Source organism: Streptomyces sp. NPDC001450, assembly GCF_053597295.1.
In genome coordinates, this window is record NZ_JBSFHY010000019.1 from 114057 (window position 1) to 170831 (window position 56775).

General features: G+C 71.5%; 51 protein-coding genes and 1 pseudogene (1 of these 52 cut by a window edge). 18 read left to right on the plus strand and 34 right to left on the minus strand.

The genetic code is table 11. From position 1 onward, the window contains the following. The 4 genes in view from ACWC5O_RS22280 to ACWC5O_RS22295 are tightly spaced (at most 24 nt apart) and all read right to left on the minus strand, a layout consistent with a single transcriptional unit that may run on beyond the window. On the minus strand, positions 1 to 770 hold the 5' end (the start) of the coding sequence (locus tag ACWC5O_RS22280; protein ID WP_450591119.1) for an SAV_2336 N-terminal domain-related protein. It extends 4030 nt beyond the left edge of the window; the window shows 770 of its 4800 coding nt (coding positions 1-770); it begins with the start codon at positions 768 to 770; its stop codon lies off the left edge, out of view. Continuing rightward, positions 760 to 1797, minus strand: a complete 1038-nt coding sequence (locus ACWC5O_RS22285) for an AAA family ATPase (RefSeq protein ID WP_450591121.1) — start codon at positions 1795 to 1797, stop codon at positions 760 to 762. The genes ACWC5O_RS22280 and ACWC5O_RS22285 overlap by 11 nt, the downstream gene beginning before the upstream one ends. Before the next feature lie 24 nt (positions 1798 to 1821). After that, positions 1822 to 3504, minus strand: coding sequence for a VMAP-C domain-containing protein (locus ACWC5O_RS22290; RefSeq protein ID WP_450591122.1), 1683 nt, complete (start codon positions 3502 to 3504; stop codon positions 1822 to 1824). After that, positions 3501 to 3944: a CU044_2847 family protein gene (locus ACWC5O_RS22295; RefSeq protein WP_450591124.1), complete on the minus strand. Its 444-nt coding sequence runs from the start codon at positions 3942 to 3944 to the stop codon at positions 3501 to 3503. Before ACWC5O_RS22295 ends, ACWC5O_RS22290 begins: the two co-directional genes overlap by 4 nt. 210 nt (positions 3945 to 4154) lie before the next feature. Between ACWC5O_RS22295 and ACWC5O_RS22300 the strand changes: the two genes are divergently transcribed. Further along, positions 4155 to 7781 (plus strand): S8 family serine peptidase, encoded by a 3627-nt coding sequence (locus tag ACWC5O_RS22300; RefSeq protein ID WP_450591126.1) that lies wholly within the window; start codon positions 4155 to 4157, stop codon positions 7779 to 7781. Position 7782: 1 nt separating this feature from the next. Here ACWC5O_RS22300 and ACWC5O_RS22305 read toward each other — a convergent pair whose 3' ends face one another. From ACWC5O_RS22305 to ACWC5O_RS22320, 4 genes are read right to left on the minus strand one after another with little or no spacing between them, the layout of a single operon-like run. Next, a complete protein-coding gene (locus ACWC5O_RS22305; RefSeq protein ID WP_450591127.1) occupies positions 7783 to 9144 on the minus strand; it encodes a carboxyl transferase domain-containing protein in 1362 nt (453 codons plus the stop codon). Then, positions 9137 to 10585 carry an acyl-CoA synthetase gene (locus ACWC5O_RS22310; RefSeq protein WP_450591129.1) on the minus strand — a complete coding sequence of 483 codons (1449 nt, stop codon included), beginning with the start codon at positions 10583 to 10585 and terminating at the stop codon, positions 9137 to 9139. The genes ACWC5O_RS22305 and ACWC5O_RS22310 overlap by 8 nt, the downstream gene beginning before the upstream one ends. A gap of 43 nt (positions 10586 to 10628) precedes the next feature. Continuing rightward, positions 10629 to 11234, minus strand: a complete 606-nt coding sequence (locus ACWC5O_RS22315) for an O-methyltransferase (protein ID WP_450591131.1) — start codon at positions 11232 to 11234, stop codon at positions 10629 to 10631. A 10-nt stretch (positions 11235 to 11244) separates the two neighbouring features. Beyond that, entirely contained in the window at positions 11245 to 12318 is a 1074-nt protein-coding gene (locus ACWC5O_RS22320; RefSeq protein ID WP_450591133.1) for a MerR family transcriptional regulator, read from the minus strand. A gap of 138 nt (positions 12319 to 12456) precedes the next feature. Here ACWC5O_RS22320 and ACWC5O_RS22325 point away from each other — a divergent pair, with 138 nt between their 5' ends. Next, positions 12457 to 13332: an ATP-grasp domain-containing protein gene (locus tag ACWC5O_RS22325; protein ID WP_450591135.1), complete on the plus strand. Its 876-nt coding sequence runs from the start codon at positions 12457 to 12459 to the stop codon at positions 13330 to 13332. Between the two features lie 15 nt (positions 13333 to 13347). Here the strand turns inward: ACWC5O_RS22325 and ACWC5O_RS22330 are convergent, their stop codons facing one another. Further along, positions 13348 to 14259, minus strand: a complete 912-nt coding sequence (locus ACWC5O_RS22330; protein WP_450591137.1) for a LysR family transcriptional regulator — start codon at positions 14257 to 14259, stop codon at positions 13348 to 13350. A gap of 95 nt (positions 14260 to 14354) precedes the next feature. Here ACWC5O_RS22330 and ACWC5O_RS22335 point away from each other — a divergent pair, with 95 nt between their 5' ends. After that, a complete protein-coding gene (locus ACWC5O_RS22335; RefSeq protein WP_450591139.1) occupies positions 14355 to 15185 on the plus strand; it encodes an oxidoreductase in 831 nt (276 codons plus the stop codon). A gap of 47 nt (positions 15186 to 15232) precedes the next feature. Here the strand turns inward: ACWC5O_RS22335 and ACWC5O_RS22340 are convergent, their stop codons facing one another. Further along, a complete protein-coding gene (locus ACWC5O_RS22340) occupies positions 15233 to 15820 on the minus strand; it encodes a hypothetical protein (RefSeq protein WP_450591140.1) in 588 nt (195 codons plus the stop codon). 98 nt (positions 15821 to 15918) lie between these two features. On the opposite strand from ACWC5O_RS22340, the gene ACWC5O_RS22345 reads away from it, so the two are divergent. After that, a complete protein-coding gene (locus ACWC5O_RS22345; RefSeq protein ID WP_450591141.1) occupies positions 15919 to 16692 on the plus strand; it encodes an IclR family transcriptional regulator in 774 nt (257 codons plus the stop codon). Beyond that, positions 16689 to 17534, plus strand: a complete 846-nt coding sequence (locus ACWC5O_RS22350; protein WP_450591143.1) for an SMP-30/gluconolactonase/LRE family protein — start codon at positions 16689 to 16691, stop codon at positions 17532 to 17534. The genes ACWC5O_RS22345 and ACWC5O_RS22350 overlap by 4 nt, the downstream gene beginning before the upstream one ends. 76 nt (positions 17535 to 17610) lie before the next feature. On the opposite strand, the gene ACWC5O_RS22355 is transcribed toward ACWC5O_RS22350, so the two are convergent. Then, positions 17611 to 18831: an MAB_1171c family putative transporter gene (locus tag ACWC5O_RS22355; protein ID WP_450591194.1), complete on the minus strand. Its 1221-nt coding sequence runs from the start codon at positions 18829 to 18831 to the stop codon at positions 17611 to 17613. A 2-nt stretch (positions 18832 to 18833) separates the two neighbouring features. Then, complete coding sequence (locus tag ACWC5O_RS22360) at positions 18834 to 19448, minus strand: toxin-antitoxin system, toxin component family protein (protein ID WP_450591144.1); 615 nt, start codon at positions 19446 to 19448, stop codon at positions 18834 to 18836. 281 nt (positions 19449 to 19729) lie between these two features. On the opposite strand from ACWC5O_RS22360, the gene ACWC5O_RS22365 reads away from it, so the two are divergent. Beyond that, on the plus strand, positions 19730 to 20521 hold the full coding sequence (locus ACWC5O_RS22365; RefSeq protein ID WP_450591145.1) for a family 43 glycosylhydrolase: 792 nt from the start codon (positions 19730 to 19732) through the stop codon (positions 20519 to 20521). A gap of 14 nt (positions 20522 to 20535) precedes the next feature. After that, complete coding sequence (arfA, locus tag ACWC5O_RS22370; RefSeq protein ID WP_450591146.1) at positions 20536 to 22056, plus strand: arabinosylfuranosidase ArfA; 1521 nt, start codon at positions 20536 to 20538, stop codon at positions 22054 to 22056. A gap of 6 nt (positions 22057 to 22062) precedes the next feature. Here arfA and ACWC5O_RS22375 read toward each other — a convergent pair whose 3' ends face one another. Beyond that, the gene (locus ACWC5O_RS22375; protein ID WP_450591148.1) at positions 22063 to 25032 is read right to left on the minus strand and encodes a glycoside hydrolase family 35 protein; all 2970 of its coding nucleotides are present in this window, start codon (positions 25030 to 25032) and stop codon (positions 22063 to 22065) included. A 105-nt stretch (positions 25033 to 25137) separates the two neighbouring features. Between ACWC5O_RS22375 and ACWC5O_RS22380 the strand changes: the two are divergent. Next, positions 25138 to 25314: pseudogene (locus tag ACWC5O_RS22380) on the plus strand (Rrf2 family transcriptional regulator); the annotation flags it as partial. A gap of 233 nt (positions 25315 to 25547) precedes the next feature. After that, entirely contained in the window at positions 25548 to 26195 is a 648-nt protein-coding gene (locus ACWC5O_RS22385) for a DUF4360 domain-containing protein (protein ID WP_450591149.1), read from the plus strand. 37 nt (positions 26196 to 26232) lie between these two features. On the opposite strand, the gene ACWC5O_RS22390 is transcribed toward ACWC5O_RS22385, so the two are convergent. Continuing rightward, positions 26233 to 26838: a CGNR zinc finger domain-containing protein gene (locus tag ACWC5O_RS22390; protein ID WP_450591151.1), complete on the minus strand. Its 606-nt coding sequence runs from the start codon at positions 26836 to 26838 to the stop codon at positions 26233 to 26235. Between the two features lie 109 nt (positions 26839 to 26947). Between ACWC5O_RS22390 and ACWC5O_RS22395 the strand changes: the two genes are divergently transcribed. Then, a complete protein-coding gene (locus ACWC5O_RS22395; protein WP_450591152.1) occupies positions 26948 to 27685 on the plus strand; it encodes a metallophosphoesterase in 738 nt (245 codons plus the stop codon). 12 nt (positions 27686 to 27697) lie between these two features. On the opposite strand, the gene ACWC5O_RS22400 is transcribed toward ACWC5O_RS22395, so the two are convergent. Genes ACWC5O_RS22400 through ACWC5O_RS22410 form a run of 3 tightly spaced genes read right to left on the minus strand, consistent with a single transcriptional unit; the run spans position 27698 to position 29471 of the window. Beyond that, positions 27698 to 28459, minus strand: a complete 762-nt coding sequence (locus ACWC5O_RS22400) for a hypothetical protein (RefSeq protein WP_450591154.1) — start codon at positions 28457 to 28459, stop codon at positions 27698 to 27700. After that, positions 28456 to 28647: a DUF397 domain-containing protein gene (locus ACWC5O_RS22405; RefSeq protein ID WP_450591156.1), complete on the minus strand. Its 192-nt coding sequence runs from the start codon at positions 28645 to 28647 to the stop codon at positions 28456 to 28458. The genes ACWC5O_RS22400 and ACWC5O_RS22405 overlap by 4 nt, the downstream gene beginning before the upstream one ends. Beyond that, positions 28644 to 29471, minus strand: coding sequence for a helix-turn-helix domain-containing protein (locus ACWC5O_RS22410; RefSeq protein WP_450591196.1), 828 nt, complete (start codon positions 29469 to 29471; stop codon positions 28644 to 28646). Before ACWC5O_RS22410 ends, ACWC5O_RS22405 begins: the two co-directional genes overlap by 4 nt. Positions 29472 to 29600: 129 nt before the next feature. On the opposite strand from ACWC5O_RS22410, the gene ACWC5O_RS22415 reads away from it, so the two are divergent. Further along, entirely contained in the window at positions 29601 to 30035 is a 435-nt protein-coding gene (locus tag ACWC5O_RS22415; protein WP_450591157.1) for an ATP-binding protein, read from the plus strand. Between the two features lie 98 nt (positions 30036 to 30133). Here ACWC5O_RS22415 and ACWC5O_RS22420 read toward each other — a convergent pair whose 3' ends face one another. The 3 genes from ACWC5O_RS22420 to ACWC5O_RS22430 all read right to left on the minus strand — a co-directional run bounded on the left by ACWC5O_RS22420 (position 30134) and on the right by ACWC5O_RS22430 (position 32531). Beyond that, positions 30134 to 31339: an alpha/beta hydrolase family protein gene (locus ACWC5O_RS22420; RefSeq protein WP_450591158.1), complete on the minus strand. Its 1206-nt coding sequence runs from the start codon at positions 31337 to 31339 to the stop codon at positions 30134 to 30136. Between the two features lie 101 nt (positions 31340 to 31440). Further along, a complete protein-coding gene (locus ACWC5O_RS22425; RefSeq protein WP_450591160.1) occupies positions 31441 to 31779 on the minus strand; it encodes a winged helix-turn-helix domain-containing protein in 339 nt (112 codons plus the stop codon). Next, positions 31776 to 32531: a hypothetical protein gene (locus tag ACWC5O_RS22430; protein ID WP_450591162.1), complete on the minus strand. Its 756-nt coding sequence runs from the start codon at positions 32529 to 32531 to the stop codon at positions 31776 to 31778. The genes ACWC5O_RS22425 and ACWC5O_RS22430 overlap by 4 nt, the downstream gene beginning before the upstream one ends. A gap of 75 nt (positions 32532 to 32606) precedes the next feature. On the opposite strand from ACWC5O_RS22430, the gene ACWC5O_RS22435 reads away from it, so the two are divergent. Both ACWC5O_RS22435 and ACWC5O_RS22440 read left to right on the plus strand, forming a co-directional pair. Beyond that, positions 32607 to 33266, plus strand: coding sequence for an arabinan endo-1,5-alpha-L-arabinosidase (locus ACWC5O_RS22435; RefSeq protein ID WP_450591163.1), 660 nt, complete (start codon positions 32607 to 32609; stop codon positions 33264 to 33266). 140 nt (positions 33267 to 33406) lie between these two features. After that, a complete protein-coding gene (locus tag ACWC5O_RS22440; RefSeq protein ID WP_450591165.1) occupies positions 33407 to 34135 on the plus strand; it encodes a hypothetical protein in 729 nt (242 codons plus the stop codon). Positions 34136 to 34149: 14 nt separating this feature from the next. Here the strand turns inward: ACWC5O_RS22440 and ACWC5O_RS22445 are convergent, their stop codons facing one another. The 8 genes from ACWC5O_RS22445 to ACWC5O_RS22480 form a co-directional block, all read right to left on the minus strand. Then, entirely contained in the window at positions 34150 to 35877 is a 1728-nt protein-coding gene (locus tag ACWC5O_RS22445; RefSeq protein ID WP_450591167.1) for a pyridoxal phosphate-dependent aminotransferase, read from the minus strand. Positions 35878 to 35979: 102 nt separating this feature from the next. After that, positions 35980 to 37158 carry an aldose epimerase family protein gene (locus ACWC5O_RS22450; protein ID WP_450591168.1) on the minus strand — a complete coding sequence of 393 codons (1179 nt, stop codon included), beginning with the start codon at positions 37156 to 37158 and terminating at the stop codon, positions 35980 to 35982. Positions 37159 to 37211: 53 nt separating this feature from the next. Next, positions 37212 to 38456: a multiple monosaccharide ABC transporter permease gene (gene mmsB / locus ACWC5O_RS22455; protein ID WP_393465538.1), complete on the minus strand. Its 1245-nt coding sequence runs from the start codon at positions 38454 to 38456 to the stop codon at positions 37212 to 37214. Continuing rightward, on the minus strand, positions 38453 to 40003 hold the full coding sequence (mmsA, locus tag ACWC5O_RS22460; protein WP_450591170.1) for a multiple monosaccharide ABC transporter ATP-binding protein: 1551 nt from the start codon (positions 40001 to 40003) through the stop codon (positions 38453 to 38455). Before mmsA ends, mmsB begins: the two co-directional genes overlap by 4 nt. A gap of 44 nt (positions 40004 to 40047) precedes the next feature. After that, a complete protein-coding gene (chvE, locus tag ACWC5O_RS22465) occupies positions 40048 to 41157 on the minus strand; it encodes a multiple monosaccharide ABC transporter substrate-binding protein (protein ID WP_450591172.1) in 1110 nt (369 codons plus the stop codon). Positions 41158 to 41194: 37 nt separating this feature from the next. Then, on the minus strand, positions 41195 to 42163 hold the full coding sequence (locus tag ACWC5O_RS22470) for a hypothetical protein (protein ID WP_450591173.1): 969 nt from the start codon (positions 42161 to 42163) through the stop codon (positions 41195 to 41197). A gap of 112 nt (positions 42164 to 42275) precedes the next feature. Continuing rightward, a complete protein-coding gene (locus tag ACWC5O_RS22475) occupies positions 42276 to 43280 on the minus strand; it encodes a zinc-dependent alcohol dehydrogenase (protein WP_450591175.1) in 1005 nt (334 codons plus the stop codon). Beyond that, entirely contained in the window at positions 43277 to 44434 is a 1158-nt protein-coding gene (locus ACWC5O_RS22480) for a mandelate racemase/muconate lactonizing enzyme family protein (protein WP_450591177.1), read from the minus strand. The genes ACWC5O_RS22475 and ACWC5O_RS22480 overlap by 4 nt, the downstream gene beginning before the upstream one ends. Before the next feature lie 201 nt (positions 44435 to 44635). Here ACWC5O_RS22480 and ACWC5O_RS22485 point away from each other — a divergent pair, with 201 nt between their 5' ends. Further along, the gene (locus ACWC5O_RS22485; RefSeq protein ID WP_450591179.1) at positions 44636 to 45628 is read left to right on the plus strand and encodes an SCO2400 family protein; all 993 of its coding nucleotides are present in this window, start codon (positions 44636 to 44638) and stop codon (positions 45626 to 45628) included. A 255-nt stretch (positions 45629 to 45883) separates the two neighbouring features. Next, a complete protein-coding gene (locus tag ACWC5O_RS22490) occupies positions 45884 to 47041 on the plus strand; it encodes a serine hydrolase domain-containing protein (RefSeq protein WP_450591180.1) in 1158 nt (385 codons plus the stop codon). Positions 47042 to 47220: 179 nt separating this feature from the next. Here the strand turns inward: ACWC5O_RS22490 and ACWC5O_RS22495 are convergent, their stop codons facing one another. Beyond that, on the minus strand, positions 47221 to 47649 hold the full coding sequence (locus ACWC5O_RS22495; protein WP_450591181.1) for an organic hydroperoxide resistance protein: 429 nt from the start codon (positions 47647 to 47649) through the stop codon (positions 47221 to 47223). A 107-nt stretch (positions 47650 to 47756) separates the two neighbouring features. Continuing rightward, entirely contained in the window at positions 47757 to 48755 is a 999-nt protein-coding gene (locus tag ACWC5O_RS22500; protein WP_450591182.1) for an NADP-dependent oxidoreductase, read from the minus strand. A 90-nt stretch (positions 48756 to 48845) separates the two neighbouring features. On the opposite strand from ACWC5O_RS22500, the gene ACWC5O_RS22505 reads away from it, so the two are divergent. Together ACWC5O_RS22505 and ACWC5O_RS22510 are read left to right on the plus strand one after the other, a co-directional pair. Next, a complete protein-coding gene (locus ACWC5O_RS22505) occupies positions 48846 to 49283 on the plus strand; it encodes a MarR family winged helix-turn-helix transcriptional regulator (protein ID WP_450591184.1) in 438 nt (145 codons plus the stop codon). Positions 49284 to 49348: 65 nt separating this feature from the next. Next, on the plus strand, positions 49349 to 50140 hold the full coding sequence (locus ACWC5O_RS22510) for an EI24 domain-containing protein (protein WP_450591186.1): 792 nt from the start codon (positions 49349 to 49351) through the stop codon (positions 50138 to 50140). On the opposite strand, the gene ACWC5O_RS22515 is transcribed toward ACWC5O_RS22510, so the two are convergent. Together ACWC5O_RS22515 and ACWC5O_RS22520 are read right to left on the minus strand one after the other, a co-directional pair. Next, positions 50130 to 51437: a pyroglutamyl peptidase gene (locus ACWC5O_RS22515; protein ID WP_450591187.1), complete on the minus strand. Its 1308-nt coding sequence runs from the start codon at positions 51435 to 51437 to the stop codon at positions 50130 to 50132. The genes ACWC5O_RS22510 and ACWC5O_RS22515 overlap by 11 nt on opposite strands. Before the next feature lie 189 nt (positions 51438 to 51626). After that, positions 51627 to 52208: a TetR/AcrR family transcriptional regulator gene (locus ACWC5O_RS22520; RefSeq protein WP_450591197.1), complete on the minus strand. Its 582-nt coding sequence runs from the start codon at positions 52206 to 52208 to the stop codon at positions 51627 to 51629. 64 nt (positions 52209 to 52272) lie between these two features. Between ACWC5O_RS22520 and ACWC5O_RS22525 the strand changes: the two genes are divergently transcribed. After that, positions 52273 to 54750 (plus strand): beta-glucosidase H, encoded by a 2478-nt coding sequence (locus tag ACWC5O_RS22525; RefSeq protein ID WP_450591189.1) that lies wholly within the window; start codon positions 52273 to 52275, stop codon positions 54748 to 54750. A gap of 83 nt (positions 54751 to 54833) precedes the next feature. Here ACWC5O_RS22525 and ACWC5O_RS22530 read toward each other — a convergent pair whose 3' ends face one another. Together ACWC5O_RS22530 and ACWC5O_RS22535 are read right to left on the minus strand one after the other, a co-directional pair. After that, a complete protein-coding gene (locus ACWC5O_RS22530; RefSeq protein WP_450591191.1) occupies positions 54834 to 55841 on the minus strand; it encodes an aldose epimerase family protein in 1008 nt (335 codons plus the stop codon). 15 nt (positions 55842 to 55856) lie between these two features. Continuing rightward, entirely contained in the window at positions 55857 to 56753 is an 897-nt protein-coding gene (locus tag ACWC5O_RS22535; protein ID WP_450591192.1) for an SGNH/GDSL hydrolase family protein, read from the minus strand. Between the last annotated feature and the right edge of the window lie 22 nt (positions 56754 to 56775).

A 56775-nucleotide genomic window follows, 5' to 3' on the forward strand; every position in this document is an offset into this window, starting at 1 on the left:
TTCCAGCGCTGTCCCGCCTTGCCCGGCCGCCACTGCGGGCCCATGCAGTCGCTGATCACGAGGGTGACCGTGCGGCCGTCGGCGGGAGTGTGCGTGCCGTGGCCGTGGACCGTGCCGTCGGGTGCGGCACGAAGGAGGGTCACGGTGCGGAAGATGCCCGACTGGGCCAGGGCCGTGTGCAGTTCGCGGACCAGAGGGCGCCAGACGGGCATCGTCGGGCCGGTGTCGTACACCAGGTTCAGCCGCAGCCAGCGCTCGCGGGCGGGGCGCAGCACCGGCAGCCACCACTCGGGGGCCGCGCCGAGGCGGGCGATGCGGTCGGCCGTGGCCCGCTCGTCCAGGCGGTGACCGGAGGGGGCGTCGGTACGGCGTTTGAGGGGGCGGAGTGCGCGTTGCAGCCCCAGCGGGTGGCGGAGCATCGGGGGCGCCGGTGCCAGGAGGGAGGCGTGCGCGCCGCGTGCGGAGGGGGCGGGGGACGGCAGGTGGAGCGGGGCGCGGGCGGATACCCGGGGTGCGGCCGGGGTGGGTTCCGGTGCCGGCGGGGTGGTCGCAGGTTCGTCCGTCGGGGGCGGGAGCCGCTGCTGGGGTACGTCCGGTGCGGGATCCGGGGGAGCGGGACGAGGTGTCTCGCCCCTCGGTTCCAACTGCCCGGCCAGCCACAGCAGTTCCGCCAGCTCCAGCGAGGTCGGGCGCACGCCGCCCCGCGCCTCGGCCAGTACGTCGGCCAGGCGGGCGAGCGGGTCCGGGGAGCCGGGACGGTCAGAAGGCATCGGGGCGCTGGACCTCGCCGAGGTACGGCATGAGCTGTTCCGCCAGGCCGTTCAGGGAGTCCGCCGGCAGGTCGGAGGAGCGGGCCAGGTAGATCGCGTTGAGCAGCTGGTCGGTGGCCAGGTCGCCGCCGTCCACGCGGGACAGGAACCGGTCGATCAACTCCCGTGCATAGCCGTCGGGTTCGCCGTCGAAGTGGGCCCGGACGATGTCGGCGAGGTGGGAGTCGTCGGGCTGGCGCAGCCGCAGGGTGACGCAGCGGCGCAGGAAGGCGGGCGGGAACTCGCGCTCGCCGTTGCTGGTGAGGACGACGAAGGGGAAGGCCCGGCAGCGGACCCGGCCGCGTTCGACGGGGACGCGTTCGTGGGTGCCGTCGACCATGACCATGGCCTTCGGATCCTGGGCGCCGGACCCGGACGACCGGACCAGCTCGGGGATCTCGTACTGGCCCTCCTCCAGGGTGTTCAGCAGGTCGTTGGGCAGGTCCAGGTCGCTCTTGTCGATCTCGTCGATGAGCAGGGCGCGGGGGCGGGCGTAGGGCAGGAGCGCGGTGCCCAGGGGGCCCAGGCGCAGGTGGTCCTCGATGCCCGACTCGGGGGCGGCGGGGGCGTCCGGTTCGAGGGTCGCCGCCTGGCGGGCCGCGTACAGGCGGGAGAGGGGGTCGTACTGGTACAGGCCGTCGTGCAGGGTGCTGCGGCTGGTGATGTTCCAGCGCAGGACCGGGCCGAGCTTCAGCTCGCGGGCCACCGCGTAGGCCAGGGAGGACTTGCCGGTGCCGGGCGGCCCGGTGACGAGGAGGGGACGGCGCAGGTAGAGGGCCGCGTTGACCAGCTGGACGGTCTGCTGGGTGGCCCGGTAGGCCGCGGCACGGTGGGTGCGGTCGGGGGAGGTGGCCGCGGTGTCGGCTTCGGCGGCGGGTGTGTCCAGCGCGGGGCCGCCGTCGAAGGCCCGCCAGGGCGGGGGAGCGGGCAGCTCGGTGATGCCGTCGTGCGGCTCCTTCGTGCCGGTGTACACGGGCCAAAGGGGCATGGGTTCCTTCTCCGTTGGGGCTGCTCAGTCGACGGGGGAGTGCAGGCTGGTGGCGGGCTCGGGAAAGCAGCGCGGATCGTCCCAGAGCAGCTGGATGTCCCGAGCCCAGTGCCGCTCGGGCTCGGCGTCGGCCTCCGCGTCCTCGCGCAACGCCTGGATGTGCCGGGGGAGTTCGGCCGGCGGGACACCCTCGACATACGGGGCGAGCGCGTCGAGGAACGCGGTGCCGGCGCAGGGCGCGGGGTGCTCGGTGGTGCCGGAACAGCCCGCGCGCGGCCACAGCAGGACCGGCACGGGCATGTTCAGGCCGACCTCGAAGTGCTTCGGTACGGCGGTGGGCGGGGCGCCATAGCCCGCCAGGCCCGCGCTCTTCTCGCGCAGGCGTTTGCGCAGTCCGAGGGGGTGTTCCTGGGTGCCGCAGCCGATCCGGTGCAGGGCGGTGCCGGAGCTCGTCGCCAGCTTCTGCCACTTCTTGCCGAGCTGGTGGCGCATCCGGCCGCTGTGATGCCGGTAGTGGTCGGTGACGACCACCGGGTGGGCGCAGCCGAGGGGGGTGGAGTCGTCCACGCTGCACGCCCAGTGCGCCACCGGCAGGTTCAGCCAGTCCCGGGGCAGCACGAAGGTCAGCAACTCGTCTGCATCCGGCGCGAGTTGCTTGAACGCGCGGTCGATGCCGCGCTGGACGTGCTCCTGCACCTCGGCGCGCGGCAGCCGGACGGTGCCGACCGGCCGGCGCCGTCCGCCGCGGTACGCCGACACCGCGACCGTGACCTGGTCGGTGCCCGCGCCGCTGCGGTCGATCTCGACGAGGATCGGGGCCCAGTCGGCGGCGGGCGCCTCCCGTACGGCGGGTTCGGTGGGCTCGTCGAGCAGCTCCGTCAGCCGGTCGGCGAACCGCGCCAGGGCCTCGGCCGACTGCTCGACCTCCCACTGCACATAGCCGACCGCCGCCCGCAGCGACTCGAATCCGCCCGGGGGCAGATCGGGCCCGAAGTCGCCCACGGCGTCCACGAACAGCTGGTCCGGGGAGCAGGCGAGACCGGTGGCCTCGGCCCGCCGCACCAGCTCGTACACCGTGCCGGTCGGGTCCGGGCCGTCGTCGCGGGCCGGGACCAGCTCGCCGAGTCCGGGCCAGTGGCGGGCCAGCACCTCGGTGGGCAGCATCCGGGCGACCCGTACCCCGTGCTCGCCGGCCACCTGCGCGACCATGCCGGCCACCCTGCCGTCGGGAAGGGTGGCCGCGGCCCCGCTGAAGCCGTGCGTCAGCGGCTGCCCGTGCGCCGTGACGGCCTCCAGCTGCACCCATTCGTCCGCGATCCGTGTGGTGGACACCGCCCGGTACTCGGCGAGCTGACCCTCGTCGTACCCCTCCGGGAAGCCGTAGGCGACCAACACCTGTGAGGCCAGGTGTGGTTCGCCACCGGGTGGAGCGAACCGGGCAACGCCGACCGGTACTTCACCGGCCAGCTCGAGTACGGCCAGATCACCGGGGTCGGTGTCGCCCCCCGCCCAGCCTCCGCGCACCGCCACGACCGCAGGCAGCACGCCCAGGTCCGGCCGGTTCGGGAACGAGACCGTCAGCGGCCCCGGCTCGCTGCCTTGCACGACATGCGCGCAGGTCAGAACCGTACGGGGAGCTACCAGGAAGCCCGCTCCGGCCACCGCGCCCCCGCACTCCACCCGAGCGTGCCAGGCCGCGCCGCTCATGACCGGGCGGCGGGCTCCGGACCCGCGCCGGACGCGGCAGGACCGGTGCCGTCCACGGCAGGACCCCCGCTGCCCGCGACAGCACCCGCACCGTCCGCGGCAGCCGGCGTCGCCGTACCCTTCGACGACCAGCTCAACTTGACCACCAGCTGCCCCTCCGCCGCCCCCTTGGCGATGACTGCCCCGGCCTCGGCGCTCAGCTTCACGCCGAACTCCAGCTCCACGGAGTCGGGTCGCAGCGTGCCGTCGCGGAAGACGCGGAGCGCGGACTGGGCCGCCGAGCGGACGCCGTCCAGGGTGCCCTCGAAGGTGCGGGCGGCCTGGGCCGCCGGGCCGCCGTTCTCGCCGCGGGAGACGAGCCGGGTGCCGCTCGCGCCGTCCGTGGCCTCCACCACGACGACGGCGCCGTCCTCGGTGGTGAACTCCATCAGCTTGTTCATGGCGCCTTACCCCCGTGTTCCTGATCGACGGCCAACTCCATTGTTGCGGACGGGGAGTGGGACTGTCCCCGGTTCGACCCGTACCGCGCGCCGCCGGTGGCGGGAAACCGCCAGGACGCCTTTCCGCCACCGACGGTCAACACCCCTGCAACAAACGGCACATGACACTCGACCCAGCACTCGGCGCACTCGACACGAGAAGAGGCGTGGATGACCAGAGGAACAGTCAGCCGCGGAGCGGCGCTGCTGTCGGCGGGGCTGGTGATCGCCCTGTTGCCGACGGGTTCGGCGGGCGCGCGAGAGGCCGTCACCGCGGCCGAGCGCACCCCCGGCTCAGCCACCACCACCACCGTCACCCTCGTCACCGGCGACAAGGTGACCGTCACCGACTTGGGAGGCGGCCGCAGGACGGTCACCGTGCAGCGGCCCCGGGGGGCCACCGGTGCCGTACGGACCCGGACGAACGACGGCGACATCACCGTCGTACCGGACGAGGCGCTGCCCTATCTGCGGGCCGGCACCCTGGACCGGCGGCTGTTCGACGTGAGCGGGCTGATCCGGCAGGGGTTCACGGACGCCGAGGCGGACGCGTTGCCACTGATCGTCACCTACGGCAGGTCCCGCTCCGCCGCCACCCCGGCCGGCGCCGAGCGGACCCGGACCTTGCCGAGTCTGCGCGGGGCCGCCGTCGAGGCCCACCGGGGGCGCACCTTCTGGCGGTCCTTCACACGCGGCGACAGTGTCGGCAGGGTCTGGCTCGACGGGCGCGTCAAGGCCGACATGGCCGAGAGCAACGCCCAGATCGGGACGCAGTCGGCCTGGGACGCCGGGCTCACCGGCAAGGGCGTCACCGTCGCCGTCCTCGACACCGGCGCCGACCTGAGCCACCCCGACCTCAAGGACCGGGTGACCACCACCAAGAGCTTCATCGACGGGCAGGAGGTCGCCGACCGCAACGGCCACGGCACCCACACCACCTCCACCGTCGGCGGCAGCGGCGCCGCCTCCGACGGCAAGGAGAAGGGGGTCGCGCCCGGCGCCACCCTCGCGGTGGGCAAGGTGCTCAGCGACCAGGGCTCGGGCAGCGAGTCCCAGATCATCGCGGGCATGGAGTGGGCGGCGCGGGACGTGCACGCCCGGGTGATCTCCATGAGCCTGGGCTCGACCGAGGCCAGCGACGGCACCGACCCCATGGCCCAGGCGGTGAACACCCTCTCCGAGGAGACCGGCGCCCTCTTCGTCATCGCCGCCGGCAACACCGGCACCCCGTCCTCCATCGGCTCGCCCGGCGCCGCCGACGCGGCCCTCACCGTCGGCGCGGTGGACTCCGCCGACCAGGCCGCCTACTTCACCAGCGCCGGACCCCGCTACGGCGACAACGCCCTCAAGCCGGACATCTCCGCGCCCGGCGTCGGCATCCTCGCCGCCCGCTCCCAGCTCGTCTCCGGCAGCGGCTACTACACCTCCATGAGCGGTACGTCCATGGCGACCCCGCACGTCGCGGGAGCGGCCGCCCTGCTCGCCGAGGAGCATCCCGAGTGGACCGGCGCGCAGCTGAAGGACGCGCTGATGTCCAGCTCCGAGCGACTCGACGCGTCCGCGTACGAGCTGGGAGCGGGCCGGCTCAGCGTCGCCGGCGCCGTGCAGGCGGACGTCACCGCCACCGGCAGCGCCGACCTCGGCTTCTACAGCTGGCCGTACGACCGGAACAAGCCCGTCACCCGGACCCTCACCTACCGCAACTCGTCCGGCCGGGACGTACAGCTGAAGCTCTCCGCGCAGGGTGCCCCGGACCGCGTCGCCACCCTGGCCGACTCCACCCTCACCGTCCCCGCGCACGGCACCGCCTCCACCACCGTGACCGGTGACGGCTCCAAGGCACCGGTCGGCGAGACCAGCGGCCAGATCGTGGCCGCCGACATGGACGGCACTCCGCTCGCGCACACCGTGTTCGGGATGGTCAAGGAGGAGGAGCGGTACACGCTCACCGTCCACGTGAAGGACCGCGACGGCGCGCCCACCGCCGCCTACCTCGCCGTGCAGACGCTCGCCGCGGGCGTGGACGCGTACACCGCGCAGGTCGGCGACTCCGGCACCCTGAAGCTGCGCCTGAAGCCGGGCACCTACAGCCTCACCTCCTTCCTCGACGTACGCGGCACTCACGGCGCCGACTCGCTCGGCCTCGGCTTCCTCGCCGCCCCCGGGATCACCCTCGACCGGGACCGCGAAGTCACCCTGGACGGGCGGATGTTGCGCGAGATCAAGGCGGACGTCGACCGGCGCACGGAGACCCAGCAGCTGATCATGGAGTACGACCGCGAGGCGAACGGCTCCGACCTGTTCGACGCGGTCCAGGTGCCCCTGACCTACGACAGTGTCTTCGCCGCACCCACCCGGAAGGTCACCCAGGGCACCTTCGAGTACCGGACCGTGTGGCGGCTCGGCAAGCCGATGCTGGAGGTCAAGGGCGTGGGTGACGCGACCGTGCAGCCGGGCGGCACGCTCATCGAGGGGCGGACCCGGCTGCCGCTGGTGGACGTCGGGGACGGACCGTTCACCGGGGTGTCGGGCAAGGCGGTGCTCGCGCGGCTCGCCGACGGCGCCGACCCGGCCGCATTCGCCCAGGCCGCCCAGGACGCGGGCGCCAAGGCCCTGTTCGTGACGGACGACGTACCCGGCCGGCTGATGCGCTGGTGGGGCACCGCCGACGGCGCCGACCGGCCCCTGCAGATCGCCACCGTCGACGCGGCGGACGCGGCGCGGCTGCGTGCGGCGGGCACGGCCGACATGACCGGCACCCGCAACTCGCCGTACACGTACGACCTGTCCCAGGGCCACCGGGGTGCGATCCCGGACCGTGACCTCACCTTCGCCCCCACCGGCAGCCAACTGGCCGCCGTACGCGTCAGGTTCCACGCGGCCCAGCCGGTGAGCGGCGGCGAGTTCCGGTACTCGATCACCGACACCTTCAAGCTCGGACTCGGCTTCCAGCAGCGCGTCGACTTCCCCGCCGAGCGCACCGACTACGTCTCCACCGGCCCCGGCCAGCGCTGGCACGAGTCCGTCACCGCGCGCGACGGCGCCCTCGAAGAGCGCAGCGGGCTGGTGCGCTACGAGGGCGGAACCCGGACGGAGCGGAACTGGTTCCGGCCCGTGTGGCACCCGTGGCTGGGCACCGGGCTCGGCTGGGGCCAGCAACGCGCGGGCAACGAGATCCAGTTGAACACCCCCGGCTGGGGCGACTCCGGGCCCGACCACACCGGCTTCGGTGACGCGTGGAGCCCGGACAGCGGGATGACCCAGAAGACCGCCGTCTACCTGGACGGCACCCTGGTCGACCGGGTGCGCACCGGCTCGGCCGCCTACGTCTGGAGCGCGCCCGCCGACGAGCACACCTACAGGGTGGTCACCGACACCGCGCTGGACGCCGGCGCGTGGCAGCCCGCCTCGAAGGGCCACAGCGAGTGGACCTTCCGTTCGGCCGCCACCCCGGCCGACCACTGGACCTACCTGCCGCTGATCAACCTCGCCTTCGACATCGACACCGACCTCGCCGGCAAGGTGCCCGGCGGGCGCCGCGTCCCGGTCGGACTCGGCGCCGAGTACGTGGCGAAGGCGGCCGGCACCGGAACCCTCGGCGGCGGCAGGCTCGAGGTGTCGTACGACGACGGCACGACCTGGCGGACGGTCCCCCTGACCACCGGCCCGGGCGCCTCCTGGCGCGGCACGCTGACCGTGCCGCGCGGCGCCGCCCATGTCTCCCTGCGGGCCTCGGCCCACGACGACAGGGGCGGCTCGGTGACCCAGGAGATCATCCGGGCGGTGGCGGTGAGGTAGCTCAGGGACGAGGGTGGTCCGCGGCGGCGGTGACGTCGACGATGCCCCGGACCACCCCCAGCTCCACCAGGTCCTGCGGCCGGATGCGCAGCTGCCCCGCGGTCGCCTCCACCTCCTCGGGCGGGCGCTTGAGGATCGCCGCCGCGAGTTCGGGGGCGATCACCGAGAAGTAACTGTCCGGCGTGGTCCAGGTGTTGCCGGGAGCGGCCAGTGCGAGCGCCCCGCCGGAGCCGCCCTCGCCGACGACCAGCGTGGTGATCGGCACCCGGGCGGCGGCCACCGCCCCGAACACCTCGGCGATCGCCGCCCCGGCACCCTGCCGCTCCGCCTCGGCGTCGTTGGCCGCGCCCGGTGTGTCCACCAGCGTCAGCACCGGGATGCCGAGCCGGTCCGCGAGCCGGATCAGCCGGGCCGCGGTGCGATACCCGGCGGGCCGGGTGGCCGCCCCGGTCTGCGCCGCGTACGCCACGGTACGGCCGTTTCGCTCACCGAACCCGCACAGCATGCCGTCGGGATCCGTACCGCCGCAGCGGTCGCCGCTGAGAGAGATCCGGTGGGTGAAGTAGGCGTCCAAGTAGGCCTGCGCACGAGGGCGTTCGGGGGAGCGGGCGCGGCGGACGGCTTCCCAGCCGGTGGCCGGGAGGCCCGGGGTGCCGAGGGCCCGGGGTGCCGGGGCCTCCGCCGCCGGGGTGGTGAGCAGCCGCAGCCAGCGCCCCAGCGTCTCCCGCAGCTCCTCGGGCCGTACCACCGCGTCCGCCGACCCGACCGCCACCTGCGCCTCGGCCGTGTAGGCGGCCGGGTCCGCGTCCGGGGGCCGGACCCGGGAACCCGCGAAGCCCACCTGGGCGCCCGGCAGCGCCAGGATCACATCGGCTCCGGCACCGAGGGTGGCCCAGCCGCCGCCGGTCGTGGGGTCCCGCAACACCGCGATCTGCGGCAGGCCCGCTTCCCGGGTGAGCGCCGACTCGCGGGCCACGCGCTGCAGCTGGGTCAGCGCCAGCATGCCCTCCTGCATCCGGCTGCCGCCGGTGGCGACCAACGGCACGACCGGGAGCCGGTGGGCACGGGCGTGGTGGTACGCCGCCTCCAGACGGTCGCCGGTGCGCTCGCCCAGGGAACCGCCCAGGTAGCCGAACTCGAACGCGATCAGTACGGCCCGGGTGCCCCCGACGGTCGCGGTGCCGCAGACGACGGACTCCTCCTCGCCGGTGCGCTCGGCGGCACGGGCGCGCGAGGCGTCGTAACCCTCCCAGTCGAGCGGGCCGTCCGCATTCGGTTCCCTTATCAGGCCGGGGAGTTCGCCGAAGGTCGCCTCGTCCGCGACCAGGGTCAGGATCTCCCGCGCCGACAGTCGCTCAGGCATCGGCCACCAGCGCCCGCTTCATGATCTTCCCCATGTCGTTGCGGGGGAGCGCGTCCAGGTAGCGGACCACGCGCGGCCGTTTGTGCGGCGCCAGCCGCCGGGCCACATGATCGGCCAACTCCTCGGCGGCGGGCGGCGACTGTGGGTCGGCCGGGACGATCCACGCCACGATCCGCTCGCCCAGGTCCGCGTCCGGCTCCCCGGTGACCGCCGCCTCCCGCACCCCCGGATGCTCCAGCAGCGCGTTCTCGATCTCGCCCGCCCCGATCTTGTAGCCGCCGCTCTTGATCAGGTCGGTGGCCTTGCGCCCGACGATCCGGACGTATCCGTCGCTCTCCCGCACCGCCATGTCGCCGGTGCGGAACCAGCCGTCGGCGGTGAAGGCCGCGGCGGTCGCGTCGGGCCGGTTCAGGTACTCGGTGAACAGGTTCGGGCCGCGCACCTGGATCTCGCCGACGGTCTCCCCGTCGTACGCCGCCACCTCTGTGCCGTCCTCCTCGACCAGCCGCAGCTCCACGCCCGGCAGCGGCACGCCGACGGTCCCAGCGCGCACTTCTCCGTCGGCCCGCACGCTGGTGTTCATCAGCGTCTCCGTCATGCCGTACCGTTCGATCACCCGCCGGCCGGTCGCCGCCGCGATCCGCTCGTGGTCGTGCACGGGCAGCGCGGCCGAGCCGGAGACCAGCAGCCGGGCGCCGGCCAGGGCCTTGGCCAGCTCCGGGTCGTCCGGGAGGGCCTCGGCGATGCGGTGGTACATCGTCGGCACCCCGAACAGCATGGTCGCGCCGCCGTTCAGCTCCCGGGCCACGCCCTCGGTACCGAACCGCCCCAGGTGCCGCACCGAGCCGCCGCGCCGCAGCGGGCCGAGGACGCCCAGCACGAGCCCGTGCACATGGAACAGGGGCAGGCCGTGCACCAGGACGTCGTCCCCGGTCCACTGCCAGGCGTCGGCGAGCGCGTCCAGGGTCGCGGCGAGCGCCCGGCGCGGAATGACCGCACCCTTGGGTGGACCGGTGGTGCCGGAGGTGTAGACGACCAACGCCGGGCTACTGTCGGAGGCCTGCTCCTCCGGGACGGTGCCCGTCTCGGACGCGTTCACGTCGAGGCGGACCAACTCGCGCAGGACGGCGGGAAGTTCCGCACCGGGTGCCGCCAGGATCAGGTCCGGCGCGCTGTCGTGGACGATGTGCGCCAGCTCCTTCTCGCCCGACTTGGGGTTGAGCGGCACCGCCGCCACCCCGGCGAGCAGTGCGCCCGTCACCGCCACGGCGGTCTCCAGCTCCGGGGTCGCCCACACGGCCACCCGGCCGGCCCCGCGGATCCGCGCGGCGAGCGCACCCGCCGCGCCCGCGAGTCCGCCGTACGTCAACGACCGTTCGCCGAACTGCAGGGCGACCCGGTCACCGGGACCGTCCGCCAGGGCGGGAAAGAGGGAGGACACGCGGCGCACTCCTTGGCTGTCGGAAAAGCTCTCGGCACCCTTCCTACACCAGGAGTCTCGTCCCCACGACCGTGCTCAGGTCGGGTGCGAGCCGCAGTTCCGTCGCGCGGAGGGCGGGATGCCCCAGCCAGTGCAGCCGGGCGAGGTCCGGCACGCCCTCGTGCAGCGGCGGCCAGCCGGTCGCCGGGGTGAAGTCGTCGACGACGACCGTCCCGCCGGGCGCGAGCAGCCGCTCGACGTCGGCGGGCGTGTCCCCGGGCACCTTGCCCTGCCCGCCGCCGTCGAGCACGAGGAGGTCGAAGGGGGCGTACTCCTCGATGCGCCGCCAGTCGCCGCCCAGCACCCGGACGCCGGGGCGGTCGGCGAAGACCTCGGCCGCCGACCGCGCCCGCTCCGGATCCCGCTCCACGCTGTACAGCCGCACACCCGGCCCCGCCCCCGAGGCCAGCCAGGCCAGGCCGACGCCGAGCCCGGTGCCGGTCTCCCCGATCCGGGCCCGGGCGCCGCCCGCCAAGGCGTGCAGCAGGCGGCCCTGTTCGGGGCGGCAGGAGCAGGGGAAGCCGGAGGCGCGGGCGGCGGTGAGGGCGCGTTGCACCAGGGGCGGGATGCCGTCCATGCCGGTGTACGCATCAGTACCGAGAATCGCCATACAGCCACTTCTACCCGACAGATACGGGCGGGTGGGTGGGCAGAACGACGTCAGCGACAACACAGCTCACGTTGTCAGGGCCCCCCGCCGCATTGGCCTCATCGATCAGCAACTGCCCCGCACCCTCGCAGGCGAGCAACTCCTTGATCCGCTCGTCCGGGACGACCCCGGTCAGCCCGTCGGAGCACAGCAGGTACCGGTCACCGGCCCGAGCCTCGTGCAGCCGAAGATCCGGAACCGGGGCCATACCGCCACCGAGGGCCTTCATCAGCAGAGCCCGCTGCGGATGACTCGAGGCCTCCTCCAGCGTCAGCCGCCCCTCGTCGATCAGGGACTGAACCACGCTGTGGTCGTGGGTGATCCGGAACAGCTCACCGTCCCGCAGCAGATACGCCCGCGAGTCCCCGATGTGCACGAGCGCCAGCTTCGACCCCGTCCACAGCAGCGCGGTCAGCGTGGTGCCGTTCTGCTCGCCGCCCTCCGCGAGGTCATGGACGGCCTCGCTCGCCCCCCGTACCGCGTCCTCCAGCACGTTCAGCACGCTGCCGGCCGCGATCTCCTCTCCATCGTCCAGAAACCTCAGCGCCTCCACGGCCGCGCTGCTCGCCGGTGCCCCCGCCGGCCCGAACCCGTCGGCCACGGCGAGCAGCCTGCGGCCCGCGTACACCGTGTCCTGGTTGGCCGGGCGGACCTGCCCACGGTCGGAGTGGGCGGAATAACGCAGTTCCAGCATGGTGGTGTGGTCCCTTCTCGTCTCGCCGGTCAGCTGGTCGACGAGGAACGCGGCGAGATCCCGCCGTACGGCCGTCTCCGCCTCGACCCGCGCCCAGTACGCCCGGATCTCCGCCGCGGCATCCGGCGGGTCCAGGGCGCACACGGCGCGGATCTCGGCCAGCGGCATGCCCAGCCGCCGCAGCCAGGCCACGAGCCGGGCCTGCCGCAGCTGCCCGACGGCGTAGTACCGGTATCCGGTGCCGGGGTCGACCCGGGCGGGCCGCAGCAACTCCAGCTGGTCGTACAGCCGCAGCGCCTTGGGCGACAGCCGGCTCGCCCGGGCGAAGGCACCGATCGTCAGCAGTTCCATGAGGCTCCTCGCGCTCCTCGTCGTCCGCCACCGATGCTGGGGCTTCACCAAAGGTGAAGGTCAAATGCGCTGTCGTGGTTCCTGTGAGGCTTGTTAGCCTCCCAGCCGATCGAACCGTCGTACGACAGGGAGCCCGCCGTGCCCCGAATAGCCCTCGCCACCTACGACCCCGGAGCCGAGCCGAACAAGGACAGCGACCTGCCGGTGCTGGTGCGGGCGCTGACCGACGCCGGGGCCGAGGTGGAGGCCCGGCACTGGGACGACCCGGACGCCGACTGGGGCGCCTACGAACTCGTCGTCATCCGGTCGACCTGGGACTACAGCTGGCGCGCCGAGGAGTTCGGGGCCTGGGTGGAGCGGGTCGGCGCCGTGACCCGCCTGGCCAATCCGCCCGCCGTGGTGCGCTGGAACTGCGACAAGCGCTACCTCGGCGAGCTGGCGGCGGCCGGCGTGCCCACCGTCCCCACGCGCTACATCGCTCCCGGCGAGCCCGACGACCTGCCCGCCGACCACGAGTACGTGATCAAGCCGACCTCCGGCGCGGGCGCCCGGTTCGCCGCCCGCTACACCCCCGCCGAGCACGAGACGGCCGTAGGACAGCTGGCGCGGATGCACGCGGAGGGCTTCACCGCGATGGTGCAGCCGTACGTGCGGGACATCGACGTCAGCGGGGAGCGGGCGCTGCAGTTCTACGGCGGCGGCCTGCTGCACGCCAGCCGCAAGGGCGCCGTCCTCGCGCCCGGCACCCCCTACGACGCCGACAAGGTCGCCCACCCCGACCTGGCGCCCTGGCAGCCCACGGACGCCGAACTCGCCGTGGCCGAGAAGGCGTTGGCGGCCGTGCCCGACGCACGGGGGCTCCTGTACGCGCGCGTGGACCTCGTCGACGGGGAGGACGGACAGCCGCGCGTGATGGAGCTGGAGCTGGTGGAGCCCAACCTGTTCCTGTTCCTGCACCCGGCCTCACTGCCACGCGTCACGGCGGCGATCCTGGCGGCGGCCGCAGGGGAGTAGCGCCTGTCCCGCGCATCAGCCCTGGGCCGGCCCGACCGTGGCCCGGCAGGCCTCGGCGTACGCCCGGACCAGTGGCCGCCCGTCGTCCTCGCGGCGCCACGCGAGGGCGTAGCGGCTGGGGCCGATGCCCCGGACCGGGCGGGTGGCGACGCCGCCCAGGGTGATCAGCGGGGCGTTGCCCTCGGCGAGCAGGCAGACGCCGAGGCCGGCGACCAGTGCCTCGTACGTCTCCTCCGCCCCGGCGATCTCCGCGCCGACGCGCGGCGGGCGGCCCGCCCGGGCGTCCAGGGCGAGCCAGTAGTCGCGCAGCGGGCCCGCGGTCTTCGGCAGGGCGAGGAACGGCTCGTCGAGCAGGTCCGCGAAGTCGATCTCCGCGCGGACCGCGAGCGGGTGCGTGTCGGGAAGGGCGACCAGGCGGGGCTCCTCGGCCAGCACGGTCCAGGCGTAGCGCTCCTCGTCGGGCAGCGGCAGCCACACGAAGGCGACGTCCGCGCTGCCGTCCGCGAGGCCCGCCGTCGGGTCCTCCCAGCTCACCTGGCGCAGCCGGGCGGTGGCCTCGGGGTGCGCGGCGGTGAAGCGGGAGCGGATGGCCGGCAGCAGCCCGCCCCGGCCGGGACTGGTGCTCATGCCCACCACGAGCGTGCTGCGCTGCGCCGCCTTGGCCGCCTCCACCGCGGCCGCGCCCTCCTCCCACGCGGCCAGCACCTGCCGGGCGTGCGGCAGCAGCGCCTCGCCCGCGGCCGTCAGTGCCACCCCGTGCCGATCGCGGCGCAGCAGCTCGGTCCCCAACTGGCGCTCCAGCGCCCGGATCTGCTTGCTGAGCGCGGGCTGCGACACGTACAGCTGCTCGGCCGCGCGCGTGAAGTGCAGCTCCTCGGCGACCGCGACGAAGTAGCGCAGATCCCGGGCATGGACGTCCATGGTCATAACCATTGGCTATCACCGTGGGTCTTGGACGGGCAACGGCATCCGGCAGCAGGCTGGTGCGTGTCAGGAGACAGCAGGAACCACGGGGAGTTGTCGTGAACAAGGTATGGCTGGTGACCGGTGCGAGCAGCGGCTTCGGGCGGGCGATCACGGAGGCGGCGGTCGCCGCGGGCGATGTGGTGGTCGGCGCGGCCCGGCGTCCCGAGGCGTTGGACGACCTGGTGGCCGCGCACCCCGACCAGGTGGAGGCGCTGCGCCTGGACGTCACCGACGCGGCCGCGGTCGAGGAGGCCGTACGGGACGTGGTGGCCCGGCACGGGCGGATCGACGTGCTGGTGAACAACGCGGGTCGCACCCACGTCGGCGCCGTCGAGGAGACCACGGACCAGGAGCTGCGGGACCTGTTCGACCTGCACGTCTTCGGCCCCGCGGCCCTGGTGCGGGCGGTGCTGCCGCACATGCGGGAGCGGCGCTCGGGCGCGATCGTGCAGATGAGCAGCATGGGCGGACAGATGTCCTTCGCGGGCTTCGGCGCGTACAGCGGCACGAAGTTCGCACTGGAGGGCATGTCCGAGGCGCTCGCGGACGAGGTGCGGGAGTTCGGCGTCAAGGTGCTGATCGTGGAGCCGGGCGCGTTCCGGACCTCGCTGTTCGGCACCGGCCGGGCGGGCGTCAGCGCGGACAGCGGGGTGTACGCCAAGGTGGGCGAGACCCGCGGGTTCGTCGAGGGCGGCGACGGTACGCAGCCCGGTGACCCGGCCAGGGCAGCGGCCCTCATCCTGGCCGCGCTGGAGGCGGAGCACACCCCGCTGAGGCTGCCGCTCGGCGAGGACGGGGTGAGCGCCGTCCTGGCCCACCTCGACCAGGTCCGCCAGGACGTCACGGCCTGGGAGAAGCAGGCCAGGGCCACTGCCTTCGACGCGTAGGACCCTTTGGTGCCGCCCTCTGGACCCTTTTGTATGCGGATCGCGGTTCATGTGCGGATCGCGGTCCGCTGCAGCAGCCCCCAGGTGAACTCGGCGACGACCTCGTGCCGTACGCCGTCCCGGTCCGGGGCGGTGAGGGCCAGCCCCCAGCGGGTGGGGGCCGTGCCCTCCAGCGGGCGGGCCGGGGCGAAGGCGCGGGCGGCCTCGTCCACCGTGCAGGACCAGGGGGTCAGGTCGTCCAGGGTCTCAAGCTTCGGCGCCGGGGCGCCGGGCGCGCGTACCAGCCACTCGTTCCAGACCGTGCCGTCGGGGGAGACGAGCACCTCGAAGCGCAGACCGGGCCAGAGGGGCAGCGCCCACTGCCGGGCCTCGCAGTCGACGTCTCCGAGGCGGCGCCGGACGACGGCCTCGGGCTCACCGAGGACCGAGCGGTAGCGGGCGGCGGACCGCGACCTCGGCGACCGGACCATCGCCTGCCACCGCTTGTTGGCCTCCCGCATGTCCGCGATCGACGCGCCGAGCGTGCGCCGGGCGTCCTCGACCAGGTCCGGGTTGTGGTCCGCCATGCGGCGCAGCAGCACCAGCTGGAAGTCGAGTTGCATGACCCCCATGGTGCCCGGCTTGTTCCCGCCCATTGCCCGCGCACCCCGTGATGACTAGCCTGTGTTCGTCATGCCGATCGTCTGTTGAAATCTCGAACACAGACGCTTAGACCCAAGGGAGGGGGCCGGACGTGGGACGCCTCGTGCCTGCCGTGACCCGGGCTCTCGACATTCTTGAGCTGTTCCTGGACGGGGACGGGACGCTCTCCGCCCCCGACATCGTGCGCAAGCTGCAGCTGCCGCGCACCACCGTGCACGAGCTGGTCACCACGCTCGCCGCACGCTCGTACATCGTGCAGGTGCCGGGACAGCCAGGACGCTACCGGCTCGGCGTACGCCCGTACCAGCTCGGCAGCCGCTACGCCGAGCAGCTCGACCTCGCGGCCGAGGGCCAGCAGGTGGCCCGCTCGGTCGCGGAGACCTGCGACGAGACGGTCCACGTGGCCATCCTCGAGGGCACCGACGTCATCTACATCGCCAAGGTCGACTCCACGCACGCCGTGCGCATGGTCTCGGCCGCCGGCCGTCGGCTGCCCGCCCACTGCACCTCCGTCGGCAAGATGCTGCTGGCCTCGCTGCCGGAGCAGGAGCTGGCGGCGCGGATCCCGGACGGTGCCGAGCTGACCGCGATGACGCCCAACAGCATCACCGATCCGGCCGCGCTGCGCGAGGCCCTGGCGGAGATCCGGCAGCGGGGCATCGCGGTGGAGAGCCGCGAGTCCAACCCGGACGTGTCGTGCGTGGCGGCCCCCGTGCGCGACCGCGCGGGCCACGTGGTCGCCGCCCTCTCCATCTCGGTCCCCATGATCCGCTGGAGCGAGGAGCGGCGGGCCGAGCTGGAGCAGCTGGTCGTGAAGGGCGCGGCGGAGCTGTCGGAGCGGCTCGGCCACCGGAGCGTGGCATGACGGCGTACGAGGTCGCCGTGCCGGCTCAGGCGGCGCTCGGGGAGGGCCCGACCTGGGACCCCGCGACGGGCCGCCTCATCTGGCTCGACGTCCTGGGCATGCGCGTCCACACCTACGACCCCGCCTCCGGCCGCCGCACGATCCGTACGACGGAACAGCACGTCGGCGCGGCGAAGCCCCGCGCGAGCGGCGGCCTGGTGCTGAACCTGCGCGACGGCGTCGGGCTCCTCGACCCCGACGACACCTTCCGCTGGCTCCACCACGAGCCGGTCCCCGGCCGCCGCGCGAACGACGCGGCCGTCGCTCCTGACGGGTCCCTCTGGGCGGGCACGATGCGCTATGACGAGGCGACGGGGGGTGGCACGCTGACCCGCCTCACCGGCGACGGAGACGTCCGGGTCGTCCTCCCCGACGTCACCGTCAGCAACGGCACGGGCTGGAGCCCCGACGGCCGGCTCATGTACTACGCCGACACCCCGACCCGGCGCGTGGACGTCTTCGACCACGACGCCGAGGGCATTCGCAACCGGCGCACGTTGGTGGAGATCGAGCAGGGCGCCGGCTTCCCCGACGGCCTGACGGTCGACGCGGAGGGCTGTGTGTGGGTGGCGCTGTGGGACGGGGGAGCGATCCGCCGCTACACGCCGTCCGGCGACTTGGACCGCGTGCTCACGTTGCCGACTCCGCGTACGACGGCCTGCGCGTTCGGTGGCCCGGACCTGGCCGACCTGTACATCACGACGGCTCGCACGGGACTGTCGGCGCCGCATCCGATGTCGGGCTCGGTGCTGGTGGTGCCGGGGGTGGGGAAGGGTCTGCCGCAACCGGTGTTCGAGGGCTGAGCGGAACCGCGGAAGGCATCAAGAACTCCCGCATGTGACGCTCCTCCGGTCTGGTCTGTTCCAGGGACGGGAACAGTCAGTCATGTGCGGCAACGCTCTGCTGGGCGGCCGCATGCGCGCGGACTGCCTCGATGTCGTCGGGGTGGCGCAGGATCCGGGAGACGGCCCCGATCTCCCGGAGCAGGCTCGTGGTGTCGGGCCCGGCGGCCGCATCGGCCGGCTCGGGGTCACGGCCCTTCGACTCGATCGCGTCGAGGATGCTCACCGTGGCCGCCAACACCCGGGCCCGCTCCGGAGGGTGCCCGAGGCCGAGGGCGGCGTCGTACGACCGCCTGTCCAGGCCGGTGTCGATGTGCCGGGCCAGTGACAGCAGAACGTCCCGGATGAACGTCTCGCGCCGGGTCAGCCGCAGCTCGGGCGTGGCTCGCAGCACGAACGGCACGCCCTCCCCGCCCACGGATCGCATCAGCTGGTACAGCGGCCGTAGTTCGCGGTGGGCGAGCCGGACCCGCCAGCGGTCGTGGAGGTACTGGCCGGCGTGCGGCAGGATGAAGCCGACCGCGACGAGGATGGCGGACAGCGAGGCGACCGGTGGGGCGAGATTCGTGCTCAGCCAGTCCAGGTCCTGCCCCCACCAGCGCGCGAAGACAGCGGTCAGCTTGGACACGTTGAAGATGATGTCGAGGACGTAGCCGGCGCCCAGGAGCTTCAGGCCCCAGCGCAGCCAGCCGTCCAGTCCCTCGGTGCGCACCCAGTTCCAGATCTGCTGGGAGGTGATCAGGACGGCCACGGCGTGCGCCACGAGGTACAGCAGGATCTCCTCGCGCATGAACGGGGTGGTGGCGTAGTAGGTGTCCAGGTCCCGCAGCCGCTCCTCGGGCACGTCGGCGAGCAGGAACAGCACCCACAGGGCTGCGATCACCCCGGAGTACACCAAGATCACCCAGCGCACCGCCCGCCGGGTGGCGTCCGAGCGGTCGGACAGGCCGTTGCGCCAGGTGATGATCAGCAGTAGGCAGGAGCCGCACATCGCGGTGATGAGCGAATAGCACCAAGGCGCCGAGATGTTGGGCACGCCGATCAGCCGGTTGACCCGGGCGATGGTGGACGGCGCGCAGAACACGAAGACCGCACAGGCGAGCAGCAGCACTCCGCCGACCGCGCGCAGCAGGGGGTCCCGCCATAATCGGATGATCGTGGGCAGCTTGAACACCAGGGCGGCGGTGAGTACCGCGGTGGGGATCCAGAAGGAGATGTAGAACTCGTCGAGGAGGCCTGAGGGGTCCAGCGCCAGCATGGTCACCGCGTGGCTCCTCCGCGTCCGCGATAGCCGAGGGAGCGCTGGACCCGCTGGACCGGATCGAGCGGCATGCCGATCCCGGGACCGGTGAGACAGGGCCGGAACAGCGTGGCCAGCCGGTGGCCGAAGTCGTCGGCCTCGGCCTCGTCCGTCTCGCGGGAGCCGTTGCGGGCGGCCACCGTCAGGGCCATGTCGCGCCAGCGGGGCTCGCCCGCGAGTGCGCGGGCGGCCGCGGCCCCGGCCAGGTGGTGGTGCCGGTGCCCGGCGTGCAGATGCCACAACTCATGGCCGAGGATGACCAGTTGCTGCACCGCCTCGGCCCGTTCCTCCACGATGACGAGGTCGAAGTCCTGGAACTCCACCCACAGGCCGGTGACCTCGATCTCGTCCGGGAAGCGCTCGAAGCGCAGCTCCACCGGCCGCCCGGCCCGCCGTGCGGCCATCTCCTCGCACAGCGCCTGGCACAGCTCACGTACACCGTCGGGTGGTTGCGGTCGCGCGCGGACGGCGGCGGCGAGGTCGGCGGCCAGGGTGCGCATCGCCGGGCCCGGACGGGAGCCGCAGAGCCTTGCGGCCAGCCGTGCCACCCGCTGCCGCGCACCCGCGATGGTCATCGGTCCCCCTTCTCGCCGCCGGTGTGCGGTTCGTCCGAGCGTACGCGCCTGGATGTGTCCGCGTCAGGTGATCGGACGGCCGTTGTTCAACGAGGAACGACTGCTTCCGCTCCCGTGGCGAGCGAAAAGCCTGCGTCCAACCCATTGACGCGCAAGCGCTTCGATTCTACGGTCCCGTTCGAAGTTGCGAGCACTATTCGATATACCGAACGGTGGGGCAAGGTATGGGACAACCTGGCCTGAATCGCAGGCAACTTCTAGGAGCGGCGTGCGGATTGGCGGTGGCCACGAGCTTCGGCTTCGCGGCCCTCGGCAGCGGAGCCGACGCGCTCGCCTCCAGCGCCCGCACGCGGGTGCGCTACTGGAACCTCTTCAGCGGCGGCGACGGCGGCAACATGGTCGCGATGGTGGACGCCTTCCACCGGGCCAACCCGGACGTCGCGGTCAAGGCCTCCACAGGCACCAATCACCCCGCGATCGGCGTGGCCACCTCACCCACCGGCCTCCCCGGCACCTGGACCGACCACGGCAAGGCCTTCTCCTCGGAGAAGACGGACACCTGGAACGCCATCGACCCGGCCGTGATCCACGCCGACGGCAAGCTGTGGATGGCGTTCGGCTCGTACTGGACCGGCATCCGCATGGTCGAACTGGACCGCAGGACCGGCAAGGCGCTCCCCGGCGCCCCGGTCCACCACCTGGCGACCCGCCCGGACGCCCCCTACGCGGTGGAGGGTGCGTCGATCCTCCACCACGGCGCCTACTACTACCTCTTCGCGTCGTACGACGCCTGCTGCGCGGGCGTGAACTCGACGTACAAGATCAGAGCGGGCCGCTCGACGTCGATCACCGGCCCGTACGCCGACAGCACGGGCACCCCGCTGCTGCAGGGAGGCGGCGACCTGCTCCTGGCAGGCCACGGCCGCTACATCGGCCCCGGCGGCGAGTCCACGTTCCGCACCCACGGCAAGACGTGGCTGGCGTACCACTACTACGACGCGAACGACAACGGCACCCCGAAGCTAGGGCTGAACAAGCTCGGCTGGCGTGCAGGTTGGCCTGTTTTCCAGTGACACGAGAGGGACCCATGAGCAAGAGCACCGCCCGCTTCACGCTGGACCCCGCCTTCACCATCGGCGAAGTCAACCCCCGTCTCTTCGGCTCCTTCGTGGAACACCTCGGCCGCTGCGTCTACACGGGCATCCACGAGCCGGACCACCCGACGGCGGACGAGGCAGGCCTCCGCACCGACGTCCTCGACCTGGTCCGCGAACTCGGAGTCACCACGATCCGCTACCCCGGCGGCAACTTCGTCTCCGGCTACAAGTGGGAGGACTCCGTCGGCCCGGTCGAGGACCGCCCCCGGCGCCTCGACCTCGCCTGGCACTCCACCGAGACCAACCGCTTCGGCCTCTCCGAATACATCGCGTTCCTCAGGAAGCTCGGCCCCCAGGCCGAACCCATGATGGCCGTCAACCTCGGCACGAGAGGTGTCGCCGAGGCCCTCGAACTCCAGGAGTACGCCAACCACTGCGAAGGCACCGCCCTGTCGGACCTGCGTGTCTCCCACGGGGACAAGGACCCCTTCGGCATCACACTCTGGTGCCTCGGCAACGAGATGGACGGCCCCTGGCAGACCGGCCACAAGACGGCCGAGGAGTACGGCCGTATCGCCGCCGAGACGGCCCGGGCCATGCGCCAGATCGACCCCTCCGTGGAACTGGTGGCCTGCGGCTCCTCCAGCCAGTCCATGCCCACCTTCGCCGCATGGGAGGCGACCGTCCTCCAGGAGACGTACGAGCTGGTCGACCACATCTCCCTGCACGCCTACTACGAGCCGGTCGACGGCGACCTGGACTCCTTCCTCGCCTCCGCCGTCGACATGGAGTCCTTCATCGAGAACGTGGTGGCCACGGCCGACCACGTGGGCGCCCGCCTCAAGTCCAAGAAGAAGATCAACCTTTCCTTCGACGAGTGGAACGTCTGGTACCTCTCGCGCTGGGAGGAGTACGCGAAGACCATCGACCGGACCGGCTGGCCGGAGGCCCCCCGCCTCCTGGAGGACAACTACAGCGTCACCGACGCGGTCGTCCTCGGCTCGCTCCTCATCGCGCTGCTCCGGCACGCCGACCGCGTCACCGTCGCCTGCCTCGCCCAGCTGGTCAACGTGATCGCGCCGATCATGACCGAGCCGGGCGGCCCGGCCTGGCGGCAGACGACGTACTTCCCGTTCGCGCAGGCCTCCCGGCACGGCCGCGGCGAGGTCCTCGACGTCCGCGTGGACTCGCCGACGTACGAGACGCGGAAGTACGGCGAGACGGACCTGCTGCACGCCACCGCGGTCCGCGCGGCCGACGGCACGGTCACCGTCTTCGCCGTCAACCGCGGCCGTACCGAGCCGCTCCCGCTCGAAGTCGCCCTGAACGGCCTCGACCTGACGTCCGTCGTCGAGCACAGCGCACTCGCGGACGCCGACCCCGACGCCCGCAACACCCTGGAGGACCCCGAGCGGGTCACCCCGCACCCGGTCGAGGGCACCACCCTGCGGGACGGCACCCTCACCGCCGTACTGGAGCCCCTGTCCTGGAACGTGATCAGGCTTGCCTGAGCGGTCTCAGCGGCCGGGGGAGGGCACCGGAGTCACCGGTGTCCCCCCGGTCGCCCGGCCCAGCAGGGTCAGCTGGACGTTCCCCGGGCCGGACAGCGTGGTGAACTCCGAAAGGACCGCCAGCGCGAGGGTGTTGGTGCCCCGGGTGCGCAGGATGCCGTTCGGCAGGACGAAGGTGTGCTGCGGGCCGACGTTGTTGATGTACTGGCCCATGTTCCAGCCGTTGAGGAAGATCTGCGCCCGGTACGCCCGGTACGGGTCGTCCTCCAGGGTCAGGCCGATCGAGGCATCGATGTCGGCCGGGACCGACAGCCGGAAGGTGGTCCGGTACCAGGTCACGCCCTGCCGTCGCTCGGCCCGCGGGAAGGTCACCGCCTTCCAGTCCCGGTCGCGGAAGCCGGGCAGGTGCCAGCCCTCCCGCTCGCCGTACAGGCCGCCGTTGTTCTGCGGCCCGCGCACCGGATCCGGCCTCGCCTCGCCCTGGATCCGCCACGTCACCTCCGGCGAGGCCCCCTTGAAGAGGGCGGCGGTGAGGCCGCGGGCCACCTTGTGGGTGTCCAGCGCCTTGCCGTCCTGGTCGTGCTGCATGCGCCGGACCAGGACCGACAGCACGTGCCGGCCGGAAGAGCGCAGCCGCTCGTCCACCGGGAAGACCGCGGTGGCGTCCCAACTGCCCTTCCTGACCGTGGTGTTCTTGTCCGGCACCGGCATCCGGTGGGTGCCCAGCGGCTCCCCGTCCAGCCACGCCATCAACAGGCCCTGCGTGCCCGTGGTGTAGGCGAGCGAGACCTCCTCGATGTCGGAGGAGTCGGTGAACGTGCCCCGGTACCAGACGTCCCCGTAGTGGAAGCCGTAGTCGTCCGCGAACAGCACCGGCCGGCCGTCCGGGACCGGAGTGACGCTGTACGACGACGTCCTGTCCGCCTTCTTCCAGGACGAGTCGTCGAAGTTGGGCCCGGCCTCCGGGTTCTCGGTCCGCATCCGCCAGCGGCCCAGCCGGGGCAGCACCACCTCCGGTACGGAGGGCAGCATCCCGGTCGTCATCACGCTTCCGGACATCGTGATCCGGGTCGGCACCTTGCGCCCGTTCCACACCAGGCTCGTGATCCCGCGCGGCCCCCACACCTCCACGCTGGTCTCCCCGATGACGTCACCCGTCAGGTGGACCTCGGAACCGCGCACTTCGGCGTGGCGCAGCAGCGAGGGGCCGTACACCAGCAGGGTGCCGGCCGGGGTGTCGAACGGGAAGATCCGCACGGCGGTGGCGTCGTCCGCGAAGAGCAGCAGCAGCGGGATGTCGCTCTCGCCCTTGGCGACCAGCACCCGGGTGAGGCCGCCCTGTCCGAGGATCGCGTTGACGTGCAGTTCGTTGCCGTCGTACGCCCAGGCGCCCTCCGGGTCGAGCCGGGTGACGTACGGCTCCTCCGGGCACTTCAGGACCAGGTCCGCCATGTCGTCGCGGCGACCCGCGAACACGGCGATGTCCTGCCGCCCGGCCGTCACGCACAGCATGGGCTGGGCGGTGGAGTACTTCAGCGTCCGATGGCCCAGGCGGAGTCCGGTGGTCAGCATGCGGGCGTCGCGCGGCGGCACGGTGATCCGCAGGTCGCCGGCGTTCGTGGGCAGATCGGTGGTGACCGGCTCGGTCCCGTCGTTGCGGGCCACGTACACCTGGGTGCCGGTGTCCGGGTTGGAGAGGTGGTAGACCTTCAGCCCCTCCGCCTTGACCTCCGCCGCCCGGTCCAGCCGGGCGAAGTCGGGCACGCGCTGCAGCAGATGCCCGAGCTGGTGCATCGGGGCGATCTTGTCGGTGACGTTGCGCGCCTCGTCGATGGCGGCCCCGTAGTCGTACGACGTGTAGACGACCGGTGCGGGCAGCCAGCCCCACGACGTCCCGCCGAACGTCATGTACACGTTGTGCAGGGTGATCCCGTTGGCGAGGTTGGTGAGGTAGAAGCGGCGCTCGTAGGCCGCGTCCCGGGTGCGCCGCGACTCGGCGTACCCCTTGCCGTCGAACCAGGACCCGCCCCACGGGTCGAACCAGCCGCCCCCGAACTCGGGCATGAACCCGGGCGTGCGCGGCGAGGCGGTGGACCCGCCGGTCGGCCCGCCGGGCCCGAAGGTCCCCCAGTCGGGCGGCGCCTGGGACGGCGACGGATACCCGTCGAAGCCGTACAGCCAGCCGCCCTTCTCCCCGTCGGTGTCGAACGCCCCCGGGACCCAGTGGCCGTTCCTGCCCTTGTCGTTGTGGAAGAGCGGGACGTCGATCCCGTCCGCCCTGACCTTCTTGTACAGGTGGGACATGTAGTCCCGGCCGGTCGCCTCGTCGACGTGGGAGTCGTACTCGTTCTCGATCTGGTAGAGCAGGATCGTGCCCCTGCCCTGGGTGAACAGGTGCCGGCGGGCGATCCGGTTCACGTGGGTCAGCCACTCGTCGACGTGCGACAGATAGGCCGGGTCGGCGGTGCGGGCCGTGCCCTTCGTCGCCGTCAGCCAGCCCGGGAAGCCGCCGCCGTCGATCTCGGCGTTGATGTACGGGCCGGGCCGCAGGATGACGTACAGCCCGGTCTCGGCGGCCGTCCGCAGGAAGAGGTCGAGATCCCGGACCCCGGTGAAGTCGTACCGGCCGGGCGCGGGGGAGTGGTAGTTCCACGCCACGTAGATGCTCACGGCGTTGTACCCGTGCGCTCGCATCTTCTGCAGCACGTCCCGCCACAGGGACGGACTCGGCAGCCGGAAGGGATGCATCTCGCCGGACCACACGACCAGCCGCCGGCCGTCGACCAGCAGCGAGTAGTGGTCGTACCCGATGGTGTGCTGCTCCCCGTCGGCGCGCGGCGGGGCGGGCGCCGGGCCGGTCGGCACACTGCGCGCCGCGTACGCCGAAGGCGCCCCGGGGCCGCCGCTGCCGCCCAGGGCGAAACCGAGCGCGGCCGAGCCGGCCAGGGCACTGAAGGTACGTCTGCTGAGCGCCAAGGTGGATCCTCCCGGGCGATCTTACGGGGGCGCGGTCCGGCCATTCTCCATGGAGATGCGCCCCACAATGGACCCATGAGGATCTCGGCGCGGGCGGATTAGGCGGTGCGGGCGGTACTGGAGCCGCCCGTACGGGAGGGTGACACCCCGATGAAGGCCGAGGAAATCGCCGCTGTACAGGACATTCCGCACAAGTTCCTGGAAGGCATCCCGGGCGACCTCCGGCGCGCCGGAATCGTCGACAGTCGGCGCGGCGGGGGCGGCGGCTACCGGCCGGCCCGGGCCCGAGCCCGTACGGGCACTGGCGGCGGAGCCGGCGGCGTGGGAGAACCCGTAGCCCGCCGAGCGGCGTGTGAACGGCCCGAAGTGAATGGCCGGAGTTCGCCCTGCCGGGGCGGAGCGGGGCTTCCTACGATTCCCTCGCCTCCCCCTCCTTCACAGGTTCCACACAGCCTCTTCAAGGTTGAACGGACGGGTCGGAGGCCGAAACCCCCCACTCGACAACTGGAGAAAGCATGGCTGGTGGACTCCTCCTGAGCGGTGCCGTAGCCGCTCTTCTCACCACCGCGATACCCGCTTCGAGCTCCTCCCCCGTCTTCGACGACCCACCCCCGGACAAGATCGTCATCGACGTCGCCACAGTGAACGGCTCCGGCTGTCCCGCGGGCACGGCCGCCGTGGCCGTCTCCCCGGACAACACCGCCTTCACGGTGACCTACAGCAACTACCTGGCCCAGGCCGGCGGCAACTCCGACCCCACGGCCTTCCGCAAGAACTGCCAGCTCAACCTGGTCGTGCACGTCCCGCAGGGCTTCACCTACGCCGTCGCCAGCGCGGACTACCGGGGCTTCCTCTCGCTCCAGCCGGGCGCGTCGGGCACGCAGAAGGCGTCGTACTACTTCCAGGGCTCCCCGAACACCGCGGCCAAGAGCCACCCCTTCAGCGGCCCCTACAACGACGACTGGCAGGCCACCGACAGCACCGACTGGACCCAGCTGGTCTGGGCACCCTGCGGGGTGCTGCGCAACTTCAACATCAACACCGAGCTGCGGGTGACGGCGGGCAGCACGCCGAGCAAGGTGAGCTTCATGACGATGGACTCGACCGACGGGGACATCAGCACCGTGTACCACTTCGCGTGGAAGCACTGCCCGGGCTCGTAGCCGGGTGCGACGCGTGACCGCGTCGTCCGGCCGGTGCTCACGTACGCGTCTCGGAGGCGCGGTGACGCTGGTAGTGCCGGGCGGCGCGGGCACGGTTGCCGCAGGACGGCTTGCACCACTCCTGGCGGCCGTGCGTCTTGAGGAAGTACCGGACACAGCGCGGGGCCGTGCAGGCCCGTAGATTGTCGCGCTGCGGACCGGTCAGGAAGTCGATCGCCGCGTGCGCGAGCACGGCCGCCGGCCCGGTCGGCGTCTCCGGCTCGGCCGATCGGAAGCGCAGCTGTGCGGGGCTTTCGTGGGGCCAGTCGAGGTGCGGGACGACCCCGCGCCGGGAGGCGGTGGCATTGAGCCGGGCTACGGCCTCATCAGCGGGTAGCAGCCGGTGCGCGTCCGCGGGACTCGGAGGCGCGGGGCTCACCGCCCGGGCGAACAGGGCGCGCACGGCCTCGCGTACGGCCACGACTTCGCGTCTGGTCTCTTCGTCGGTGGCGAAGTCCGGCCGGCTGCCGTAGCGGCCGAGCAGGTCGGCCTGCGTGTCGACCCAGGCGGCGAGGCCCTGCGTGGTGGACAGATCGTCCGCCACTCCGCCCTGCCCGTCATGGCGGATCGTGCCGGCCAACTCCAGGGCCAGATAACGCTCCATGCGACCTCCCTCCTCCGGTGCCCCTTGATCACATTACCTTCCCTGCCCTACGGTCTCTAACGGAAAACGACACGTTTTCCGTTCGGTAGTAGCAGGAGGGGAACGAACCTTGGTTGTTCTGGCTCAGATCAGCGACCTCCATCTCGACGGCACCGAGCGCGCGACCGAGCGCGCCACCCGTGTCATGGACTATCTCGCCAGTCGGGAGCGGCCCGTCGACGCGGTGCTGGTCACCGGGGACATCGCCGACCACGGCGCGGAGAGCGAGTACGAGCAGGCGGCGGGCATTCTCACCGGACCGTTCCCGGTCCTGACCTGCCCCGGGAACCACGACGTGCGGCAGGCCTACCGGAAGGCCCTCCTGCGCGAGCCAGTATCGGACGGCCCCGTCAACCGTCTGCACCACGTGGCCGGTGCGGCGATCCTCATGTGCGACGCCACCATCCCGGGGCGCGACGAAGGGCTCCTCGCACCGGAGACCCTCCAGTGGCTGGCTTCGACACTCGACGGGCTGGACGACGACACCCCGGCGCTGATCGCCTTCCACCAGCCCCCGGTCCGTCTGCACCACCCGCTGCCCGACGACAGCCGCCTGCAGCAGCCCGAGGACCTGGCCGAACTGCTGGCCGCGCACCCCCAGGTCGTAGCCGTCCTCACCGGCCACGCCCACACCGCGGCAGCCTCCACGTTCGCCGGCCGTCCGCTGCTGGTCGCTCCCGCGGTCACCTGGAACCTGCGCCTGCCCTGGGAGGCCGGAGACGAGGTCGCGGACCAGCCGCCCGGCATCGCCTTCCACATCCTGGACGACGAGCGGCGTCTGACGACCCACTTCCGCGTCGTGCCGTAACGCCGGCAGCGTCTAGTTCGCGTCCGGGGCGTCGTACTCGCGGGACACCACCTCGACCCGCCCTGTGGCCGGGTCGGACCGTACGGTGTCCAGACCCATGCGCTCCAACTCGGCGATGGTGGCAGCGTGCTCGGTGGTGTTCAGCGGGAGCATGCCCACCTGGGGGCTGCCGTCGCCGAGCACCACCTCCCCGCCGAGCAGCGTCTCCATCAGCCGGTGCGCGGAGGCCGACGGCAGCGGCTCGTCGACGGCCACGTGCAGCATTAGGTGCTCCATGCCCGTGTCGACACGTCGCGCCTGCGACACCCAGACCGTGCGGACGGGCGGGAACTCCCGTATCCGCCGGGCCAGGGCATCTCGCAGCGCCACGGCGACGGGATGCGTCGACCAGGTGAGCTTCAGCTGCTGCCCGCCGGCCTGCTGACCGCGCTCACGCATCGTCCGGTACAGCAACGGCATCGGTACACGCGCCCAGTTGGCGGTGGAGAAGAGCGCAAGGACGCCGACGCCGGTCTGCTGGGCGATGTCCATCAGCCGCAGGGCGTCGCAGTGGACCGCGCCGAAGGCCTGAGGGAGCTTTTCGGCGCGGCACGCTTCGCTGACGTAGCCGGGGAGGGAGGGGCTGCCGTCCTCGTTCCGAAGGAACATCACCGACCCGTTCGCCTGCACGGGCACGAAGACGCCGTGGTCGGCGAGGGCGGCGAGGAGCTGGTCCGACTCCGTCGCGGCGGCACCGCGGTCGAGGATGTCGGCGAGTGCCGCGTTGCCGGTCACGCCGGTCGCTTCGCGGCGTACGTGAGGAAGTCGGCCCAGGTGGTGGGGGAGAGGGCAAGCTGGGGGCCTTGCTTGTCCTTCGAGTCGCGGATGTGGATGGTGGCGGAGGTGTGGGCTACCTCGACACAGTCACCGGAACCGCTGCTGCTGTAGCTGCTTTTGAACCAGGCCAGTTCGGAGGTGCTCATAGGTCTCCTCGCATCTGCTCCAGCAGGCTCGCCGAGTCCTCGGCTGACAGAGCCTGTGAACGCATCCTGGCATACCGGCGGTTGAGAACGCTGACCACCTTTGCGTCGGAGACGAGCTGCCCGCACTCCGGTGCTTCCATGTAGCCGAACCACTTGTTGTCCGGGCTCTCCAGCAGTTGCATGGGCCCGTGCAGCCCAGCGTGTGATTCGCGTACCAGCGGCATGATCTGGACCTCGACGTTCCGCAGTTGCATGACGTCCAGCAGGTGGCCGACGGCTTCACGCGTGACCTCCCTGCCGCCGGTCCGGCGCAGGAACAGTTGCTCTTCGATGATGAAGCTGAAGGCGGTGTTCGGCCGCTCCCTCAACAGCCGTTGACGTTCCGCCCTCGCGGCCCAGTTGGCCTCGATCTGTTCGTCGGTCAGTGGCGGCAACTCGTCGACGAACAACTGTCGCGCGTACGCCTCCGTCTGCAGCAACCCCGGAATCATCCGGCACTCATACGTGTAGAGAGTGATCGCCAGCTTCTCCAGCCGCGCCCACCGCCGGAACCAAGCCGTCAACCCCGCCTGTCGCTCCAGGCACCCTGCCGCCTTCCTCAGCGCCCCGGTGTTCCCCAACACCCCCTCCGCCGCCTCCACGAACTCCACATCCGGCATTCGCCTCCCCAGCTCCACCGACGCCACCGTGTGTTTGGAGAACCCCACATGCCGACCGAACTCCTCCCTGCTCAGCCGGTGATACTCGCGAAGCGCCTGCACCACCGCCCCGAACGTCCGCATGCTGTCCGAAGACTCCGGCTCGCCCACCCGCCCGTCGACCACCACGGTCACCTCCCGCGCCCATGGTCACGGCCAGTGACGAGTACTGTCCAGTCCGTCACCGCGTACGCTCGCGAAGCGTACGCGCGCCGCACCTGGTGAAGCCCTGCTCGCACGCCTCACATTGGGCTCATGCTCACCCAACGCCTCAGCCCGACTCCCCGCGGCGCCCGTCTGGCACGGCACCTCGCTCTCGCCCAACTCGACGCCTGGGGCATCCCGCATGGCACCGACACCGCCGACGCCGTGGCCGGGATCGTCGCCGAGTTGGCCGCCAATGCCGTGATCCACGGGCGCGTACCCGGTCGGGACTTCGAGCTGCGGCTCTCCCTGCTCCCCGGGCGGGTGCGGGTCGAGGTGACCGACACGCGGGCCGAACGCCGCCCGCCCGGCCCCCGGGACGTGTGCGAGCCCGCGCCGCTCGCCGAGGCGGGGCGCGGGCTCGTGCTGGTCGACGCGTTGGCCGATCGGTGGGACGTGGTCGACCGTGACCCGCCGGGGAAGACCGTACGGGCCGAGGTCGACCTGCCGTTGCCTCGACGTAAGTCGATCACTGTGAGTGCTTGACCCTCGCGCGAGTGGTCAGTGGTTCGACGTCGGCTCGTGGGGGATCTGAGCGGTGGCCCCTGCCGATCGGGTCGCGCGCTTCCTGGCGGTCCGACGCTTCACGGGATGAACTTCACTTCTGGGAAGGCCGCGCTCGGGCCGTCGAGCAGATGCCCCCTGCGGTGCCGCAGGTGCAGGTCGAAGAACGCCAGCGGGTAGGCCTGCTGGATCCGCACCGCCCGGGCCGGATCGAGGGTGCCGACCATGTCCTGGATCTGCTGGTCGGTCATGCCGAGGATCTTGCCCGCCTGCGGGATCAGTGTCGCGTTGTCGCCGTATGAGAAGTGGACGGCCCCGTCGGCCTGGATGTCCAGCCGCCAGCCGCGAAGGTGTGTCCAGAACTCGGCGACGTCCGGCATGGCGGCCCGGGTGAACGAGGCGGTCATCATCATGAACGGCCGGTTCAGGTCGGCGGTGATGGTCGGCTGCATCGGGCCGTCGAGGCTGAGCCCGGCGCGGACGCGCTGGTCGGCGAGCATGGTGAGCGCGGTGGCGGTGCCGCCCTTCGACCAGCCGAACGCGCCGATGCGCTGTGGGTCGAGAGCGCCGAGCAGGCCCCGGGGCAGTGGCTTGCCGTCGACGTCGGGGTTGCGCCCGGCGGCAAGGCCCTCGACGACGTCGAGCACGAACCGGATGTCCGCGGCGAAGTCCCGTGGCCCCAGGAACGGCGGGACCTCTGCCGGGACGGTGAGCCGGCCGTCGGGGAATTCGCTGAACGCGTCGTACGTGTGGTCGACGGTGACCACGGCGTAGCCGTGGCTGGCGAGTTCCTGGCCCATGATGGTGTGGTCGCCGCGGTGGGTGCCCGAGCCGTGCGAGTACACGATGACGGGCAGGCGGTGGCCGGCATGGTGCACGGGCGCGCCCACGTGTGCGGCGGTGAGCGGGCCGAGGGCGGGGTCGAGGGGGAAGTCGACGTCCGCCAGGAACGCCCGCATCGCGCCCTCGGTCATCCAGGGGGCGCGCGGCAGGTCGTGGGCGTTGCGTGCGGGGTACCAGACGCTGGCCATCAACTCGCGGTGATGCCCGGGGCCGGCCACGGGATCCGGACGTGAGGTGTCGACGAGGTGGAGCGGCACCGTGCCCACGGGGTGCGGCCCGGTGGGCCTGGGCAGCGTGAGTTGGGACGAGCCGGGGGCGGTCGGAGCCGCCCACGCCTGGCGCGCCGCGCTGATCGGCACGGCGGCCCCGACCCCCGCCGCCAGCGCGGCTGCGAGCATGCGACGGCGCGTCAAGTCCGTCTTGGTGAGCGATGTGATGGTCACGTGTCCTCCCCGGTTCTTGGGCGGTGTTCGGCGTGCTGTCCGGGTTCGCCGGACGTCGGCGGGAGCCGCTCACGGCTCACCACGGTTCGCGGGAGTCCGGATCAGGACTCCGGGGCTGAGCTGCCTTGCTCGATCTGGTGGATGAGTCGCTTGAGCTGGGTGACCTCGTCCTGCAGGGCGCGGCCGCCGGCCGGGGTGAGGGAGAGCCAGGTGCGGGCGCGTTTGCCCTCGTAGCCCTTCTCGATGTCGACCAGTCCGGCCTTCTCCAGGACGGCCAGGTGCTGGCTGAGATTTCCGGCGGTCAGGCCGAGAGCCGTGCGCAGGAAGCCGAACTCGACCCGGCGTGCCTGGTGGGCGACGGTGAGGATGCCGAGGCGGACACGCTGGTGGACGACGTCGTCCAGTCCGGTGACGGGGTGCGGGTCGGGCTGATCGGTCATGAGTCGTTGCGCTGACGGTGCAGCTCGGCCAGACCGAAACCGAGGGAGCCGAGCAGGAGCAGCACACCGGGGACGCCGAAGTGGGGCACGGCGGACCAGGGCGAGGTGAACGGGATCCCCGCCCAGCCGTCGGTGAGCGGCACCAGCTCGATGGCCAGGTACACCACGGTGAGCAGCAGCAGGACGCGGCTGCGCTCCACCCAGGACAGCACCAGCAGCGGCAGCCCGACGGCTGTGGCGTTCCCGGCGAGTCGCTCGAGGAACTTCGTCACCCCGGAGGCGGGGTCGAGGTGCAGGCCCCAGAAGTCGAGCCGTTCGCCGGGCTGCGGCATCCCGTGGTGGAGGCTCCAGATCGCGGTGGCGGTCGTCAGGCCGAACAGGGCGATCCCGGTGAGGATGTACGGCCGGACCGGGGTGCCGACTCCGCGGTTGCGGGAGCGGCGGATGTAGAAGAACGCCGTCGCGGCGTAGGCCAGGGCGAGCCCGATGGGCCAGTAGACCGGCGAGCCCTGCGTGACCTGCGTGACCACGGTGCAGCCGGGGCCTGCCGCGGGGGCGGTCGCCGGGCAGGGTGCGGTCTCGACCTTGAAGGTGAAGCGGCTGACCAGGATCCCGCCCAGCGTGAGTACCCCCAGCAGCAGGAGGGGAAACCAGGCGCCGCGCTGCGCGGCACGGACCCGGCGGGTCAACTCGCCCAAGCCGGCGAGGACTTCGTGGGGAGTACCCGGAGAGGGCACCGATGCGTCTGTCATGGCATCAGCTTTGCATCACAAACCAGTTATGACAAGAAACCCATGTGTACTTACCGTCCGCATGTGTGAGAACGCGTGGTCGTCGACGACCCGACGATGATCCGCACGTCGGCCGGCCGCTACCTGCTCTACTCGACGGGCGGCGGACTGGCCTACAAGACCTCCACCGACCGCGTCTCCTTCACCGCCGGCTCCGACGCCTTCTCCACCGAGCCGAGCTGGTGGTCGTCGTACGCCACCGAGGCCTGGGCGCCGGACATCTCGTACCACGGCGGCAAGTACCTCATGTACTACGCGGTCTCCACGTTCGGCTCCAACAAGTCGGCGATCGGACTGGCCGGTTCGACGACGGGCCTGCCGGGCTCCTGGACCGACTACGGCGTCGTCCACACCTCCACCACTTCCAGCGACTACAACGCCATCGCCCCCAACCTCTTCGTGGACGACGACGTCTGCTGCCAGGGCACCAGCTCGACGTACAAGGTGAAGGTCGGCCGCGCCACCTCCGTCACCAGCCCCTACTACGACAAGAGCGGCGTCGCGATGACCGCCAACGGCGGCACCCCGGTCCTGGAGTCGCACGGCAGCGTCATCGGCCCCGGCGGCCAGTCCGTCATGAACGACACCGACGGCGACCTGATCGTCTACCACTACTACGACGGCAACGACAACGGCACCCCGAAGCTCGGCATCAACCTGCTGAGCTGGAGCACGGGTTGGCCGGTGGCGTACTAGCGCCCCGCGTGCACCCGGTCCACGCCTTCGGCCGGTTTCGGACGACGACCGCACCTGCGCCCACCGTGGTCTGCTGTGCTGACTTCTGTTCCTCCTCCTCGCTGCGTCGAGAACCCCCCCACCGAGAAAAAGAGACACGAGTGGCTCACCAGGGACTCCTCCGGAAGTGGCTCACCGCCGCGCTCAGCGCCGTAGCGCTGTCACTCGGGCCGGGCCTGGCCGACGCGGCCGCCGCCGAAGCCCCTGCCCCGTACCTGAACCTGCACCAGTGCCTGTACTACTCCGCCTTCGCCGCCGACCACTTCACCACGTTCGTGCCGAGCGGGGACGGCCGCTTCCTCGCCGGCACGAACGTCTCCGGCACGGCGGACCGCACACCCCGCTGTGGTGGCGGCGACGGGAACTTCGGCCTCATTCCGCTCCTGTCGGGCGTCAAGGCGCTGGACCTGCGCAGCGGCCGGTATCTGAACCTGCACCAGTGCACGTACTACTCGTCCTCGGCCGACAACTACTTCACCACGGTGGTGCCGAGCAGCGACGGCCGTTTCGCCGCCGGGACGAACGTCTCCGGCACGGCGGACCGCACACCGTCCTGCGGCAGCGGCGACGGAAACTACTTCCTCGTCCCTGCCCTGTCCTACGCCAGGGCGCTCGACCTGACGGCGGGGACGTACGTGAACCTGCACCAGTGCCTGTACTACTCGGCCGCGCACACCGACCACTTCACCACGGTGGCGGGCGACGGGCCGTACGAGGCCGGGTCCAACGTGTCGGGCACCGCTGACACGACGCCCGCGTGCGGTCCCGGAACCGCCGCCTACGAGCCCATCCCTCTCCTCTCGGGCGCCGAGGCGCTGCCCCTGCCCTGAGGACCGCCGGTCCGCTAGCCCGCCTGCCCCATGCCCGCCGCGTTCGGCCAGCTCTGTGCGTTGGGCCAGCCGGTCGCCGGGGCCGGGGTGAGACCGGTGGCCGGGGGCAGACCGGTGGCCGGGGTGCCCGGGGCCGTCATGCCGCGTACCTGGGCCGCCGTGAGGCCCCCGCGGGCCGGAACACCCGGCGGGGTGGGGCCGAGCGGGGCGGCCGGGGCCGGGACGGGGACGGGAGCCGCGGGGACAGGCGCGGGTGCGGGTACCGGTGTCGGGTAGGGCGCCGGTACCGGTACCGGCGCCGGGACAGGCACCGGAGCCGGAGCCGGGACGGGGGCCGGTGCAGGTGTCGGTGCCGGGGCCACCGGCTGCTGCACCGGCTGAGGTGGCACCGGCTGCTGTACCGGCATCGCCTGAGCTGCCGCCGGCATCGGCATCCCGCCGCCGGTCGGCGCTGCGGCGGCGGGGAGCGGCATGCCGGTGCCGGCGGCCGGGGCGGCGCCGGTGCCGACCGCCTGCGCGGCAAGCCCCGGCATTCCGGCGCCGTTGGTCGTGCTGACCAGCCGGTCCACGGCCGCCGTACCCGAGCTGTAGCTGGTCCCTGTGCCCAGCTCGGGTACGGCGGCTCCCCTCCTGGACCCGTAGAGCACCTGCTCCAGGCCGGACACCAGGCGACGCACGTCGACCTGGGGGCGCACCACGAGTCTCAGGAAGCGGCTGGAGGAGCCGATCTTGTTGCCGCACTCGCGGACCAGGATCCGGTGCTCGGTGAGCATCCGGTCCCGGACCACGGTGCCCTCGGCTCCCACGGGAAGTCGCACGAACAGGAAGTTGCCCTGGGAGGGATAGACCGTGAGGCCGGGCAGGGCGGAGAGTTGGCTGGCCATCTCCAGTCGGTCCCGGCGCACCTGCATCAGGCTCTGCGCGTACTCGGCACCGTGCTCCTTCAGCATGAACACCACGTGCTCGGCGAAGGAGTTGAGGTTCCACTTCGGGAGCATCGCGCGGACGCGGCCGGCCAGGGCCGGGTTCGCCACGAGGTAGCCGAAGCGGATGCCGTGCAGGCCGAAGTTCTTGCCGAGGCTGCGGAGCACGACCACGTTGGGCCGGAGCATGGCCTCCTGGACGACGCTCGGGTCGGCCTCCGCGTCGGCGAACTCCAGGAACGACTCGTCCACGACCACCAGGTCCAGGTCCGCCATCGCGTCCATGAACTGCACCACCGACTGCTTGCGCAGATAGCCGCCGTCGGGGTTGTTCGGGTTGCAGACGACCGCCACGCGGGTGCCGCGGGCACGGATGAACTCGGCGTACTGGGCGAGGTCCAGCGCGAAGCCGTTCGCCTCCTGGAGCGGGAACATGTCGACCCGCTTGCCGGTCTCCATCGGCTGGTCGGTCCAGCGGCCGAAGGTCGGGACGGGGACGGCCAGGGACTCGCGGACCAGGAGGTGGTCGATCCAGGTGATCAGCTCCGTCGAGCCGTTGCCCATCGCCACGCACTGCGGCGGCAGCTGGAGCAGGCTGCACAGCTCGGCCGTGATGGTGTCGGCACTGCTCGGGTAGTACGTGATGATCTCGCGCAGCCGGACCGCCATCTCCTCGAACATGGCGGGAGTGGGGAAGTACGGATTGCACGGGATGCAGAAGTCCACCGGACCCGACCCGTCGCTCTCCCGCGCCAGCGCCGCCATCGAAGGGCTGTGCGCTGCGGTGTTGCGGAACAACGAGGTGACGTTGTCAGGCAAGGGAACCTCCGTCGAAGGGTGGCCCGGGCGGGGGAGCCCGGGCCACCCATGGATACGGAGGACACAGCAGTGGCGTTCAACTCACGTGCTGTGTGAGCCGCTTCACGCCGAGAACGTGTGGATCGTCGTCGTCCGGTAGGTCTGGCCCGGCCGCAGCACGGTGGACGGGAAGTTCGCGTGGTTCGGCGAGTCCGGGAAGTGCTGGGTCTCCAGGCACAGGGCGTCGCCCTGGCGGTAGGTGCGGCCGCCGGTGCCGGTCAGGGTGCCGTCGAGGAAGTTGCCGGAATAGAACTGCAGGCCCGGCTGGTCGGTGGCGATCTTCAGGGTGCGGCCGGAGCGCGGGTCGCACAGCGTGGCGACGTGCTCGGGCTTGGCGGTGATGCCCTTGTCCAGGGCCCAGTTGTGGTCGTAGCCCTTGGCCTGCACCTGCTGCTCGTGGCCGGCGCGGATGTCGCGGCCGATCGGCTTGGCGTGCCGGAAGTCGAAGGGGGTGCCCGCGACCTTGGCCAGTTCACCGGTGGGGATCAGACCCGAGTCGGTGGGGGTGTAGCGGGAGGCGGCGATGCGGAGTTCGTGGTCCTCGATCGTGCCGCTGCCCTCGCCCGCCAGGTTCCAGTAGACGTGACTGGTGAGGTTGACGACGGTCGCCCTGTCGGTGGTGGCCTCGTAGTCGATGCGCCATTCACCGTGCCTGGTGAGGGTGTACGTCACCTTCGCCTTGAGCGTGCCCGGGTAGCCCATCTCGCCGTCGACGCTGGTGTAGTGCAGGCGCAGGCCGACGTCGGTGCCCTTGGTGAACGGCTCCACGTCCCACACGTGCTTGTCGAAGCCCTGCTTGCCGCCGTGCAGGCTGTTCACGCCGTCGTTGACGGACAGCTGGTAGCTCTTGCCGTCGAGGGTGAACCGGCCCTTGGCGATGCGGTTGCCGTAGCGGCCGATGAGGGCGCCGAAGTACGGGGTCTTCGCCACGTAGTCGTCGATGTTGTCGAAGCCCAGCGAGACGTTGGCGTGGTGGCCGTGCCGGTCGGGTATCTCCAGGCTCTGGACGACGCCGCCCCAGTTGAGGACCTTCAGCCGGGTGCCGCCGTTCTCCAGCGACCAGCGGTAGATCTTCGTGCCGTCGGCGAGCTTGCCGAAGGGTTCCTTCACCGGCTTCCTGCCTCCCGAGGTGGCCTCGGCCCCCGCCGCGGCAGTGGCTGATGTCGCTGTTGTGCCGAGGGCGGTGGCGGCGAGGCCCGCCGCCGCGGCGCCTGCGATGACCGTGCGTCTGTTCAGTTCCATGTGCGGCTCCCGCTAAAGGAGGGGCCCCGCCTTCCGGCGGGGCCCTGTCTGACTTACGAACCGGACTTGCGCTTGTTCCACACGTCGAATCCGACCGCCACCAGCAGGGCGAGGCCCTTGATGACCTGCTGCCAGTCGGTGCCGACACTGAGGAGGTTCATGCCGTTGTTCAGCACGCCGAGGACGAGACCGCCGATGATCGCGCCGAGGACGGTGCCGACACCGCCGCTCATGGACGCGCCGCCGATGAACGACGAGGCGATCGCCTCGAGTTCGAAGTTGACGCCCGCCTTCGGAGAGGCCGCGTTCAGACGGGCGGCGACCACCAGACCCGCCAGGGCCGCGAGCACGCCCATGTTCAGGAAGACGTAGAAGGTGACCTTCTTGTCCTTCACGCCGGACAGCTTGGCCGCCGGCAGGTTGCCGCCGATCGCGTAGATGTGCCGGCCGAACACCGCGTTGCGCATGACGTAGCCGTAGCCGACGACCAGCGCGCCGAGGATGATCAGCACGATCGGGGCGCCCTTGTAGCTGGCGAGCAGCATCGTGAGGCTGAGGATCGCGGCGACCAGGGCGACCAGCTTGAGCAGGAAGAGCCGGGTGGGCAGCACGTCCAGCGCGAACTCCTGCTGGCGGCTGCGGTCGCGGACCTCCTGCCAGACCACGGCCACGATCAGGGCGAGCCCGAGCAGCAGGGTCAGGTTGTGGTAGTTGGTGTTCGGGCCGACCTCGGGCAGGAAGCCGTTGCCCATCTTCTGCAGACCGTCCGGGAACGGGCCGAGGGTCTGCCCCTTGAGCAGGATCTCCGTCAGGCCGCGGAAGAGCAGCATGCCGGCGAGGGTGACGATGAACGACGGTATGCCGAGATAGGCGATCAGGAAGCCCTGGACGGAGCCCGCGGCCGCGCCGATCAGCAGGCACAGCACCAGGGCGATCGGCCACGACACGCCGTGCTGCACGGTCAGCACGGCCGCGAACGCGCCCACGAACGCCGTCAGCGAGCCGACCGACAGATCGATGTGGCCCGCGATGATGACCAGCATCATGCCGATCGCGAGGATCAGGATGTAGCTGTTCTGCAGCACCAGGTTGGAGACGTTGCGCGGCAGCAGCAGGTCCCCGTCGGTCCAGACGGTGAAGAGGACGACGATCAGACCGAGCGCGATCAGCATGCCGTACTGGCGCATGTTGCGGCGCAGCCCGTCCAGCATCAGCTGGAGCAGGCCGGCGCCGGAGGCCGATCCGCTCCTGCCCGGCGGCGCCGAGGCCGGGATCTTGTCGGTGACATCGGTGCTCATCGCGTTACCTCTTTGTCCTTCGTCATATGACGCATCAGCACTTCCTGCGTGGCCTCGGCCCGCGGCACCTCACCGGTCAGCCGTCCGGCGGCCATCGTGTAGATGCGGTCGCACATGCCGAGCAGCTCGGGCAGCTCGGAGGAGATGAAGACGACCGCCTTGCCCTGGGCGGCCAGCTGGTCGATGACCGTGTAGATCTCGTACTTGGCGCCCACGTCGATGCCGCGCGTGGGCTCGTCCAGGATCAGCACGTCCGGACCCGCGAAGATCCACTTGCTGAGGACGACCTTCTGCTGGTTGCCGCCCGACAGCTTGCCCACCGGTTCGAACACGGTCGGCGCCTTGATGTTCATGGACCTGCGGAAGCCCTCGGAGACCTGCCGCTCCTCGTGCTCGTCGACGATGCCCCGCTTGGCGACCTTCTTCAGCGCGGTCAGCGAGATGTTGCGGTTGATGGTGTCGATGAGGTTGAGGCCGTAGTGCTTTCGGTCCTCGGTGACGTACGCGATGCCGTGGTCGACCGCCTCCGCGACGGACCTCGTACGGATCTCCGTGCCGTCCTTGAGGACCGAGCCGCCCGCGTACCGGCCGTACGTCCGCCCGAACACGCTCATCGCCAGCTCGGTGCGGCCCGCGCCCATCAGGCCGGCGATGCCGACGATCTCCCCGCGGCGCACACTGATCGACACGTCGTCGACCACCGTGCGCTCCTGGTCGATCGGGTGGTGCACGGTCCAGTTGCGGATCTCCAGGGCCGGGGCCGCGTCCGGCTCGCCGTCGTACGACGTGCGCTCGGGGAAGCGATGGTCCAGGTCGCGGCCCACCATGCCGCTGATGATCCGGTCCTCGGTCGTCTCCGGAGACTTCACATCCAGCGTCTCGATGGAATGACCGTCACGGATGATCGTCACCGAGTCGGCGACCTTGCGGATCTCGTTGAGCTTGTGGGAGATGATGATCGAGGTGATGCCCTGCTTCTTCAACTCCAGGATGAGACCCAGGAGTTTGTCGCTGTCCTCGTCGTTCAGCGCCGCCGTCGGCTCATCCAGGATGAGCAGCTTCACCTTCTTCGACAGCGCCTTCGCGATCTCCACGAGCTGCTGTTTGCCCACGCCGATGTCGGCGACGCGGGTCTCCGGGTGGTCGTCGAGACCGACCCGGCGCAGCAGCTCGGTGGCGTGCCGCAGGGTCTCCCTCCAGTCGACGAACCCGCCCTTGGCGTGCTCGTTGCCGAGGAAGATGTTCTCCGCCAGGGAGAGGTACGGCGACAGCGCCAGTTCCTGGTGGATGATGACGATGCCGTGCTGCTCGCTCGCCCGGATGTCCTTGAAGCGGCAGACTTCTCCCTCGAACAGGATGTCGCCCTCGTACGTGCCGTGCGGATGGACGCCGGAGAGCACCTTCATCAAGGTGGACTTGCCGGCGCCGTTCTCGCCGCAGATGGCGTGGACCTCGCCCTGCCGGACGGTCAGGGTGACGTCCGACAGCGCCTTGACACCGGGAAAGGTCTTGACGATCGAGCGCATTTCCAGGACGGGTCCCGCCATGGTCGTGCCTTCCAATCAGTGTTGTTCGGCCGGGTTCGTCTGGATTACTTGAGTTCGGCGTCCGTGTAGTAGCCGCCCTTGACCAGCACGTCCTCGTAGTTGGACTTGTCGACGCTCACCGGCTGAAGCAGGTAGGCGGGGACGACCTTGGTGCCGTTGTCGTACGTCTTGGTGTCGTTGACCTGCGGCTTCTTGCCCTTGAGTGCGTCGTCGACCATGGTCGCGGCGACCTTGGCGAGCTGGCGGGTGTCCTTGTAGACGGTCTGCGTCTGCTCACCGGCGATGATCGACTTCACCGAGGCCAGCTCGGCGTCCTGGCCGGTGATGACGGGCAGCGGCTGGCTCTTGGAGCCGTAGCCGTCCGACTTCAGCGCGGCGAGGATGCCGATCGAGATGCCGTCGTACGGCGAGAGCACCGCGTCGACGTTGCCGGACTTGTAGGAGGAGGTGAGGATGTCCTCCATGCGCTTCTGCGCGGTCGCGCCGTCCCAGCGCAGGGTGGTGACCTTGTTGAGAGCGGTCTGGCCGGACTTGACCACCAGCTGCTTCTTGTCGATGTACGGCTGGAGCACGCTCATCGCGCCGTTGAAGAAGTACTTGGTGTTGTTGTCGTCGTTGGAGCCGGCGAACAGCTCGATGTTGAACGGACCCTTCTTGCCGCTGTCCAGGCCCAGCTTGTGCACGATGTACGTGCCCTGCAGCACGCCGACCTTGGTGTTGTCGAACGAGGCGTAGTAGTCGACGTTCTTGGTGCCGAGGATCAGGCGGTCGTAGGCGATGACCGGGATGTCGGCGTCCGCGGCCTCCTGGAGCACGTTGTTCAGGGACTTGTTGTCGATGGCCGCGACGATCAGGCCCTTGACGCCCTGCGTGATCAGGTTCTCGATCTGGGAGACCTGGGTGTCCGGGTCGTCCTCGCCGTAGACCAGCTTGGTCTTGTAGCCGGCCGCCTGGAGGTTCTTGACGACGTTGTTGCCGTCGTTGATCCAGCGCTCGGAGGACTTGGTCGGCATGGCGATGCCGATGGTGCCGCCCTTGGCGCTGCCCTTCTCCTCCTTGCTGCCGCCCTCGCCGCTCTGGCCGCAGGCGGACAGGGTGAGGGCGAGGGAGGCGGTTCCGGCTATCGCGGCGAGGGCGGCTCTGCGGTTGCGCATGATGATCAGTCCTTGTTCGTCTCGTCGTTGAGAGGGGTCACGCGTTGCTGGGGAAGCGGTTGAGCGGGCCGGGCAGCCGGGAGCCGAGCGGCGCCATGTGGCCGTCCGCGCCGTGCCGGGCGAGCAGGTCGAGGGCGAGCCGGCCGCGCCGCACCCGCTCCCGGGCGGTGTCCAGGGTCACGTCCCGCAGGTGGGTGCCCCACGGGTAGATGCCGGGGGCCCTGGACAGGCCGAACTTCAGGTAGAGCGGTGCGCCGCGCCGGATCAGCTCGGCGACCTCGTACATCCGCACATAGCCGCCGAGATCGTCGGGGGCCTCGATGTACATGTCCATGGGGGCGCCGGACACCCGGCGGATCTCGGTGAGGTGATCCAGCGTCAGATCGCTGGGCACGTTGATCGAGTCGGCCCCCAGCCCCTCGTACACCGCATACGAGGCGGGGTTGACCGGTCCGATCAGCGCCGAGACCTTCAGGGTGGTGTCGGCCGGGATGATGCCCGCCCGGCGGGCCCGGTGCAGGGTCCACAGCACGCCCTCGTCGGCGACGAGGAGGCACTTGACGCCCAGTTCGGTGGCGCGGACGGCGTCCTCGACACAGCCGGCGACGGCGTCGTGGCCGCGGGCGCGCAGTCCGGCCCCCCGCGAGTCGGTGCGCACCGAGCCGCCGATGTCCCAGGTGCCGCGCGGGCCGGTGAACAGGCAGAGCTCGATGTCACGTTCGCCGGTCGCGTCGACCATCTCGGTGATCTCGGCGTCGGTCAGCATCCACACGCCGCTGCCCTGGCTGATCCGGTGGATCGGCACGTCGAGGCGGGAGGCCTCCTTCAGTACGACCGTCAGCGCTTCGGGACCCTCGCACGAGGGGATCTCGGTGCGCCAGCGGCCGCCGCCCGGGAAGCTGTGGGCGGAGGTGTCGGCGGGGTCGAGGGCGGGCGCGCCCAGGCCGAGTGCGGCGAGCACCTGCTCGCCGGGCCTGCGGGCTGCCGGGGCGGAAGCGTCGGTCACAAGCTGTCCTTCGTGTTCGGTATTTCGGACAAGGTTCGCGGCTCTGGGCGGAAAAAGGCCTTGGTGGTACGCCGGTCAGGGCGCCGTCAGGTCACGCCCCGACCGGCGTACGTCAGGGGCGGAGCAGCACCTTGCCCACCTTCGGATCGCCGGCTCCCACCAGCTCGATGGCCTGCGGGAACTCGGTCAGTGGCAGCTCGTGCGTGACCAGCGGCAGTGGGTCCAGCAGCCCGGCGCCGAACACCCGCACGGCGTGCGCCCAGGCGTCCGGCGGGGCCCCGAAGACGGTGTGCACCTCCAGCTGCCGTACGACGAGATCGGTCGGGTCGAGCCCGTCGGCGCCCGGCGCCGGGATGCCCGTCAGGACCAGGCGTCCGCCGCGCCTGAGCAGGGAGGCTGCGGTGCGCGCGGCGGACGCGGACCCGGCGGTCTCGATCACCACGTCGAAGTCGTCGGGCAGTTGCTGGTTCCTGAGGCGGAAGTCGGTCGCCCCGAACTGCCGGGACAGCGCCTCCCGGTCGCCCCGGGTGCCCACGACGAGCAGCTCCACCGGCGAGATCGCCTTCAGGAACTGCACGGCGAACATCCCGAGCGTCCCCGTGCCGACCACCGCGACCCGCTCGCCCGGCTGGGCCTGCGCCTTCAGCGCGGCGGCCGCGATGCACGCGGCCGGCTCCAGGAGGGCGGCGGCGGTCAGGTCGGCGTCGTCCGGCAGTGGATGCAGCAGCCGGGCGGGCAGGGTGAGCGTGGCGGCCATGGCACCCGGCTGGGTGAACCCGGTCTCCTCGTACCCGGCCGTGCACAGCGTGGTCTCGCCCGCGTGACAGCGGTCGCACACCTGGCAGTTGCGGAAGCCCTCGCCGACGACCTTGCGGCCGGCCAGGCTCTCCGGCACGCCCGCACCCACCGCGCGCACGGTCCCCGACCACTCGTGGCCAGGCGTGAGCGGGTAGCGCACGTATCCCTCGGGCCGGTTGCCCTGGTACACCTCGCGGTCACTGCCGCAGATGCCCACCGCGTGCACGGCGACCAGCGCCTCGCCGGGACCGGGATCGCGGGGCGTGTGCTCCTCGACCCGGTGCGCGCCCGGCGCCTCGACCAGGACCTGGGAAATCACTTCGCGCCCTTCGGCCTGCGCTGCTCCCAGCCCTCGGCCCACAGGTCGAACCGGGCCTGCTGCTGCGGGAACTCGGCGGCCGCGTCGGTGTCCAGCTCGACGCCGAGGCCGGGCTTGTCGGTGAGGTGGAAGTAGCCGTCCACGACCTCCGACGCCCCCTTGACCACCTTCTTGATCTCCGCGTCCGCGAAGTCGTTGAAGTGCTCCAGGATCTTGAAGTTCGGGGAGGTGAAGCCGACCTGGAGCGAGGCGGCGGTCAGCACGGGCCCGCCCACGTTGTGCGGTGCGACCAGCATGTAGTGGGTCTCGGCGGTGGCGGCCAGCTTCCGGGTCTCCCAGATGCCGCCGATGTGGCCGACGTCGGGCTGGAGGATGTCCGCGGCCTGGCTCTCGAACAGCTCACGGAACTCGATCCGGTCGTGGATGCGCTCACCGGTGGCGACCGGGATGTCCACCTTGGCGGCGACCTTCTCCAGCGCCTTCAGGTTCTCCGGTGGCACCGGCTCCTCCAGCCAGGCCGGCTTGAACGGCGCCAGCTCGTGGGCGAGCCGGACGGCGGTGGCGGGGGAGAAGCGGCCGTGCATCTCCAGCATCAGCTCGGCGTCCGGACCGATGGCGTCGCGCACGGCCTCGATGAGCGAGACGGCGTACAGGGTCTGCTCGTGGTCCAGCTCGAAGTGCCCGGTACCGAACGGGTCGATCTTGAGCGCCTTGTACCCGCGCTCCATCACCCCTTGGGCGGCCTTGTGGTACGCCTCGGGCGTTCGCTCGGTCGTGTACCACCCGTTGGCGTACGCCTTGACCTTGTCGGTGACCTTGCCGCCCAGCAGCTGCCACACCGGCACGCCGAGGGCCTTGCCCTTGATGTCCCAGCAGGCCATCTCGACGACCGCGATGCCGGACATGACGATCTCACCCGCCCGGCCGTAGTCGCCGTACTTCATGCGGCGTACGAGGTCCTCGACAGCGAACGGGTCCGATCCGAGAATGTGGTTGGCCTCGGCCTCTCGCAGGTAGCCGACCAGCGCGTCGGTGTGACCGAGCATCCGGGTCTCGCCGACTCCCGTGATCCCTTCGTCGGTGTGCACCTGGACGTAGGTCAGGTTGCGCCACGGCGTCCCGACCACGTGTGTGCTGATTCCGGTGATGCGCACGGCAGTTGCCCCTCAGCTGTTCGAGATTTCGTCACACGTTCGAAATGCTGGCGTGACAGTAAGGACGGCGCGGCAGGGGTGTCAATGGGTCGAACGGGTAACGGTTTCGACAAGGCTTTCGAGAACCTTTTCGGTCCCGCACGAAACCTTCACAGCGGCGCCTAGGAACGTGACCGGCGGGGAATCTAGTCTTCCGGCGTCATGGACTTCTGCCACCCGTGCCAACGGCACCTCAACGGCGCCCTGGCCTGCCCCGGGTGCGGCGCGCCGGCGCCCTCTCTCGCCGCGCGCGCGGACGCGTCCGTCGCGCACGGACACGCGGGCGCGACGGCGAGTCCGTACGGTCAGGAAACCTTCACGACTGCAGCGGCCCAGCCGTACGCCGGACAGGCCGCCTACTACCCCCACGAGTCCCCCCGCGTGCCCACGCAGTTCGGCGCCGCGGAGGCGGCGGACGCGTACGCGGACGCGGAGCGGTACGCGTACGACGGCTCGGACGCCCACACCGGCCCGGACGAACGCGCCGACCAGGACACCCCTGACGACGCCCACGGCGACGCGCATGACGACGCCGACGACGCCCCCGTGGGCCGTGCCGCCCGGCGGCAGGCGCGCGGCCGGGGCCGCGGTGGAGCCACGGGCGGAAGCGAGGCGGACAGCGGCCCAGGTGCCGCCGATGCCAGCCGTCGCGATCGCAAGGCCGCCGCGCACCGGCGCCGCCGCCGTCGTACCGTCCTGATCGCCGCGGGCCTCGTGCTGGCGGCCGGCGGCCTCAGCGTCGCCGAACTCGGCACCGACGCCCCCTTCTCCCCGTTCTCCGGCGACGAGCCGGCGACGTCCGCGGACACGTCCGCGGCCGGCGGCACGTCCTCCGCGTCCCCGGCCCGGACGGCGAACCCGCTCGACGACACCTCGGGGGCCGCCGGCAGGGCGGGCGCCTCCGCCTCCCCGGACGCCTCGGCCTCGGCCTCCGCCTCCAAGTCCCCGAAGGACAAGGCCTCCAAGTCCCCGTCCGCCACGGACCAGGCGGACCAGTCGGCCACGACGGGCGCGGGCGGGCCGACCCCGACGCCGACCGCCCCGGCCACCTCCCACCCGGCGTCCACCCCCACGGCCGGCCCGACGACCTCGGACCCGACACCGGAGCCGTCACCGACGAAGACGTGCAACCGCTTCCTGTGGTGGTGCACGTAGGCAGGCCGCTCCCCGGTGTGCCGTACTTCCGATTTCTCTTTTTGATCCCTCCCTCTGATCCCTCACTGGGATCCCCCCTGTCACGTACCACCCCGTGCCATCGGCCATCCGGGGTATCGATGACACCGACCCGCCTCCGAGGCGGTTGAGTCGGACAGGTACATCTCGCCGTACACGATCTAGGGAACGCGCGACGGCGGAACGGGCGTTGTGCACAGGGGGAGCAGCGAGCAGCGGCTCAGTGGAGGAGAGCGGATGACGCAGGGGATCACCGTGCACGGCACGGTCGCCGAGGGATTCGAAGCGGTGCGCGAGGAGTTCGCCGCCTTCGTCGCCGAGGAGCGGGACGACTACGAGGGGCAGTTGTGCGCCTACGTCCACGGCCGGCCGGTCGTCGACCTGTGGGCGGGTGAGGGCGTCGACGGGGACTCGCTGTACGGCGTGTTCTCGTCCACCAAGGGCGCCGCCCATCTGGTCGTGGCCCTGCTCGTGCAGGACGGCACGCTGGAGCTGGACCGCAAAGTCACCTACTACTGGCCGGAGTTCGGCGCCGAGGGCAAGGGTGCGCTGACCCTGCGCGACGTGCTCGCGCACCGCGCGGGCCTGGTCGGCACCGACACCGGCTTCAGCGCGGCCGAGCTGGCCGACGACCGGGCGCTGGCCGAACGCCTCGCCGACCAGCGGCCGTTCTGGCGGCCGGGCACGGCCTTCGGCTACCACGCCCTGGTGATCGGCGCGCTGACCGGCGAGGTCGTCCGGCGGGCGACGGGCCGCACGATCCAGGAGCTGTACGAGGAGCGGGTGCGCGCCCCCTACGCCCTGGGCTTCCACCTGGGCCTGCCCGTCTCCCACGAGCCCCGCTTCCGCACGGTCCAGCCGATGCTGCCGACCCCCGAGCAGCAGGCGGTGCTCGACGCGCTGCCGTCCGGACCGCACAGCCTCTCCGCGATCGCCTACAACCGGCACACGCCCGAGCCGACCGACCTGGCCGCCCTGCCGAACGAGCGCGGCGTCCGCGCCAAGGGCCCGGCTTCGGTGGGCGGCGTCGCCTCGGCGCGCGGCCTGGCCGGTATGTACGCGGCGATGATCAGCGAGGTCGACGGCAAGGCACCGCTGCTGAAGGAGGACACGGTCGCGGAGTTCGGCCAGCCGCACTCCGTCGGGTACGACCTGGTGGCCCGCACCCACAAGTCGTACGGCCTCGGCTTCCAGGCCACATCCGACACCTGGCACCCGTTCCTGGGCGCCGGCGCGATCGGCCACAGCGGAGCGGCGGGCTCCCAGGCTTTCGCGGACCCCCGCAGCGGCCTGGCGTACGGCTACACGCGCCGACGGTTCGCTTTCCCGGGAGGGGCGGCACCAGAGAACGAAAGGCTGGTGGCGGCACTACACCGGGCGGCGCTGACTCCTTAAGGGGCGCGGGGCTGTATCGATATGCGGCTCCGCCGCGTGGGCGCGAGCAACCAACGACAACCCGCACCCGCACTCTCACTCTCAACCGCACCCGGCAGACGCCACCCGCGCCAAGCCGGCGCAGCGCAGCCGCACCCCACGTCCAAGGATGCGGCTGCCGTTGTACGCAACGACGGTTCTCAGACCAGCGTCACGGTGATGTTGCCACGCGTCGCCTTCGAGTAGGGGCACACCTGGTGCGCCTTCTCGACCAGCTCCCGCGCGGCACTCTCCTCGACGTTCGGGATGCTCGCGGAGATCTCCACGATGATCCCGAACCCCTCCTCGTTCCGCCCGATCCCCACCTTCGCGGTGACGGTCGAGCCGGAGACGTCGGCGCCCTCCTGCCGGGCGACCACCCCGAGCGCGCCCTGGAAGCAGGCGCTGTACCCGGCGGCGAACAGCTGCTCGGGGTTGGTACCGGCGCCGTTGCCGCCCATCTCCTTGGGCGGGTTCACGACGACGTCGAGCTTGCCGTCGTCGGTGGCGACCCGGCCGTCGCGGCCGTTCTCCGCGGTGGCGACGGCGGTGTACAGGACGTCAGAACGACTGATTGGGGTGCTGGGCATGCGGTTGTCTTCCTCCTCGGTCCGCCGCGACTCGCGCCCACGATCGACGGCGGATTTCGGAAAGAAGTTACCGCATGTCGGAAAGTTCAGGCCAGGGTCGGGGCCCGTCAGAGTTTGACGATCATCTTGCCGGTGTTGTCGCCGCGCAGAACCCCGAGGAACGCCTCCAGGTTGTTCTCGATGCCCTCGACGACGGTCTCGCGGTACTTCAGCTGCCCGGACGCCACCCACGGACCGACCTCGGCCACGAACTGCGGCTGCAGGTCGTAGTGGTCGCCGACCAGGAAGCCCTCCATGCGGCCACGGGTCTGGATCAGGCGGACGAGGTTCTTCGGTCCGGGCGCGGGCTCGGTGTTGTTGTAGACCGAGATCATGCCGCAGATCGCGATCCGGCCGCCCTGGTTGAGCGAGCCGATGGCCGCCTCCAGGTGGTCGCCGCCCACGTTGTCGAAGTACACGTCGATGCCGTCGGGAGCGGCCTCGCGCAACTGCTCGCTCACCGGCCCCTTCTTGTAGTTGAACGCGGCGTCGAAGCCGTACTCCTCCACCAGCAGCTTGACCTTCTCGTCGGACCCGGCCGAGCCGATGACCCGCGACGCGCCCATGAGCTTGGCGAGCTGTCCCACCTGGCTGCCCACGGCACCCGCGGCGCCGGACACGAACACCACGTCGCCCTCCTTGAAGGAGGCGGTGCGCAGCAGGCCGGCGTAGGCGGTCAGGCCGGTCATGCCGAGCACGCCGAGGTACGTCGACAGCGGCGCGGCCGCGGGGTCGACCTTGACGGCCTGCTTCGCGTCCACGGCCGCGTACTCGCGCCAGCCGAAGAAGTGCAGGACGTGGTCGCCGACCGCGATGCCCTCGGCGTTGGACTCGACGACCTCGCCGACCGCGCCGCCCTGCATGACCTTGCCCAGCTCGAAGGGCGGGAGGTACGACTTGGCGTCACTCATCCGGCCGCGCATGTACGGGTCCACGGAGAGGTACTTGTTCCGCACCAGTACCTGGCCCTCGCCGATGGCCGGCACGGGTGCCTCGACCAGGGCGAAGTCCTCGGGCTTGGGCCAGCCGACGGGGCGGCTGAGCAGGTGCCATTCGCGGTTGATCATGTCGGTGCCTTTCCAGATTTACTTCAGAAGCTGAAACAACCATGCGCCTGAATATTTCATGATGTCAAGTAACGGAGTACTCTGGAGTGCATGTCCACTCCAGAGAAGACCCGCCGCCCCGACGCCCTGACCATGGAGGTCGTCGAACTGATCGGCGACGTCGTGGCCCGCTTCTACGCGGACTACGAGCTGGCGGCGGGCGAGCACGCACTGACCGGTCCGCAGGCGCGCCTGCTCAGCCTGCTGTCGCTGGAGCCGCTGCCGATGCGCAAGCTGGCCCAGAAGCTGAAGTGCGAGCCGTCGAACGTGACGGGGATCGTGGACCGCCTGGAGGCGCGCGGTCTGGTGGCGCGCCGCCCCGACCCCGCCGACCGCCGGGTGAAGCTGGCCGCCGCCACCGACGAGGGCCTCCGGCTCGCCCGCGACCTGCGCGAGGGCCTCCGCTTCGCCCGCGAACCCCTGGCCGGCCTCACCGACGAGGAGCGAAGCTCCCTGAGGGACCTGCTGCGCCGCATGCTGGACGCGTAGCGCCCGCTCGCCGACCGGGACAAGGTCATGAACAAGCCAACGGCGTCCCCCGATAGGGTTTCCCCATGCGCGATCTCGGGGTGGGTTTCGGTTATCTCCTCAAGGGCCAGCGGTGGGTGGGCCGACACGGCAAGCAGTACGGCTTCGGCCTGCTGCCCGGCCTGATCACGCTGGTCCTGTACGCGGCGGCGCTGGTCGCGCTCGCCGTGTGGGGCGAGGACGGCGTCGCCTGGGCGACCCCGTTCGCGGACGACTGGTCGAGCCCCTGGCAGGGCCTGTTCCGCGGCTTCCTCACGGCCGTCCTCTTCGCGCTCGGCCTGCTGCTGGCCGTCCTCACCTTCACGGCCGTCACCCTGCTGGTCGGCCAGCCCTTCTACGAGAGCCTGTCGGAGAAGGTCGACGAGGACGTCTCGCCCGACGGCACCGCACCCCGGTCCGGCCTCCCGCTCTGGCGCGAGCTGTGGATCTCCGCCCGCGACAGCCTGCGGATCCTGGTCCGGGCCCTGCTGTGGGGCGTCCTGCTCTTCGCCCTCGGCTTCCTGCCCGTGGTCGGCCAGACGGTCGTCCCGGTGCTCGGCTTCTTGGTCACCGGCTTCTTCCTCACCGAGGAACTGACCGCCGTGGCCCTCCAGCGCCGCGGGGTCGAACTCCGCGCCCGCCTCACCCTGCTCCGCTCCCGCAAGAGCCTGGTCTGGGGCTTCGGCACGCCCCTCGGCCTGGCCTTCCTGGTCCCGTTCGTCGCGGTGTTCCTGATGCCGGGCGCGGTCGCGGGGGCGACCCTCCTCGCCCGCGACCTGCTGGGCGAGGAGAGCACCGAGGAGGAGGACGCCGAGGACGGCGAGCGGGTCACCTCCTGAACGTGGCCTCTGCCGCCACCGTCACGATCGACCGCACCTGCGCGATGATGTCCAGCCGGTTCCGGACGAACTCCGGGTCGGTCACCGTGCCCGTCGCCGGGTCGGTGTTGCCCGTGCCGAACTGCAGCACGGGTGTGTGCACATGGCCGCCCGGCAGCGTGTCGTGCAGGCCCAGCCGGTCGCGGAGCAGGGTCGCGCGGTAGGCGATCTCGTTGGAGAGGTAGTTGCCGCCGCCTCCCGCACGGGCCGTCGAGCCGGCGGTCGGTCCGTCCGGCCGTACGACGGCATCGGTGCCGCCCGCCGGGATCTCGGTCACCTCCGTGTGGTCGTACACCGGGAACCGGCCCGTGTCCGCGGCCGTGATGGCGGCGTACGGCAGGGTCGTGGCCGTCCACTGGGGCTGCGCGGCCGGATCGGTGACGGGGACGGTCTCGGTGCGGGAGACGTTGTCGTTGTCCGGGAAGCCGCCCCGCCAGGCGCCGTTGCTGCGCTCGATGTCGAAGCGCCCGACCCGGCCCTGGCTCACGGTCGTGAACAGGTCGACCTTCGGCAGGTAGGGCCGGAGCGTCCGCTCCACCGTGCCGTCCGCGAAGTCCTGCCAGCGCACGGGGAACACGGCCGTCTCCACCCGGGCCGGACCCTCGGCCGTCTCGATCACCGTGCCGTCCAGCGCCAGCGCGCTCGCCCCGGAGGGGTTGGAGATACGGATGTCCCGGTCGAGCGTGAAGGGGTCGAAGCCGGTGAGGAGGACACGCCTGAGGTGCGGCTGCCCGGGATAGCGGATGTCGGTCTGGCCACGTGAGGTGCTTTCCAACTGCTCCAGCAGGGATGCGCGCTGGACGTCGGTGAGGCCGAACTCCGGCTGCCAGGTGTGCACTTGTCGGGTCATCCCGAGGCGCGCCCAGTACAGCGGCCGGTCGTCGTCCCGGCTCAGGGCCGCCCGTCGCTCACCACCACCCTTCCGAGGAAGCGCCCCGCGCCCTTCTGATTCCGCCGGCCCCCGCCCCTGCGCCCGGTCCACGGCCCGCCGCCACAGTGCCGACCCTTCGCGGACGACGATGCGGCGGGCCTGCGCGTAGGAGCGGGCGCGCTCCAGGGCGTCGGCGAACTCCGGTGCCACGTCGTCGAATCCTGAGCGACGGAGGATCTCCTGCGGCACTGCCTTGTCGAGCCGCTGCTCTTCGACGGTCGGGGAGGGGATGGCCGCCCGGGAGGCGCAGGCCGCCGTCGCGGGAGCCGACAGACCGGCCAGCAGAGCCATGCCGAGCACGGCGGTCCGAATGCGTAACGAGGTCACGGGAGCCGGGATCCTTCCGTCGCTGTGTGGTGCGTGGTGCGGGGGACGGCGGAAGTATCGCGTGCGGGGATGGTCTACGCCATGGTGCGGGGCAGCCGTGCGGCCTTGCCGAGCAGAGCCGGGATGAGGCGGAGGCGGAGATCGAAGTCGTGGCGGCGGTGCCCTCGGTCGGGTCTGGACCAGTGACCCTCACTCCACCGGCTCGCCCAGCAGGCGCAGGAAGTCCCGGAACGCGCCCGGCATGTCGACCGACTCCGGGTCCAGCAGCCACTGGTACTGGAGGCCGTCCATCACCGCGACCAGCAGGGGGGCGGTGCGCTCGGGGGTGAGGCCGCCCGGCAACCGGTCGCCGTACTCGGTGCGCAGGACCGCCGTCATGCTCTCGCGGACCCGGGCGTAGCGCTCGCTGAAGTAGGAGCGCGCCGGGTGACCCTCCGTCACACTCTCGCCGAGCAGCGCCGAGAAGGTCTGGATGATGGCCGGGCGCATCGCGTTGTACTCGACCAGCGAGGCCAGCAGGTCGACCCGCCACCGGGTGTCCGGCACCGCGTCCCACCGGTCCCGCTCCTGGAGCACGGCGACCAGCAGGGCGTCCTTCGTCGGGAAGTGGTGCAGCAGCCCCTGCTGGGTCAGCCCGACCCGCTCGGCCACCGCGGCCAGGCTCGCCCCCCGGTAGCCGCGCTCGGCGATCACCTCCAGGGCCGCCCCCACGATCTCCGCGCGCCGCTCCTCGCTCCTGACCCTCGCGTTCATGACGTCACCGTACGGCATTCCCACCAGGGAAATATAACGGCAAGATGACAAAACCTACCGATCTACAGGTAGTGGATGCAGGATGTGCGGGATCCAAGGCACTCAGCGAGGAGGTACCGCTGTGGCGGAGACAGACGAGGCGCGCGCAGACGAGGCCCGCGAGACGGTCGTGGAGGCCGCGCTGGGACGGCTCGATCTCGTCGCCAAGGCGCGGCTGCTGGCCGGGCAGGACATGTGGACCCTGCCCGCCCTGCCGGAGATCGGCCTGAAGTCCCTCGTCATGTCCGACGGCCCGATCGGCGTCCGCGGCGTGCGCTGGACCGCCGACGACCCGTCCGTCGCCCTGCCCTCGCCGACCGCGCTCGCCGCCACCTGGGACCCGGCCCTCGCCCGCCGGGCGGGCGTGCTGCTCGCCCAGGAGGCCCGCCGCAAGGGCGTCCACGTGCTGCTCGCGCCGACCGTGAACCTGCACCGCTCCCCGCTCGGCGGCCGCCACTTCGAGGCGTACAGCGAGGACCCGTACCTGACCGGCGAGATCGGCTCCGGCTATGTGACCGGCGTCCAGTCCGGCGGCGTCGGCGCCACCGTCAAGCACTTCGTCGCCAACGACGCCGAGAGCGACCGCTTCACCGTGAACAACCTGGTCTCCGAACGCGCCCTGCGCGAGCTGTACCTGGCCCCCTTCGAGGCGATCGTCGCGAACGCCCACCCCTGGGGGATCATGACCGCCTACAACCAGGTCAACGGCACGACGATGACCGAGCACCACCACCTGGTCAACGAGGTCCTGCGCGGCGAGTGGGGCTTCGACGGCTTCAACGTCTCCGACTGGATGGCCGCCCGCGACACCGTCGGCGACATCGAGGGCGGCCTCGACGTCGCCATGCCCGGCCCCGAGACGGTCTACGGCGAGGCCCTCGCCCGGGCCGTCCGGGACGGCCGGGTCGCCGAGGCCACCGTCGACGCCGCCGTCCGCCGGGTACTGCGCCTCGCGGCCCGCGTCGGCATCCTGGACGGCGCCGAACCGGTCGTCGCCGAACCGCCCGCGCCGGTCGACGGCGAGGCCCTGGCCCGCGAGATCGCCCGTCGCTCCTTCGTCCTCGTGCGCAACGAGAACAGCGCACTCCCGCTGAAGGCCGGCACGGTCGCCCTGATCGGCGCCGCCGCCCGCGACGCCCGCATCCTCGGCGGCGGCTCCGCCACCGTCTTCCCCGCTCGGACCGTCTCCCCGCTCGACGGCCTCACCGCCGCCCTCCCCGAGGGCACCCTCACCTACGCCGTCGGCGCCGACCCGACCACCGAACTCGCCCCCGCCGGCCAGGGCTTCACGCTCCGCGCGGTCTGCCGCGGCACCGACGGCAACGTCATCGGCACGGGCACCGCCCCGGGCGGCCAGATCCAGTGGATGGGCGCCGACCTCCCCGAAGGGGTCGCCCACGACATCCTCCACACCGTCGAGCTGACCGGCACCTTCACCCCGCGCGAGTCCGGCCCGCACACCTTCGGCATCAAGGGCATGGGCGCCTTCACCCTCACCGTCGACGGCACGACGTACTACGACGACGTCCAGCGCCCCGAGAGCGAGGACCCCTTCGAGACCCTCTTCGCGCCCCCGGCGCCCCGCGCCCAGGCCGAACTCACCGCGGGCGAGCCGGTCGACGTCTCCCTGACCCACGTCGTCCGGTTCCCCGAGAACATCCCCATGAAGGTCATCACCTTCGGCCTCGCCCACTCCGGTCCCCAGCGCGACCCCGACGAGCTGATCGCCGAGGCCGTCGAGACCGCACGCGGCGCCGACACGGCCGTCGTCGTGGTCGCCACCACCGACCGCGTCGAGTCCGAGGGCTTCGACCGCACCGACCTCCGCCTCCCCGGCCGCCAGGACGACCTGGTCCGCGCCGTCGCCGCCGCCAACCCGAACACCGTCGTGATCGTCAACTCCGGCTCCCCGGTCGAACTGCCCTGGCGCGACGAGGTCGCCGCCGTGCTGCTGACCTGGTTCCCCGGCCAGGAGGGCGGCGCCGCCCTCGCCGACGTGCTGACCGGCGCCCACGAGCCCGGCGGCCGCCTCCCCACCACCTGGGGCTCCCTCACCGACGCCCCCGTCACCCGGGTCGTCCCCGCCGGTGGTGAACTGCCCTACACCGAGGACGTGTTCATCGGCTACCGCGCCTGGGAGAAGGCCGGCCGTGCACCCTCGTACCCCTTCGGCCACGGCCTCGGTTACACCGACTGGACCTACGAGGCCCTGGAGACGGACGGCACCACCGCCCGCATCCGCCTGCGCAACACCGGCGAGCGCCCCGGCCGCGAGGTCGTCCAGGTCTACCTTTCCCCGGCCGAGCCCGACGCCGGGCGCCCGGCACGCGTACTGGCCGGATTCGCGGGCGCCGAGGCCGGACCCGGCGAGAGCGTCGAGGTGACGATCGAACTGGCCCGCCGTGCCTTCGAGGTCTGGGACGACACGGCGAAGGCGTGGGCATGTGTGAAGGGTTCGTACGAGATCACCGCCGCCCGCTCGATCACCGACCACAAGCTCACCGCGACGATTAACGTCTGATCCGGGACAGTCCCCACACACCGGGGACAAAGTCCCCCACGAGCAGCCCCGGTCCGGGACCTGACCCCTGGACCGGGGCTCATTCAGCGGACCGAGAAGCCGTACACCGTCTCCGAGCGGAAGACCTCGCCCGGCCGCAGCTCGGTGCTCGGGAAGTCCGGGTGGTTGGGGGAGTCCGGGAAGTGCTGGGTCTCCAGGGCGATGCCGCCGCCGGGGGCGAAGGGGGGCGCGAGGTGGTCGGCGGTGTAGAGCTGGAGGCCCGGCTCGGTCGTGGCCACGGTGAGCACCCGGCCCGATGCCGGGTCGTACAGCTCGGCCACCTCCTCGGCCGCCTCGGTGACACCCTTGTCCAGCACGAAGTTGTGGTCGTAGCCGGAGCCCACCTTGCGGGCCGTACGGAAGTCGAAGCGGGAGCCGGAGACGTCCGCCAGTGCTCCCGTTGGGATCAGGTCCGTGTCCACCGGGGTGTAACGGGAGGCGGCCAGCCGCAGTTCGTGGCCGCCCGCGTGGCCGGAGCCGCTCAGGTTCCAGTACGTGTGGTTGGTGAGGTTGACGACGGTCGGCGCGTCCGTGACGGCCTCGTAGGCGATCCGCAGCGCGCCGGACGCGTCCAGCGTGTACGTGGCCGTCACCTCCAGCCGGCCCGGGAAGCCCTCCTCGCCGTGCGGGCTCACCCGGCTCAGCCGCAGCCCGTGCTCGACCGGCTCGACCTCCCACACCCGCTTGTCGAACCCCTGTACGCCACCGTGCAGCGAGTTGGGCGGGCTGTTCGGCTCCAGCGCGTACGTGCAGCCGTCCAGCGGGAAGCGGCCGCCCGCGATGCGGTTGGCGTACCGGCCGACCAGAGCGCCGAGATACGGCTCCGGGTGCTCCCGGTAGCCGTCGAGCCCCGGGAACCCCAGCGTCACGTCCGCCGTACGCCCTCCCTCACTCTCGGCTTCGCCCGAGCGGGGGGACCCCCATCGGTCCGGGACCTCCACCGACTGCACGATCCCGCCGTACGACAACACCCGCACCCGCACCCCGGCCCGCTCCAGCGTCCAGCGGTGCACCGGGGTGCCGTCGGAAAGTGTGCCGAAAAGTTCGCTCATGTGGGAAACCCTAGGTCACGGCTTCTCCGCGGTCACCGTGCGGTAGGCGATCTCGGCGAGCCGGGCCTGGCCGTTCCGGCCCGGGTGGAACCAGTCCCAGTGGCTGAGCTGCTCCGTGTCGAAGCGGTAGTCGAAGACCGCGTTCCGGTCGAAGCGGCAGCGGCGGTCCTTGGCGCACACGTCCTTCAGCACCGCGTTGTAGGCCTCCACCCGCTTTTGCACCTTGTCCCGGCGCAGCGTGGCCCTGCCGGTCAGGTCGTCCGCCTCACCCAGCATCGACGGGCAGATGCCCAGCTTCCAGACCTGCTTGCCCAGCGGGTTCGTCCGGCCCTGTGACCACAGCCGCTTCAGGTTCGGCACGCTCGCCACGTACACCTGCGTCTTCGGCAGCGCCGCGCGCAAAGTGGCCAGCGACTCCTCGAAGTCCGCGCGGAAGGAGGCCACCGACGTCATCGCCCGGGCCGACGAACGGCACGCGTCGTTCGCGCCGATCATCACCGTCACCAACTCGGGGCCGCGGGCGGCCGCCTGGGTCATCTGCTCCGGCAGGTCGGCCATCCGGGCACCGGTCACCGCGTAGTTCCAGCTGTGCTCCGCCGCCCCCGTCACCCCCAGCAGCCGCACCGCCAGGCTGTCGACCTTGGCGTCGCTGCCCGTCGCCCACGACACCTCGGGACAGTCGGAGAGCACCGTGCACGCGTCGAACCCGCGGGTGATGGAGTCCCCGACCGCGGCGATCGAGTCCGGGCTGCGGTTCCACACCGGCGTGGGCCGGGCCGAGGGACGGGACGCGCTCGCCCCGGAATCCTTCGTATCGCCGCCACCACCGAAGGCGTCACACCCCGCCGTGCTCAGCACGGCCGCCGTCACGACGGCAAGGGCAGCCCGCGCACGGTGGCTTCGCTTCCGCATCCCTGCTGATCCCCTCGCTCGA

Excerpts from the sequence above, each read along its gene's own strand:
- ACWC5O_RS22285 (WP_450591121.1), bottom strand. The coding sequence starts at position 1,797 with ATGCCCCTTTGGCCCGTGTACACCGGCACGAAGGAGCCGCACGACGGC.
- ACWC5O_RS22290 (WP_450591122.1), bottom strand. The coding sequence starts at position 3,504 with ATGAGCGGCGCGGCCTGGCACGCTCGGGTGGAGTGCGGGGGCGCGGTG.
- ACWC5O_RS22295 (WP_450591124.1), bottom strand. The coding sequence starts at position 3,944 with ATGAACAAGCTGATGGAGTTCACCACCGAGGACGGCGCCGTCGTCGTG.
- ACWC5O_RS22300 (WP_450591126.1), top strand. The coding sequence starts at position 4,155 with ATGACCAGAGGAACAGTCAGCCGCGGAGCGGCGCTGCTGTCGGCGGGG.
- ACWC5O_RS22305 (WP_450591127.1), bottom strand. The coding sequence starts at position 9,144 with ATGCCTGAGCGACTGTCGGCGCGGGAGATCCTGACCCTGGTCGCGGAC.
- ACWC5O_RS22315 (WP_450591131.1), bottom strand. The coding sequence starts at position 11,234 with ATGGCGATTCTCGGTACTGATGCGTACACCGGCATGGACGGCATCCCG.
- ACWC5O_RS22320 (WP_450591133.1), bottom strand. The coding sequence starts at position 12,318 with ATGGAACTGCTGACGATCGGTGCCTTCGCCCGGGCGAGCCGGCTGTCG.
- ACWC5O_RS22330 (WP_450591137.1), bottom strand. The coding sequence starts at position 14,259 with ATGACCATGGACGTCCATGCCCGGGATCTGCGCTACTTCGTCGCGGTC.
- ACWC5O_RS22340 (WP_450591140.1), bottom strand. The coding sequence starts at position 15,820 with ATGGGCGGGAACAAGCCGGGCACCATGGGGGTCATGCAACTCGACTTC.
- ACWC5O_RS22350 (WP_450591143.1), top strand. The coding sequence starts at position 16,689 with ATGACGGCGTACGAGGTCGCCGTGCCGGCTCAGGCGGCGCTCGGGGAG.
- ACWC5O_RS22355 (WP_450591194.1), bottom strand. The coding sequence starts at position 18,831 with ATGCTGGCGCTGGACCCCTCAGGCCTCCTCGACGAGTTCTACATCTCC.
- ACWC5O_RS22360 (WP_450591144.1), bottom strand. The coding sequence starts at position 19,448 with ATGACCATCGCGGGTGCGCGGCAGCGGGTGGCACGGCTGGCCGCAAGG.
- arfA (WP_450591146.1), top strand. The coding sequence starts at position 20,536 with ATGAGCAAGAGCACCGCCCGCTTCACGCTGGACCCCGCCTTCACCATC.
- ACWC5O_RS22385 (WP_450591149.1), top strand. The coding sequence starts at position 25,548 with ATGGCTGGTGGACTCCTCCTGAGCGGTGCCGTAGCCGCTCTTCTCACC.
- ACWC5O_RS22390 (WP_450591151.1), bottom strand. The coding sequence starts at position 26,838 with ATGGAGCGTTATCTGGCCCTGGAGTTGGCCGGCACGATCCGCCATGAC.
- ACWC5O_RS22405 (WP_450591156.1), bottom strand. The coding sequence starts at position 28,647 with ATGAGCACCTCCGAACTGGCCTGGTTCAAAAGCAGCTACAGCAGCAGC.
- ACWC5O_RS22415 (WP_450591157.1), top strand. The coding sequence starts at position 29,601 with ATGCTCACCCAACGCCTCAGCCCGACTCCCCGCGGCGCCCGTCTGGCA.
- ACWC5O_RS22425 (WP_450591160.1), bottom strand. The coding sequence starts at position 31,779 with ATGACCGATCAGCCCGACCCGCACCCCGTCACCGGACTGGACGACGTC.
- ACWC5O_RS22430 (WP_450591162.1), bottom strand. The coding sequence starts at position 32,531 with ATGACAGACGCATCGGTGCCCTCTCCGGGTACTCCCCACGAAGTCCTC.
- ACWC5O_RS22450 (WP_450591168.1), bottom strand. The coding sequence starts at position 37,158 with ATGGAACTGAACAGACGCACGGTCATCGCAGGCGCCGCGGCGGCGGGC.
- mmsB (WP_393465538.1), bottom strand. The coding sequence starts at position 38,456 with ATGAGCACCGATGTCACCGACAAGATCCCGGCCTCGGCGCCGCCGGGC.
- mmsA (WP_450591170.1), bottom strand. The coding sequence starts at position 40,003 with ATGGCGGGACCCGTCCTGGAAATGCGCTCGATCGTCAAGACCTTTCCC.
- chvE (WP_450591172.1), bottom strand. The coding sequence starts at position 41,157 with ATGCGCAACCGCAGAGCCGCCCTCGCCGCGATAGCCGGAACCGCCTCC.
- ACWC5O_RS22485 (WP_450591179.1), top strand. The coding sequence starts at position 44,636 with ATGGACTTCTGCCACCCGTGCCAACGGCACCTCAACGGCGCCCTGGCC.
- ACWC5O_RS22490 (WP_450591180.1), top strand. The coding sequence starts at position 45,884 with ATGACGCAGGGGATCACCGTGCACGGCACGGTCGCCGAGGGATTCGAA.
- ACWC5O_RS22495 (WP_450591181.1), bottom strand. The coding sequence starts at position 47,649 with ATGCCCAGCACCCCAATCAGTCGTTCTGACGTCCTGTACACCGCCGTC.
- ACWC5O_RS22500 (WP_450591182.1), bottom strand. The coding sequence starts at position 48,755 with ATGATCAACCGCGAATGGCACCTGCTCAGCCGCCCCGTCGGCTGGCCC.
- ACWC5O_RS22505 (WP_450591184.1), top strand. The coding sequence starts at position 48,846 with ATGTCCACTCCAGAGAAGACCCGCCGCCCCGACGCCCTGACCATGGAG.
- ACWC5O_RS22510 (WP_450591186.1), top strand. The coding sequence starts at position 49,349 with ATGCGCGATCTCGGGGTGGGTTTCGGTTATCTCCTCAAGGGCCAGCGG.
- ACWC5O_RS22520 (WP_450591197.1), bottom strand. The coding sequence starts at position 52,208 with ATGCCGTACGGTGACGTCATGAACGCGAGGGTCAGGAGCGAGGAGCGG.
- ACWC5O_RS22525 (WP_450591189.1), top strand. The coding sequence starts at position 52,273 with ATGTGCGGGATCCAAGGCACTCAGCGAGGAGGTACCGCTGTGGCGGAG.
- ACWC5O_RS22530 (WP_450591191.1), bottom strand. The coding sequence starts at position 55,841 with ATGAGCGAACTTTTCGGCACACTTTCCGACGGCACCCCGGTGCACCGC.
- ACWC5O_RS22535 (WP_450591192.1), bottom strand. The coding sequence starts at position 56,753 with ATGCGGAAGCGAAGCCACCGTGCGCGGGCTGCCCTTGCCGTCGTGACG.